This window comes from Streptomyces xanthochromogenes (assembly GCF_014650455.1).
Classification (GTDB): domain Bacteria; phylum Actinomycetota; class Actinomycetes; order Streptomycetales; family Streptomycetaceae; genus Streptomyces; species Streptomyces xanthochromogenes.
Genome location: NZ_BMUZ01000005.1, coordinates 1 through 57,418 on the forward strand (window position 1 = coordinate 1; position 57,418 = coordinate 57,418).

General features: G+C 71.4%; 48 protein-coding genes (1 of these 48 cut by a window edge). 21 read left to right on the forward strand and 27 right to left on the reverse strand.

What is annotated here, in order from left to right:
* Positions 1-623: 623 nt before the first annotated feature.
* The gene (locus tag IE267_RS14270; RefSeq protein WP_189763744.1) at positions 624-1,631 is read right to left on the reverse strand and encodes a stage II sporulation protein M; all 1,008 of its coding nucleotides are present in this window, start codon (positions 1,629-1,631) and stop codon (positions 624-626) included.
* Positions 1,632-1,759: 128 nt separating this feature from the next.
* Between IE267_RS14270 and IE267_RS14275 the strand changes: the two genes are divergently transcribed.
* On the forward strand, positions 1,760-2,761 hold the full coding sequence (locus IE267_RS14275; protein ID WP_189763500.1) for an RDD family protein: 1,002 nt from the start codon (positions 1,760-1,762) through the stop codon (positions 2,759-2,761).
* A 23-nt stretch (positions 2,762-2,784) separates the two neighbouring features.
* Here IE267_RS14275 and IE267_RS14280 read toward each other — a convergent pair whose 3' ends face one another.
* Positions 2,785-3,405 carry a hypothetical protein gene (locus IE267_RS14280; protein ID WP_167152932.1) on the reverse strand — a complete coding sequence of 207 codons (621 nt, stop codon included), beginning with the start codon at positions 3,403-3,405 and terminating at the stop codon, positions 2,785-2,787.
* 733 nt (positions 3,406-4,138) lie between these two features.
* Positions 4,139-5,602, reverse strand: coding sequence for an adenosylhomocysteinase (gene ahcY, locus IE267_RS14285; RefSeq protein WP_167152931.1), 1,464 nt, complete (start codon positions 5,600-5,602; stop codon positions 4,139-4,141).
* 498 nt (positions 5,603-6,100) lie between these two features.
* On the opposite strand from ahcY, the gene IE267_RS14290 reads away from it, so the two are divergent.
* Entirely contained in the window at positions 6,101-8,146 is a 2,046-nt protein-coding gene (locus IE267_RS14290) for a fructose-specific PTS transporter subunit EIIC (protein ID WP_229861240.1), read from the forward strand.
* 227 nt (positions 8,147-8,373) lie between these two features.
* On the opposite strand, the gene IE267_RS14295 is transcribed toward IE267_RS14290, so the two are convergent.
* From IE267_RS14295 to IE267_RS14320, 6 genes are all read right to left on the reverse strand, one after another.
* Positions 8,374-9,333, reverse strand: a complete 960-nt coding sequence (locus IE267_RS14295) for a cation diffusion facilitator family transporter (protein WP_161254796.1) — start codon at positions 9,331-9,333, stop codon at positions 8,374-8,376.
* Between the two features lie 78 nt (positions 9,334-9,411).
* Positions 9,412-10,578, reverse strand: coding sequence for a mannose-6-phosphate isomerase, class I (gene manA, locus IE267_RS14300; RefSeq protein ID WP_189763502.1), 1,167 nt, complete (start codon positions 10,576-10,578; stop codon positions 9,412-9,414).
* A 148-nt stretch (positions 10,579-10,726) separates the two neighbouring features.
* The gene (locus IE267_RS14305) at positions 10,727-11,854 is read right to left on the reverse strand and encodes an SIS domain-containing protein (protein ID WP_167152928.1); all 1,128 of its coding nucleotides are present in this window, start codon (positions 11,852-11,854) and stop codon (positions 10,727-10,729) included.
* Positions 11,855-11,917: 63 nt separating this feature from the next.
* Positions 11,918-12,100 (reverse strand): Trm112 family protein, encoded by a 183-nt coding sequence (locus IE267_RS14310; protein ID WP_053723767.1) that lies wholly within the window; start codon positions 12,098-12,100, stop codon positions 11,918-11,920.
* A 403-nt stretch (positions 12,101-12,503) separates the two neighbouring features.
* Positions 12,504-13,865 (reverse strand): phosphomannomutase/phosphoglucomutase, encoded by a 1,362-nt coding sequence (locus tag IE267_RS14315; protein WP_189763503.1) that lies wholly within the window; start codon positions 13,863-13,865, stop codon positions 12,504-12,506.
* A 169-nt stretch (positions 13,866-14,034) separates the two neighbouring features.
* Entirely contained in the window at positions 14,035-14,454 is a 420-nt protein-coding gene (locus IE267_RS14320; protein ID WP_161245232.1) for a DUF3499 domain-containing protein, read from the reverse strand.
* Positions 14,455-14,674: 220 nt separating this feature from the next.
* Between IE267_RS14320 and IE267_RS14325 the strand changes: the two genes are divergently transcribed.
* Positions 14,675-15,214: a metallopeptidase family protein gene (locus IE267_RS14325; RefSeq protein ID WP_167152926.1), complete on the forward strand. Its 540-nt coding sequence runs from the start codon at positions 14,675-14,677 to the stop codon at positions 15,212-15,214.
* Positions 15,215-15,245: 31 nt separating this feature from the next.
* Here the strand turns inward: IE267_RS14325 and IE267_RS14330 are convergent, their stop codons facing one another.
* The 3 genes from IE267_RS14330 to IE267_RS14340 form a co-directional block, all read right to left on the reverse strand.
* Positions 15,246-16,799, reverse strand: coding sequence for a DUF5719 family protein (locus IE267_RS14330; protein ID WP_161245234.1), 1,554 nt, complete (start codon positions 16,797-16,799; stop codon positions 15,246-15,248).
* The gene (locus tag IE267_RS14335) at positions 16,796-20,653 is read right to left on the reverse strand and encodes a glycosyltransferase (protein ID WP_189763504.1); all 3,858 of its coding nucleotides are present in this window, start codon (positions 20,651-20,653) and stop codon (positions 16,796-16,798) included. Before IE267_RS14335 ends, IE267_RS14330 begins: the two co-directional genes overlap by 4 nt.
* Positions 20,654-20,910: 257 nt before the next feature.
* Positions 20,911-21,174, reverse strand: a complete 264-nt coding sequence (locus IE267_RS14340; RefSeq protein WP_053723761.1) for a WhiB family transcriptional regulator — start codon at positions 21,172-21,174, stop codon at positions 20,911-20,913.
* A 716-nt stretch (positions 21,175-21,890) separates the two neighbouring features.
* On the opposite strand from IE267_RS14340, the gene IE267_RS14345 reads away from it, so the two are divergent.
* Genes IE267_RS14345 through IE267_RS14355 form a run of 3 tightly spaced genes read left to right on the forward strand, consistent with a single transcriptional unit; the run spans position 21,891 to position 24,652 of the window.
* The gene (locus tag IE267_RS14345) at positions 21,891-22,394 is read left to right on the forward strand and encodes a cysteine dioxygenase (RefSeq protein WP_189763505.1); all 504 of its coding nucleotides are present in this window, start codon (positions 21,891-21,893) and stop codon (positions 22,392-22,394) included.
* A gap of 12 nt (positions 22,395-22,406) precedes the next feature.
* Entirely contained in the window at positions 22,407-23,363 is a 957-nt protein-coding gene (gene cofD / locus IE267_RS14350) for a 2-phospho-L-lactate transferase (RefSeq protein ID WP_189763506.1), read from the forward strand.
* Entirely contained in the window at positions 23,360-24,652 is a 1,293-nt protein-coding gene (locus IE267_RS14355; protein ID WP_189763507.1) for a coenzyme F420-0:L-glutamate ligase, read from the forward strand. Before cofD ends, IE267_RS14355 begins: the two co-directional genes overlap by 4 nt.
* Before the next feature lie 49 nt (positions 24,653-24,701).
* Here IE267_RS14355 and IE267_RS14360 read toward each other — a convergent pair whose 3' ends face one another.
* From IE267_RS14360 to IE267_RS14370, 3 genes are all read right to left on the reverse strand, one after another.
* Positions 24,702-25,700 carry a DNA-3-methyladenine glycosylase family protein gene (locus tag IE267_RS14360; RefSeq protein ID WP_373304550.1) on the reverse strand — a complete coding sequence of 333 codons (999 nt, stop codon included), beginning with the start codon at positions 25,698-25,700 and terminating at the stop codon, positions 24,702-24,704.
* A gap of 364 nt (positions 25,701-26,064) precedes the next feature.
* A complete protein-coding gene (gene manB, locus IE267_RS14365; protein WP_189763508.1) occupies positions 26,065-27,147 on the reverse strand; it encodes a mannose-1-phosphate guanylyltransferase in 1,083 nt (360 codons plus the stop codon).
* Positions 27,148-27,252: 105 nt separating this feature from the next.
* Complete coding sequence (locus IE267_RS14370) at positions 27,253-28,512, reverse strand: peptidoglycan recognition protein family protein (protein ID WP_189763509.1); 1,260 nt, start codon at positions 28,510-28,512, stop codon at positions 27,253-27,255.
* A 128-nt stretch (positions 28,513-28,640) separates the two neighbouring features.
* Between IE267_RS14370 and IE267_RS14375 the strand changes: the two genes are divergently transcribed.
* The 4 genes from IE267_RS14375 (at position 28,641) to IE267_RS14390 (ending at position 34,985) form a co-directional block, all read left to right on the forward strand.
* Entirely contained in the window at positions 28,641-29,393 is a 753-nt protein-coding gene (locus IE267_RS14375; protein WP_167152920.1) for a TIGR03089 family protein, read from the forward strand.
* A gap of 194 nt (positions 29,394-29,587) precedes the next feature.
* A complete protein-coding gene (locus tag IE267_RS14380; RefSeq protein ID WP_189763745.1) occupies positions 29,588-31,168 on the forward strand; it encodes an LCP family protein in 1,581 nt (526 codons plus the stop codon).
* Between the two features lie 229 nt (positions 31,169-31,397).
* Positions 31,398-33,134, forward strand: coding sequence for an LCP family protein (locus IE267_RS14385; RefSeq protein WP_189763510.1), 1,737 nt, complete (start codon positions 31,398-31,400; stop codon positions 33,132-33,134).
* A 57-nt stretch (positions 33,135-33,191) separates the two neighbouring features.
* Positions 33,192-34,985 carry an LCP family protein gene (locus IE267_RS14390; protein ID WP_189763511.1) on the forward strand — a complete coding sequence of 598 codons (1,794 nt, stop codon included), beginning with the start codon at positions 33,192-33,194 and terminating at the stop codon, positions 34,983-34,985.
* A 96-nt stretch (positions 34,986-35,081) separates the two neighbouring features.
* Here IE267_RS14390 and IE267_RS14395 read toward each other — a convergent pair whose 3' ends face one another.
* Positions 35,082-36,098: a glycosyltransferase family 2 protein gene (locus tag IE267_RS14395; protein ID WP_167152917.1), complete on the reverse strand. Its 1,017-nt coding sequence runs from the start codon at positions 36,096-36,098 to the stop codon at positions 35,082-35,084.
* Between the two features lie 98 nt (positions 36,099-36,196).
* Between IE267_RS14395 and IE267_RS14400 the strand changes: the two genes are divergently transcribed.
* On the forward strand, positions 36,197-37,717 hold the full coding sequence (locus tag IE267_RS14400) for an LCP family protein (RefSeq protein ID WP_435865658.1): 1,521 nt from the start codon (positions 36,197-36,199) through the stop codon (positions 37,715-37,717).
* Positions 37,718-37,808: 91 nt separating this feature from the next.
* On the opposite strand, the gene IE267_RS14405 is transcribed toward IE267_RS14400, so the two are convergent.
* Positions 37,809-38,333 (reverse strand): acyl-CoA thioesterase, encoded by a 525-nt coding sequence (locus IE267_RS14405; protein WP_229861168.1) that lies wholly within the window; start codon positions 38,331-38,333, stop codon positions 37,809-37,811.
* Between the two features lie 118 nt (positions 38,334-38,451).
* Between IE267_RS14405 and IE267_RS14410 the strand changes: the two genes are divergently transcribed.
* From IE267_RS14410 to IE267_RS14430, 6 genes are all read left to right on the forward strand, one after another.
* Positions 38,452-39,750: an LCP family protein gene (locus IE267_RS14410; RefSeq protein ID WP_189763512.1), complete on the forward strand. Its 1,299-nt coding sequence runs from the start codon at positions 38,452-38,454 to the stop codon at positions 39,748-39,750.
* Positions 39,751-39,980: 230 nt separating this feature from the next.
* On the forward strand, positions 39,981-40,238 hold the full coding sequence (locus IE267_RS39625; RefSeq protein ID WP_229861170.1) for a hypothetical protein: 258 nt from the start codon (positions 39,981-39,983) through the stop codon (positions 40,236-40,238).
* Positions 40,213-40,743 (forward strand): DUF6879 family protein, encoded by a 531-nt coding sequence (locus IE267_RS14415; protein WP_189763513.1) that lies wholly within the window; start codon positions 40,213-40,215, stop codon positions 40,741-40,743. Before IE267_RS39625 ends, IE267_RS14415 begins: the two co-directional genes overlap by 26 nt.
* A 27-nt stretch (positions 40,744-40,770) precedes the next feature.
* A complete protein-coding gene (locus IE267_RS14420) occupies positions 40,771-41,619 on the forward strand; it encodes a helix-turn-helix domain-containing protein (RefSeq protein WP_189763514.1) in 849 nt (282 codons plus the stop codon).
* 93 nt (positions 41,620-41,712) lie between these two features.
* Positions 41,713-41,928 (forward strand): hypothetical protein, encoded by a 216-nt coding sequence (locus IE267_RS14425; RefSeq protein WP_189763515.1) that lies wholly within the window; start codon positions 41,713-41,715, stop codon positions 41,926-41,928.
* Positions 41,925-42,161, forward strand: coding sequence for a hypothetical protein (locus IE267_RS14430; protein ID WP_167152910.1), 237 nt, complete (start codon positions 41,925-41,927; stop codon positions 42,159-42,161). The genes IE267_RS14425 and IE267_RS14430 overlap by 4 nt, the downstream gene beginning before the upstream one ends.
* 178 nt (positions 42,162-42,339) lie before the next feature.
* Here the strand turns inward: IE267_RS14430 and IE267_RS14435 are convergent, their stop codons facing one another.
* Entirely contained in the window at positions 42,340-43,515 is a 1,176-nt protein-coding gene (locus IE267_RS14435) for an acyl-CoA dehydrogenase family protein (protein ID WP_267895393.1), read from the reverse strand.
* A 194-nt stretch (positions 43,516-43,709) separates the two neighbouring features.
* On the opposite strand from IE267_RS14435, the gene IE267_RS14440 reads away from it, so the two are divergent.
* The gene (locus tag IE267_RS14440; RefSeq protein WP_167152909.1) at positions 43,710-45,035 is read left to right on the forward strand and encodes a UDP-glucose dehydrogenase family protein; all 1,326 of its coding nucleotides are present in this window, start codon (positions 43,710-43,712) and stop codon (positions 45,033-45,035) included.
* A gap of 9 nt (positions 45,036-45,044) precedes the next feature.
* On the opposite strand, the gene IE267_RS14445 is transcribed toward IE267_RS14440, so the two are convergent.
* From IE267_RS14445 to IE267_RS14460, 4 genes are all read right to left on the reverse strand, one after another.
* Positions 45,045-46,169, reverse strand: coding sequence for a dipeptidase (locus IE267_RS14445; protein WP_189763516.1), 1,125 nt, complete (start codon positions 46,167-46,169; stop codon positions 45,045-45,047).
* Between the two features lie 335 nt (positions 46,170-46,504).
* Entirely contained in the window at positions 46,505-47,710 is a 1,206-nt protein-coding gene (locus IE267_RS14450) for a dipeptidase (RefSeq protein ID WP_189763517.1), read from the reverse strand.
* A 5-nt stretch (positions 47,711-47,715) separates the two neighbouring features.
* The gene (purE, locus tag IE267_RS14455; RefSeq protein WP_167152907.1) at positions 47,716-48,255 is read right to left on the reverse strand and encodes a 5-(carboxyamino)imidazole ribonucleotide mutase; all 540 of its coding nucleotides are present in this window, start codon (positions 48,253-48,255) and stop codon (positions 47,716-47,718) included.
* The gene (locus tag IE267_RS14460) at positions 48,252-49,481 is read right to left on the reverse strand and encodes a 5-(carboxyamino)imidazole ribonucleotide synthase (RefSeq protein ID WP_229861173.1); all 1,230 of its coding nucleotides are present in this window, start codon (positions 49,479-49,481) and stop codon (positions 48,252-48,254) included. The genes purE and IE267_RS14460 overlap by 4 nt, the downstream gene beginning before the upstream one ends.
* A 79-nt stretch (positions 49,482-49,560) precedes the next feature.
* On the opposite strand from IE267_RS14460, the gene IE267_RS14465 reads away from it, so the two are divergent.
* Positions 49,561-50,064: a GtrA family protein gene (locus IE267_RS14465; RefSeq protein ID WP_161255308.1), complete on the forward strand. Its 504-nt coding sequence runs from the start codon at positions 49,561-49,563 to the stop codon at positions 50,062-50,064.
* Positions 50,065-50,168: 104 nt separating this feature from the next.
* Here the strand turns inward: IE267_RS14465 and IE267_RS14470 are convergent, their stop codons facing one another.
* Both IE267_RS14470 and IE267_RS14475 read right to left on the reverse strand, forming a co-directional pair.
* Positions 50,169-51,440 (reverse strand): sensor histidine kinase, encoded by a 1,272-nt coding sequence (locus IE267_RS14470; RefSeq protein ID WP_189763518.1) that lies wholly within the window; start codon positions 51,438-51,440, stop codon positions 50,169-50,171.
* Between the two features lie 13 nt (positions 51,441-51,453).
* On the reverse strand, positions 51,454-52,131 hold the full coding sequence (locus IE267_RS14475) for a response regulator transcription factor (protein WP_053725082.1): 678 nt from the start codon (positions 52,129-52,131) through the stop codon (positions 51,454-51,456).
* 469 nt (positions 52,132-52,600) lie between these two features.
* Between IE267_RS14475 and IE267_RS14480 the strand changes: the two genes are divergently transcribed.
* Positions 52,601-54,121, forward strand: coding sequence for a peptide MFS transporter (locus IE267_RS14480; RefSeq protein WP_189763519.1), 1,521 nt, complete (start codon positions 52,601-52,603; stop codon positions 54,119-54,121).
* A gap of 91 nt (positions 54,122-54,212) precedes the next feature.
* Here IE267_RS14480 and IE267_RS14485 read toward each other — a convergent pair whose 3' ends face one another.
* Both IE267_RS14485 and IE267_RS14490 read right to left on the reverse strand, forming a co-directional pair.
* A complete protein-coding gene (locus IE267_RS14485) occupies positions 54,213-54,482 on the reverse strand; it encodes a hypothetical protein (protein WP_189763520.1) in 270 nt (89 codons plus the stop codon).
* A gap of 12 nt (positions 54,483-54,494) precedes the next feature.
* Positions 54,495-54,653, reverse strand: coding sequence for a hypothetical protein (locus tag IE267_RS14490; protein WP_189763521.1), 159 nt, complete (start codon positions 54,651-54,653; stop codon positions 54,495-54,497).
* 261 nt (positions 54,654-54,914) lie between these two features.
* Here IE267_RS14490 and IE267_RS14495 point away from each other — a divergent pair, with 261 nt between their 5' ends.
* Complete coding sequence (locus IE267_RS14495; protein WP_189763522.1) at positions 54,915-55,901, forward strand: helix-turn-helix transcriptional regulator; 987 nt, start codon at positions 54,915-54,917, stop codon at positions 55,899-55,901.
* A 239-nt stretch (positions 55,902-56,140) separates the two neighbouring features.
* Here the strand turns inward: IE267_RS14495 and IE267_RS14500 are convergent, their stop codons facing one another.
* Positions 56,141-57,418: the 3' portion of a hypothetical protein gene (locus tag IE267_RS14500; protein ID WP_189763746.1), read on the reverse strand. 123 nt of this gene lie beyond the right edge of the window; only the last 1,278 of its 1,401 coding nucleotides appear in the window; its start codon lies beyond the right edge, outside the window; the stop codon is at positions 56,141-56,143.

The following is a 57,418-nucleotide window of genomic DNA, read 5'->3' on the forward strand; positions in this document are numbered from 1 at the left end:
TCAAACTCTCCATGAATGTTTACCCGTAATCGGGTGCACACATCACGTAAGAGCGGGACGGAACCGCCGGAATAAGGCGGCCCGTCCACAGCGTCCTCGCTGTGTTGTTGCCTGCCCGCCACAAGGGTCGACAGGACTTTTCAAAGGAACCTCGATCCGCCGGAGCGGATACGGGGTTGTCAATCTGGCGTTGACTTTTGGCACGCTGTTGAGTTCTCAAGGAACGGACGCTTCCTTTGTACTCACCCTCTCGGGCTTTCCTCCGGGCGCTTCCCTTCGGTATTTCGTGTTTCCAGCCTAGCAGATTCAATTTCTTGTTTCTGCCACCCGCTGGAGCGGGCTTTCCGAATTGATATTCGCTTTCGCGTTTCCCTTTTCGGCGATTCCGACTCTATCAGAAGCATTTCAGCCGACCGAATCGGCTTCTTGGCTTCGAATGGTGAAGTCGGGATGGATCATCGCTCAGAAATTCAATTTCCGGCGAGAGCGAGTTAGATATTAGCCAGTGCTCTCGAACTTGTCCAGTCCGAGGCAACCGTTCAAATCTACCTCCCCACTCGAACCGTGTCAACGATTTTTGTGGGCGAAGGGGACAGTAGCAGGTCAGAGGGGTCGCACGCACATCACGCGGCCGTCGGCAGCTCGGCGCTGCGGGCGGCGGACTCAACGTCGCCCACCTCTCCTGCTCGCGCGGCGCGGCCGCCCAGGACGTACACGTACAGGAGGAACGCCACTTCGGCGGCGATGCCCAGGGCGATGCGGGCCCAAGTGGGCAGGCCGGAGGGGGTTACGAAGCCCTCGATCATTCCCGAGACGAACAGCACCAGGGCCAGACCGATCGCCATGCCGAGAGCGGCGCGGCCCTGTTCCGCCAGAGCTGCCCTGCGGGTGCGTGGGCCCGGGTCCACGACGGTCCAGCCCAGGCGCAGGCCGGTGCCGGCTGCGACGAACACCGCGGTCAGTTCCAGCAGGCCGTGCGGGAGGACCAGGCCGAGGAAGGTGTCGAGGCGGCCGGCCGACGACATCAGGCCGATGCCGACCCCGAGGTTGAGCATGTTCAGGAAGAGGATCCACAGGACGGGGATGCCGAGGAAGGCGCCCAGCACCAGGCACATCGCGGTGGCCTGCGCGTTGTTCGTCCAGACCTGGGCCGCGAAGGACGCCGCCGGGTGGCTGGAGTAATAGGTCTCGTACTGGCCGCCGGGCTGTGTCATCCGGCGCAGGGCGTCCGGGGCGGCGATCGCCGACTGGACCTCGGGGTGGGTGCCGATCCACCAGCCGATGATCGCGGATACGGCTATGGAGACCAGGGCCGTGGGAATCCACCAGCGCCGGGAGCGGTAGACGGCCGCTGGGAAGCCTGCCGTGAGGAAGCGGGCGGCGTCGCGCCAGGTCGCGCGGCGGGTGCCGATGACGGTGGAGCGCGCGCGGGCCACGAGTTGCGTCAGGCGGGCCGTGAGCAGGGGGTCCGGAGCCGTGGACTGTATGAGGGACAGGTGCGTGGACGTGCGCTGGTACAGGGCCACCAACTCGTCCGCCTCGGCGCCCGTGAGACGGCGGCCTCGGTGCAGGAGGTGTTCGAGGCGGTCCCACTCCGCACGGTGGGCGGTCACGAAGACGTCGAGGTCCATGTTCTGCTGCTGCTCCAGGCACTGGGTACGTACGGTCTGTACTACTGCGGCGCGCTGCGGGTCAGCTTGGCAGACTGTGAGGTCCAAGGGGTGTGGAAGACCGTCGTCTGCGAGGGGTGGGGTATCGGGTGAGCGCGCTGGTCACAGGTGATGCGGTCGTACTGGGGCTGCAGCCGGCGCGGTTGCCGAGTCGGGCGCTGGCGCTGGTGATTGACCTTGCCATTGTGTGGGCGGCGTACATATTGGTCTCGCTGGTGATGTTGTTCGCCACCGCGTCGCTCGACGGCGCAGCCCAGGCGGCCATCGGTGTGGCGCTGTTCGTGCTCGTGCTGGTCGGCGGCCCCATCGCGGTCGAGACGCTGTCGCACGGGCGGTCGTTGGGGAAGCTGGCCTGCGGTCTGCGCGTGGTGCGGGACGACGGCGGACCGATCCGGTTCCGGCATGCGCTGGTGCGCGGGGCCATGGGAGTCGTCGAAATTCTGGTCACGTTCGGCGTCGTAGCCTGCTTCGCCTCGCTCGTCTCCGAGCGCGGGCGGCGGATCGGGGACGTCTTCGCGGGGACGCTGGTCGTGCGCGAGCGTGTGTCGTCGGGGTGGGCGGCAGCCGTACCGCCTCCCCCGTCGTGGCTGGTGGGGCGGTTCGCCGGTCTCGATCTTTCGCGCGTGCCGGACGGGCTCTGGCTGGCCGTGCGCCAGTACCTGACGCGGATGAGGCAGCTCGACCCGCAGGTGAGCTGGACGATGTCGGTCCGCCTGGCCGAGGACATGGTGGCCTGTACGGGGGCGCCGCTGCCGGAGGGTGTGCCGCCTGCCGCTTATCTGGCCGGCGTGGTGAGTGAACGTCAGGCCCGGGACGCACGGCGGGCGTTCGGACAGATGCACGCTGTGCCCGGTATGGCTGGTGTGCCCGCAGGGGGCTCCGGTCAGGGGCAGGGCCCGGCTCCTTGGGCGGCCGGCCCGCAGTTCCACGGGGCCGTTCCCGGCCCCGGACGGAGCCCGGTTCAAGGGGCCGCCCAGAGTTCGGTTCACGGGGCAGCTCACACACCGGTGCGTGGTTCGGTCGAGGTGCTGCCTGACGGGGCCCCGGCTCCGGGGCCCGTGCGTTCCACGGGGTTCGCGCCGCCCGCGTAGTGCCGTGCCCGGCCGGCCCGGCGCTACGGCGCGGGGAACGTCGAGGGTGGGGTTTCCAGGGACTCCAGCTCGATCCCCGGTGCCGCGAGGACCACGTCGCCGGCGATGTGGACGGTGTGCTGTTCGCCCGTGTCCAAGGCGCTGACCTGGTACTCGTCCACGGTCAGGGGGCCGTTGTCAGTGGCGTGCGCTTCACTTTTCATCAGGGCCCAGGACTGGTCGGTCGTGCGGGGGGCGAGGACCGGATCCGTGAAGGTGACGAGGCGGACGCGCGTCGTCGGGGACTGGGGGGTGAGGCGGAGCAGACGGGAGGTGGCGACGAGAAAAGCGGGGGAACTGCCGGCGAAGGCGTGGGCGCGCACATTGCCTTCCGTGGCATGGGTCCCGGAGGGGTCCGTACGGACCCAGGTGACGCCGTCGATCGCGGCGCCTCGTACCTGCCAGGCGGCGGCGTGGAGTTCGAGGCGGATCGGGCGGCCGAGATCGTCCAGTGCGAGGTCTACGGAGCCCGCGTGGTCTCCGGAAGGGGTGGTGAGCTGGGAGACGTAGCGCCAGCCGGAGGGTCCCGGCGCGCAGTGGAAGTGTTCTTCGCCGAGAGGGGTGTGGTCGTGGGGATCGTGAAGCGAATATCGGCCGCGGGGCATGGGATCTCGGGGTCTTCGGGAGTCAGACGCTGACTCGGTGTGGAGCGGTACGGGCAGGCCCCCGTCACGGGGGTGCGGGGGCCTGCCTCAGTACCGATGACGTGCCGGGTACCGATGACTTTCCGGGTGGCGACGACGTGTCGGGAGGGCCGACGTGTCGGGGGGATGCTCGCTGCCCGGTAAGTCCGGGAAGCCTGCGCCCCGGACCGGCTGAGGCTCGTGCTGCCGGGAAGCCCGGGTCCCGGCTGGGGATCGTGCTCGCGGGCCCGGCCGGGGCACGGTGATCCGGTCGAAGCCGACTGCTCCGGTGGAGACTGCGCGCCCCGGTCGACACCGGACGTCCCGGCCGAAGCCGCATGCTCGGGCAGAGGCAGAGGCACAGGCAGAGCCCGCGCTACGGACCAAGCCGGATGCCTTCGAGAAGCCCCGTGCTCAGCAGAGGCTCACGCGTGCTCAGCAGGACTCCGGCCGCCGCCGGCGCCTCCGTGAAGCCGTGCTCCGGCAAAGGCCACCCGTCGGCCGACGCCGGGAACCTCGGCCGACCCGGATGCTCCGGCGGAGAGCGCGGTCGGTCGAAGCGAGGCGCCTCGGCTGAACCGCGTGCTCCGGGCGGGGCCAGGTGTTGGTCGGTGTCGTACCGACGGCGTGCCGCCTGGGCTTCAACTCCGCTGCCACAGGGGCCGGTTGGGCCTGACGGCCTGCCGCCCGGCACCCTGTGGTCCTCGGGGTTGACTCAGTAGCGGTAGTGGTCCGGCTTGTACGGGCCGTCGACCTCGACGCCGATGTACGCCGCCTGCTCCGGGCGGAGCTCGGTGAGCTTCACGCCCAGCGAGTCCAGGTGCAGGCGGGCGACCTTCTCGTCGAGGTGCTTGGGCAGCACGTAGACGTCGGTCGGGTACTCCGACGGCTTGGTGAAGAGCTCGATCTGGGCCAGGGTCTGGTCCGCGAAGGAGTTGGACATCACGAAGGACGGGTGACCGGTCGCGTTGCCCAGGTTCAGCAGGCGGCCCTCGGAGAGGACGATCAGCACCTTGCCGTCGGGGAAGGTCCAGGTGTGCACCTGGGGCTTGACCTCGTCCTTGACGACACCGGGGATCTTGGCCAGGCCGGCCATGTCGATCTCGTTGTCGAAGTGGCCGATGTTTCCGACGATGGCCTGGTGCTTCATCTTGGCCATGTCGGCGGCCATGATGATGTCCTTGTTGCCGGTCGTGGTGACAAAGATGTCCGCCTTGTCGACGACGTCGTCCAGGGTCGCGACCTGGTAGCCGTCCATCGCCGCCTGGAGCGCGCAGATCGGGTCGATCTCGGTGATGATCACGCGGGCACCCTGGCCGCGCAGGGACTCGGCACAGCCCTTGCCGACGTCGCCGTAGCCGCACACGACCGCCGTCTTGCCGCCGATGAGGACGTCGGTGGCGCGGTTGATGCCGTCGATGAGGGAGTGGCGGCAGCCGTACTTGTTGTCGAACTTCGACTTCGTCACGGCGTCGTTCACGTTGATCGCCGGGAAGAGGAGGTCGCCGTCGCGCATCATCTCGTACAGGCGGTGGACACCGGTGGTGGTCTCCTCCGTCACGCCACGGATCTCGGAGGCCAGCTGCGTCCACTTCTGGGGGTTCTCGCCCAGGGTGCGGTTCAGCAGGGTGAGGATGTGGGCGTACTCCTCGGAGTCGGCCGTCGCCGGGTCCGGGGCCGCGCCGGCCTTCTCGAACTCGACGCCCTTGTGCACCAGGAGGGTGGCGTCACCGCCGTCGTCCAGGATCATGTTCGGGCCGCCGGTGGCGGTGTTCGGCCAGGTCAGCGCCTGCTCCGTGCACCACCAGTACTCCGCGAGGGTCTCGCCCTTCCAGGCGAAGACCGGGACGCCGGCGGGGGCGTCCGGGGTGCCGTTCGGGCCGACCGCGATGGCGGCGGCGGCGTGGTCCTGGGTGGAGAAGATGTTGCAGGAGGCCCAGCGAACCTCGGCGCCGAGGGCGACCAGGGTCTCGATCAGCACGGCGGTCTGCACGGTCATGTGCAGCGAGCCGGTGATGCGTGCACCGGCCAGCGGCTGCGTGGCGGCGTACTCCTTGCGGATCGACATCAGACCGGGCATCTCGTGCTCGGCGAGGTTGATCTCCTTGCGGCCGAAGGCGGCGAGGGAGAGGTCGGCGACCTTGAAGTCCTGGCCGGCGCCGGTGGCGACAGTCGTCATGGTGAGCTGCTCCTCGTGGGTTGGTATCGAGGGTGGGTACGGCCGGTCTGCGGGCGCGGCGATGGGCATGGGAGTGCCCGAACGCGCTCGCAGCGCAGTCCGTCGGAGGCCCTCTCTCCCTCGGCCGGATCCACACGGGACCGACCGACCGCCATCAGCAGCGACGTCTGGCTCTGGTCACGAATCTACACCGATCGGCCGAGTGAACCCATGTGCCCTCGGCGAAAGGCACCGCCGGAACAGGCCGCGGAGTCGGGACCACAGTCCAGGCCAAACCGGGCCTAACGGACTTTTGATCTGGGCCTTACCTGATGGAAGATGCTTGGGTCGGCCGCGCTCGGGAAACGAGCCGACCGTACGCACCAATCGCGTGACGAGACGCGAACGAGGCGCGAAGCGTTAGGAGACCCCCACGTGACCAGTCCGGCTAGCGACGGGCAGCGGAAGTTGAAGCTGCTCGCGGTGACCGCCTGTCCGACCGGCATCGCCCACACCTATATGGCCGCCGAGAAGCTGGCCCAGGCAGCGGCGGCGCTCGGCATCGAGATGAAGGTGGAGACCCAGGGTTCCATCGGGGCCGAAAACGTGCTCGATGACAACGATGTCAAGGAGGCCGACGGGATCATCATCGCGGCCGACAAGGACGTCGCGCTCGACCGGTTCGCCGGGAAGAGGGTGCTGAGCGTGCCGGTCGCCGACGGCATCCACCGTCCCGAGCAGCTCATCGAGCAGGTGCGGAGCGCGCCCGTGCACGCCGGCGGCGACGGGGGCGCCGGGAGCGGGAGCGGTGGCGGGGGCAAGGAGCGCAGCGCCGCGTACAAGGCGCTGATGAACGGTGTCTCGCACATGATCCCGTTCGTGGTCGTCGGCGGTCTGCTGCTCGCCGTGTCGATCGCGCTGGGCGGGCACACGACACCGAAGGGGATCGAGTTCGACAAGGACTCGTTCTGGTTCTACGTCAACGCGCTCGGCGGGCTCGGCTTCAAGCTGATGCTGCCGATCTTCTCCGGCTACATCGCCTTCGCGCTCGGCGACCGGCCCGCGCTGGTGCCGGGCATGATCGGCGGGTTCCTCGCGTACGACGGCATGACGATCTACGGTGCCGACGCCAACGCGGGATTCCTCGGGGCCATCGCCACGGGCTTCCTCGCCGGGTACTTGGTGGTGTGGATTCGCAAGGTCAAGGTGCCCAAGTTCGTCCAGCCGATCATGCCGATCATCGTGATCCCGATCGTGTCGACGCTGGCGCTTGGGCTGTTCTACATCTATGTGATCGGGCAGCCGATCTCCTGGTTGTTCACGCATCTGACCAGCTGGTTGAACGGCATGACGGGGTCGAGTGCGATCGTGCTCGGCGCGTTGATCGGTCTGATGATCGCGTTCGACATGGGCGGGCCGGTCAACAAGACGGCGTTCCTCGTGGCGGTGGGTCTGATCGGCACGAACAACGCCGTGATGGGCATGGCCGCCGCGGCCATTCCGGTCATGCCACTCGGTCAGGGGCTTGCCACGCTGCTGCGACGCAAGCTGTACAGCGACCAGGAGCGGGAGACCGGTATCGCGGCGCTGTTCATGGGCTTCTTCGGTATCTCGGAGGGCGCGATCCCGTTCGCCGCGGCGCGGCCCGCTCAGGTCATCCCCGCCAACATGCTGGGCGGTGCGGTGGCCGGTGCGATCGCGGGCGTGGCCGGCGTGACCGACTCCGTTCCGCACGGTGGGCCGATCGTCTCGCTGTTCGGTGCGGTGGGGGGAGCCGCGATGTTCTTCGTGGCCATCGCCGCCGGCACGGCTGTCACCGCGCTGACCACCAACGCGCTGATCGATCTCAAGGGGCGGAAGGCCGCCCGGCAGGGTGCGGACGGGCTCGTGGTCGCGGCCGGATCCGGTGCGGATGCCCCTGCTGCCGGTTCGCTGGTTGCCGAGCCGGTGCCGGCCGGGATCGGTTCCGGGGCTCGTGTCGATGCCGGGTCCGGCGGCAGCGCTGCCCTCTCGCCTGTAGCGGAGCCGTCGACGCAGACGGCAACGCCGTCGGCGACGCAGACGTCAACGGACGGCGTGGGCGGCGCTGATGCCGCCGGTGCCTCGCCCGAGGTGCTGTCCGGGTATCTGACCAGCCAGACCGTCAAGGTGCAGCTCGCCTCGCAGGACAAGGAGGCCGCGATTCGGGAAATGGCCGAGATGCTGGCCTCGACCGGGAACGTACGGGATGTGGACGAGCTCGTTCGGGTCGCGCTCGCGCGGGAGGCTCAGGGCACGACCGGGCTCGGCGAGGAAATCGCCATTCCGCACGCCAAGACGGATGCGGTGTCGTCTCCGACCGTGGGGTTCGCGCGGTCCGTGGAGGGCATCGAGTGGGGGTCGCTCGACGGGACTCGGGCCAAGCTCGTCTTCATGATCTCCGTGCCGGAGGCCGCGGCGGGAGATGAGCACCTGCGGATTCTGGCGCTGCTGTCACGGAAGCTGATGGACCCCGGGTTCCGGTCGCGGCTGGTGGAGGCGCCGACCACCGGGGCCGTGCTGGAGGTGCTGGGGGAGATCCGGTAGGGCGCTCGGTATCGAGGGTGGGAGGGCGCTCGGTGTCGGGGTGGGGGGGAGGCTCCCCCGCCCCGGCCCTTCCCTCCCCCGACACGCACGGCTCCCCGGCGCCGCCTGCCGAGCCAGGAGCCCCGAGGGCGGTGCGCCGGCCCCGGTGGGACGGGCCGGGTGCGCTGCCCCGGGCCCGGGCCTGGCTCGTGGAGGGTCGGGCTCCTTCGGGGGGACCGGGTCGGACGTCAGTGGCCGCCCGGGGTTGCCTGCGGGTCGGGGCCCGCCGCAGCTTCTTCCGCGCTGTAGATGTCCGGTTCCAGGTAGATCACGCGGGCGATCGGGACCGCCTCGCGAATCCGGGATTCCGCCGCGTTGATCGCCGTCGCCACCTCTTGGGCCGTGTCGTCGTGCTGAACGGCGATCTTGGCGGCGACCAGGAGTTCCTCGGGGCCGAGGTGCAGGGTGCGCATGTGGATGACGGAGGTCACCGTGTCACCGTCCACGATGGCCGCCTTGATCTTCTCCACCTGGTCCGCGCCCGCCGACTCGCCGAGCAGCAGGGACTTGGTCTCCGACGCGAGGATGAGGGCGATCAGGATCAGCAGGATGCCGATGCACAGGGTGCCGATGCCGTCCCAGACGCCGTCACCGGTGGCCAGGGCGATGCCGACGCCGAGAAGGGCAAGGACCAGGCCGACCAGGGCGCCGAAGTCCTCAAGGAGGACGACGGGGAGTTCCGGGGCCTTGGCCCGGCGGATGAACTCCTTCCAGGAGAGCTTGCCCCTGGTGACGTTCGACTCCTTGATCGCCGTACGGAAGGAGTACCCCTCCGCGATGATGGCGAAGACCAGCACGCCGACCGGCCAGTACCAGGCCTCGATCGCGTGCGGGTGCTTGATCTTCTCGTAGCCCTCGTAGACAGCGAACATGCCGCCGACCGAGAACAGCACGATCGATACCAGGAACGCGTAGATGTAGCGCTCGCGGCCGTAGCCGAAGGGGTGTTGGGCCGTCGCCTCCCGCTTGGCCTTCTTGCCGCCGAGGAGCAGCAGGCCCTGGTTGCCGGAGTCGGCGACCGAGTGGACGCTCTCCGCGAGCATCGACGACGAGCCGCTGAACAGGAACGCCACGAACTTCGCCACCGCGATGGCGAGGTTGGCGCTCAGCGCCGCCACGATGGCCTTGGTACCGCCTGACGCGCTCATGGAGTTGCCGTCTTCCCTTCGTCGGTTGCCATCTGCGGGGCCGGCCCGTGCCGGACCCCGCGGCGGCACATTGTTACATCAGGCAACCACGGTGGCGCGGAACACCGTTCCCGTACCGGACAGTTCGGACTTTTCCTCGGCGGGTACGAATACGGCCGCGCCCGGGGTCAGTGTCAATCCCCCGACCGAGGGGCTGCCCGCGGTGCACAGGAGGATCTGCGGGGTCGCCATGGTCAGTTCGGTGGGCGCCGCGCCCTGTGCTCGTACGAACCGGGAGAGCCGGAACTCGTCGGTCGGCGTCTCGTACAGCTCTTCCCCCGACGGCGAGGCCTCGGGGCGCAGCACACCGGGATCGGTCGGCTCGAAGCGTACGACGCGCAGCAGTTCGGGCACGTCGACGTGCTTGGGGGTCAGGCCGCAGCGCAGCACGTTGTCGGAGTTGGCCATGATCTCCACGCCCATGCCGCCGAGGTAGGCGTGCGGCACTCCGGCGCCGAGGAACAGGGCCTCGCCCGGCTGGAGTTGGACATGATTGAGCAGCATCGCCGCCAGGACGCCCGGGTCGCCGGGGTAGTGGTGTGCGAGGGAGGCGTACGCGGTGTACTGGGCGCCGCCCAGGCGTTCGCATGCGGCGGCCGCCTCGGTCACCGTCGCCGCCATCTCCTCGCGGTCCGCGGTCAGTACGGCCGTGAGGACCTCGCGCAGGGCCGCCTCGATGGGGTGGGCGCGCAGCAGGTCGACGTACGGCTTGAGCGAGTCGACCTCCAGGGCGGCCAGCGTGTGCGCCGCCTCCTGGGGGGTGCGGAAGCCGCACAGCCCCTCGAACGGCGTGAGCGCGCAGATGAGTTCGGGCTTGTGGTTGGCGTCCTTGTAGTTGCGGTACGGGGCGTCGAGGGGCACCCCGGCCCGCTCCTCGGCGTCGTAGCCCTCCTTGGCCTGCGCGAGGTCGGGGTGGACCTGGAGGGAGAGGGGGGCTCCGGCGGCGAGGAGCTTGAGGAGAAAGGGCAGCCGGGGGCCGAACCGGGCCAGCGCGGCGCGGCCGAGCTCGCCCGCCGGGTCCGCCGCGATCACGTCCGACAACGATGTCGCGCCGGCGCCGCGGTCGAGCTGGGAGGGGGCTCCGGGGTGTGCGCCCATCCACATCTCGGCCTGCGGCTCGCCGGTCGGCTCGGTGCCGAGGAGTTCCGGGATGAGGGTGGCGGAGCCCCAGGCGTAGGGACGGATGGTGTTGGTGAGACGGTCCATGGGTCGTCCTGTGTTCTCTTTCGGTTTCCGGTCCGATGAGGGTCGGGTCGGGCCGGGAGACGTTCCGCCTCCCGGGTTCCCGGGGGCGGGTGGGTGGTGGCAGGCGCCCTGTCCCTGGGCAGACACCGTCCGGTTGGCGCGGGCGGGGTCAGGTCGACGCGATGGTCAGGTAGACCGTCGCGAAGTCGGTGATGGCGAGGAGTTCGGCGAGGCATTCGAGCTCGGTGCCCTCCTCGGGTTCGAGCTCGCTGATCGGGGTGTCGTGGCTCAGCGCGAGTTCACGGGCGGCCGGGGCCGCGGAGAGGCCGCCGGTGGGGCGGTCGCGCAGCAGGACGACCCGGGCGTGCAACCGCTCCCGCTCGTCGACGCGGTCGCGGAAGAAGTCGTCCGGGTCGGCGCCGGCCGCGAGCGAACCCGCGAGCAGCACGCCGTGGGCGGGCAGTGCCTCGGGCAGGGCCGCGGCGAGCGCGGCGTGGCCGGACAGCTCGCTCAGCACGGCGGCGAACCGGCGTCCGGCCGGGGCCGCGCCCAGGCCCTCGGTCCAGATCAGCGGAAGCGACTCGGCGAGCTCGAACGCGAGCATCTTCGCCGGGTTGCTGTACATGGCGATCGCCGGGCCGCAGCGCTCGGCGGTCCGGTCCAGACGGGCGGCGATCTTCTCGACGGTCTCGGGGGAAGCGCTCAGCAGGCCGACCCGGTCGAGCAGTGCGAGCAGGGGCGTGAAGAGCGACCACAGCGCGCCCGGGCTGGCGGCCGACATCTCCGCCTCGTCGGGCTCGAAGGGCGCCGAGGCCATCGGCACGACCAGGCCGTGCACGCCGTCCACCGCCTCCGCGAGCGGGGAGTTGCGGGGGGCGACGGCGACGACGTTGCAGCCGCGGCGGTAGGCCTGCTCGGCGAGGAGGGCGAGGCCCGGTTCGCTTCCGTCGGTGGTGGTGACGAGCAGCAGGTCCACGGAGCCCGCCCAGCCCGGCAGCGTCCATCGGAGCGCGCCGGCCGCGGGTGCGACGCCGGTGGATTCGAGCCGGGTGACCGGGGCCGAGGCGCCGGCGAGGGCCGTCACCAGGTCGGCGACACCCGCCGCTGCGGTGCCGGGGCCGGCGATCAGTACGGACCGGGGGCGGCCCTCCGGCTTCAGCTCGGCGATGCCGGCCTCGGCCGCGTGCCGGGCAGCGGTGCGGACGCGGGCGCCCGCCTCCGCGGCGCCGCGGAGCAGCCCGCGGCGGTCGGCCCTGGCGAGGGCTTCCGGATCGTCGAGCAGCGACTCGTCGAGCATGGGGGTCGGCCTCCGGCTCTGCTGGGGTGTACCGGGACTGCGCGGGCGGGGCTCGTACCCGGCTCAGGCGGGGCGGCGGGCCTCGTCCACCAGGAGGACCGGGATGCCGTCGCGCACGGGGTAGGCGAGGCCGCAGTCCTTGCCGGTGCAGATCAGCTCGGGCTCGTCCGCCGAGGTCGCGTCGCTGAGCGGCGCGTGGCAGGCCGGGCAGGCGAGGATCTCGAGGAGGCCGGCTTCGAGCGGCATGGGGTTCCCTTCGGCGGTACTTCGTTCCGTGGTCGCGCTTCGCGTACGCGTACGCCAGGCGCGCGGGGTCGGGCCAGGTCAGCCTACCGCCGGGCCCGGCGGGTTGCGTGCCCGGTGAAGGGGGTGACTCGCGGGGCCGGGGCGGGAGTCGGACGCGGGGTGGGCGTGCGCTGGAAACCGGGGTGCGGTGGGCGATGCCCGGGGTGCGGTCGCGCCGCGGGCGGGGAGGCCGTCCCGCCCCGCGGGCGGGACGGGCGCCGCGGGCGCGGTCGGACCGGTGGGTGCCGAGGGGGCGCGGGCGGCCCGCCGCCCACGCCCCGTCACCGTTTCGGCGGGCCGGGCGCGGACCTGTCCGCCCGGCCCCTCGGGTCGGCGGCGGACCTGCCCGCGACGCCTCGTCGGGTCAGCCGCGGACGAGCGCCAGGACCTCGTCCCGCACCTTCGCCATCGTCGCTTCGTCGCGTGCCTCGACGTTGAGGCGGAGCAGCGGCTCGGTGTTGGAGGCGCGGAGGTTGAACCACCAGTCCTGGGCGGTGACGGTCAGGCCGTCGAGCTCGTCCAGGGTGAGGCCGTCCCGGCCCTCGTAGGCGGCGCGGACCGCGGCCGCACGGGCCGCCTGGTCGTCGACCGTGGAGTTGATCTCGCCGGAGCCCGCGTAGCGGTCGTACTGGGCGACCAGGGCGGAGAGGGTGCCCTCCTGGCCGCCGAGCGCGGCCAGGACGTGGAGCGCGGCCAGCATGCCGGTGTCCGCGTTCCAGAAGTCGGCGAAGTAGTAGTGCGCGGAGTGCTCGCCGCCGAAGATCGCTCCGGTGGCCGCCATCTCCTGCTTGATGAAGGAGTGGCCCACCCGGGTGCGGACGGGGGTGCCGCCGTTCTCGCGGACGACCTCGGGGACCGACCAGGACGTGATCAGGTTGTGGATCACGGTGCCGCCGGGGTGGCGGGCGAGCTCGCGGGCCGCGACCAGGGCGGTGATCGCGGAGGGCGAGACCGGCTCGCCCCGCTCGTCCACGACGAAGCAGCGGTCGGCGTCGCCGTCGAAGGCCAGGCCGAGGTCGGCGCCCTCGGCGATGACGCGGGCCTGGAGGTCCACGATGTTGGCCGGGTCGAGCGGGTTGGCCTCGTGGTTGGGGAACGTGCCGTCGAGCTCGAAGTACATCGGGACCAGGTCGAGGGGCAGGCCATCGAACACGGTGGGCACGGTGTGCCCGCCCATGCCGTTGCCCGCGTCGACCACGACCTTCAGGGGGCGGATGGCGGTGAGGTCGACGAGGGACTTCAGATGGGCCGCGTAGTCCGTCAACGTCTCGCGCTCGGTGATCGTGCCCGCCTTCGGCGCGACGGCCGGGGCGCCCTGCTCGGACCACCGCTCGACCAGTTCGCGGATCTCGGCGAGGCCGGTGTCCTGGCCGACCGGCGCCGCGCCCTTGCGGCACATCTTGATGCCGTTGTACCGGGCCGGGTTGTGCGAGGCGGTGAACATCGCGCCCGGCAGGTCGAGGGCGCCGGACGCGTAGTACAGCTGGTCCGTGGAGCAGAGCCCGATCAGGGTGACGTCCGCGCCGAGGGCGGCCGCGCCGCGCGCGAAGGCCGCCGAGAGGCCGGGCGACGAGGGCCGCATGTCATGGCCGATGACGATGGCGTCGGCCTGCGTCACGGTGACGAACGCGGCACCGAACAGCTCGGCAAGGGACTCGTCCCACTGATCCGGCACCACTCCGCGGACGTCGTACGCCTTCACGATCTGCGACAGATCAGCAGCCACGGCCCAACCTTCCCTGATGTCGTCGCCGACGCCCTCCGCGGGGCGCCGGCCGGGCTCCCAAACTACCCGGCGCCGACTGGGCGCAGGCCATAGCTTCGGTGGACCCGCGGCCGACTGTGCCAACTCGGGTGCGATACCTGTGGGGTTGGCGGTGGCTACGGGCGCGGGGTCAGGATTCGGGCGAGCGCAGGACGCGCAGATGGCCTCGGCGGCCGACCTCGACCGGATCCGCCGCGCGCGCTCCACCGGCCTCGGCGGCACGCTCCTGGGGGCGGGCGGCCTCCCGTACGGCGTTGGCAAGCGCTTCCAGATCGTCGCCGCTGGGGCGGGCCGGGGCGGAGGCGTCGGTCAGGCGGACGACCTCCCAGCCGCGGGGCGCGGTCAGGCGCTCGCTGTGCTCGGCGCACAGGTCGTAGCAGTGGGGCTCGGCATAGGTGGCGAGCGGACCGAGAACTGCGGTCGAGTCCGCGTAGACGTACGTCAGTGTCGCGACGGCAGGGCGGCCGCACGCGGTGCGCGAACAGCGACGTACAGGGCTCACGACGTTGGACGGTACCTCACTCTTGACCGGGCCGCGACGACTCTCCACCAGGTCACTCCCCCGTGTCGCGGTGTGAGCTCGCGCACAGGGGGCGTCCGAGCAACTGCGCTGACCTGCACGGGAACAGGGAGCCACGGGTGGTTACCGGCCTTCTGGCGAGCGCCACTTGGGAACGATTCGGTCAAACCATGTGAAATCCCAGGCCTCGGACGGGCCGGTAACCGCTCTCACGCGTGGCCGAAACGGTCATCCGGCGACACGGCCCCGAATGGGCTCCGCGGGGCCGTCGCCGCGATCCCTTGCGGGCCCGGAGAGCTACGCTGCGTCAGTGATGGACAGCTCCAGCTCAGCCGAAGGAACTGGCCCCCGTACGGGGCCCCGGCGCCGCGACCGGCACGGCCGTGGCATGCGCGGGCCCGTGGCTCCGCCCCAGGTGCCCCTGTCGGCCAGCAGGGCCGAGACCTTCCGCGATCTCGTGCTCGACTCGGTGGAGCGCCTGGAGCGGCGCTGGCCGCAGCTCGCGGAGGTGGAGTTCCTGGTCACGGACGTGCCGTTCAAGGACTCTCCCGGCGGTGCGGACGACGACGGGGACGGCGCGTGGAGCGACGAGGCGGTGCCGCTGGGGCGCGCCCTCGCGGCCGGCAAGGACCACCCGGCACGGATTCTGGTCTACCGCAGGCCGGTCGAGATCCGCACCAAGAACCGGGACGAGCGGGCGCTGCTCGTCCACGAGGTCGTGGTCGAGCAGGTCGCCGAACTCCTGGGCCTGGCACCGGAGTCGGTCGACCCGCGCTACGGCCAGGACTGACTCCCGCGTCCGCCGCCCGCCCCTGTGCCCGCTACTTCCCCAGGACCGTGAGGTCCTGGGCGGCAGCCGGCACCGCGACCGTTCCCTTGTCGTCGGTCAGCGTCTGCACCGTGAACAGCGGCACGCCGTCCTGCGTGACCGCGAGGGTGCGCGCGGCGTAGACGGGACCGCCGGCCGGATCGGGCTCGACGGTCAGCGCGTACGAGCCCTTGAGGCCGGACGGGACCTGCGGGTCGACGGCCAGGGTGGTACCGGCCTTCACCGTGTACGTCTTGGACTGCGGCTCGCCGCCCTCGGTGCCGGCCGAGGAGGTGACCTTCACGGAGGCGTCCTTGGTACCCGGCGCGGTGAGCGCGAGCGCGGCCGCCTTGTCCCGGTTGTCGGTGACCGTCGCGCGGGCGCCCACCGGGGCCGCCGCCGGGATGAAGGCGGTCTCCTGCTTGTCGCCGGTGCCGCGGACCACGCGCAGCGCGGCGACCACCGGAGTGCCGCCGTCCGCATTCGGGGTGAGGATCAGGGAACCCGACTCACCCCGTGTGACGTTCTTGAGATCGAAGGACGCCGTCATCCCCGCCTTCACGTGGACGGTGTCGAGCCCCGCCGGTGTGAAGCTGCCCCCCTTGCCCGCCAGCTTCACCTTGAGGTCCGCGTCGTCCGCGCCCGGGGCGTGGACGATCAGGCGCACATCGGCGGCGTCGCCCGGGATGCCCGGAAGCACCTGGGAGGCGGCGGGCTCCGCCGAAGCGGGCAGCCAGTCCGCGCCGGCCTTCGCGTCGGTGGCCTGCACCACCGCGCCCACCCGGCCGGCCCGGGTGGTGACGTGCACCGTCAGATCGTCGGCCACCGTGCCGGTCAGCGTGGAGAGGAGAACGGGAACGCTCGACCTGGCGGGGATCGTGATGCCCTCGCCGGTGTCGGCCTTGATGGCGCCGTCCTTGCCGAAGAGCTCGATGTCGGCGACGGCCGCGGTGTCGTCCGGGTTGGTCAGGTGGACGTAGTCCTGACGGTCCTTGGCCGTGGAGGCGCCGGGGAACCAGAAGTCGGCGTCCGGCGCTGTGCAGTTGGTGCCGAGCAGCGCGCGGCCGATGCCGCCGGTGATCTGGGTGGTCAGCTGGGCGGTCCAGCCCGGGGCGAGCAAGCCGTCGGCCGAGCCGGTCAGGGCCGGTGCGTCGGCGCCGTTCGCGGTGGCGGCGGCCGGCTTGCCGGGCTCCTTGAGGGAGATGACGGGCTTGTCGGACGCGGGCTTGTCGGAGGCCTTCTTGCCCTTGCCGTCCTTGCCCTTGTCGGTGGCGGGCGCACCGGAGTCGGCGGGCGGCGGCACCGCCGGGGTCAGCGCCGCCGTGCCCGGCTTGTCCGCCGAGCCGGCCGTCGCCGTGCCCTTGGGCGTGAACGCCGTGTACGTCGTCTGGGCGAGGTCGGAGTTGCTGGGCGCCGGGCAGAGCAGGCTGGAGCGTTCCACGGGCAGCCGGGCCGGAGCCTTGGCGCCCGCGTCCACCGAGCCGGCGGGCGCGGTGAGCGAGGCGAAGCCGGTCAGGGCGGCGAGCGCGACGGCCCCCGCGGCGAGGGAGAGGGTGGTGCGCTTCACTGCTGGCTCCCGTCGGGGCGGTGCGGCTGCTGCCGCTCGGGGTGCTCGGGCGGATATCCGTAGCCGTAGGGGTCGTACTGTCCCTCCGGCGGCAACTCCTGCGCCCCGGGCTGCCGGTAGGGGTCGTAGTCCGGCTGGGGCTGCCCGTCGGCGTACTGGCCCTGCCCGAACTGCCCGTCCGCGCCTGGGACTTGGGGATAGCCGGAGTCGCGGTAGCCCTGCTGCTCGGGGTAGGGCTCCTGGGCGTACTGACCGTCGGGGTACTGGCCGTCGGAGTACGGGCCCTGCGCGTGACGGCCGTCGGGGTACGGGCCCTCCTCGTGCCCGCCGTCGGGGTACGGGCCCTGCGGGTACTGGCCGTCGGGGGCCTGGCCCTCGGGGGCCGGGGCGTACTGGCCCTCCGGGTACTGCTGATAGCCCGGGTACTGCTGCTGGTACGGGTCGTAGCTCTGCTGCGCCTGCTGCTCGTGCCCGGCGGAGTCGGCCGGGGAGGCGGTGGCGTACTGCGCGGCGTCCCACTCCCCGTACCCGGGCTGTGCGGGCAACTCGGCCCCCGGGGCGGGCTGTTCGCCGTCCGGGACGTCGGCACCCTCGGCCTGGGCGCGGAGCCTGCGGGCCCGGCGGCCCTCGCCCGGGACGGGCTGCGCCGGTACGGCCGCGATGATCTCCTCCGCCTCGGGCAGGTCGTCGTCGATCCGGCGGCGCCGGCCCGGCAGGGCGAGCACGAGCAGGACGAGGGCGAGCGCGGCCTGGGTCCAGATCCACAGGGAATGGGTGAGCGGGGCGTCGTAGGTGACGTCCAACTTGCCCGCTTCCGCGGGAAGTTCGAAGCCCTGGGCCCAGCCGTCGACGGTGGTCTTCTTGAGCGCCTTGCCGTCGAGCGTGGCGGTCCAGCCGGGGGCGGCCTTGTCGGCGATGCGCAGCACGCGGCCCGCCTCGCCGGCCGGGACCTTGGTGTGGATGTCGACCGGGTCCGCGGCGACGGGGAGGCTCTCGCCGCCCTTCGCGGGGACGATCACGGCACGGGCGACCTGGCGGTCCACCCGCCACAGCGCGCTGCCGTCGAGCTGGCTGAGCCGGCTCAGGCCGGGCGTGGCGTCCAGGGTGCGGCCGAACTCGCGGGGGGCGCCGTCGCGGACCAGTACGTACCGCACGGCGTAGCCGCTGAGCTGGCTCGACTGGTCGGCGCCGGAGCCCGCGACGAGGTTGGAGACGACCTTGCCGAGTCCGGCGTCGGCGCCGCCGGACGCGACCAGTTCGGCGTCGCCGAGCTGTCCGCCCGAGCCGCGCACCAGGGTGTAGCCGACCTTGGCGGGCGAGGTGCCGCCGAGGACCAGGGTGCGGGCCTGGTCGCGGGTGCCGCTCTCCTCGGCGACGAACGCCGGCACCTGCACCGGGTCGCGCCGCTTCAGCGGGCCGTCGGCGCCGCCGATCATCCAGTTCGCGGCGGAGTAGACGGGGCCGAGCGCGGCCGCCAGCGCGATCAGCGCGGCGACCGGCTGGCGCCAGCCGAAGCCGTGCCCGGCGACCCGGGTGCGGCCGTGCTCGGCGCCCAGCGCACCGGCGGCGAGCAGCGCGAGCCCGTACACGAGGGTCGCGGGGCCCGCCCAGGCGCTGCGGTTGGACAGGATCGCGAAGAGGAAGCCGGTGAGCGCGACCGCCCAGGCCGCGCGGATCGCGAAGGTGCGCTCCGAGCGCAGCAGGGCCGCGAGCGCCGCCCCGACGAGCCCGATGAGCACGAGCCCGCCGACCGTCTTGGCCCCGCCGGGGCTGGCCCCGAGCAGGTCGAGCGCGCCGGCCGAGCCGTCCCCGTACTCCAGGCCCGCTTCCCTCAGGAAGCCGGACGGGCCGGTCAGCAGGGTGAGCGACCAGGGCGCGAGCATCACGATCGGGGTGCCGACGGCGGCCAGGAAGCGCAGCCCGTACGCGGTGATGTCAGCGCGGCGCAGCGCGAGCACGCCGAGGCCGAGCAGCACCGCGACCGGCCACACCACGGGGGTGAACGCCGTGGCGATGGTCAGGAGCAGGGCGTACGTCCAGGTCGCGCGCCAGCTGCCGCGCGCCCCGTCGCCGCGGAGCCCGGCGGCGCTCACCCCGGCCCGGGCGATCAGGGGCAGCAGGATCGCGAGGACGGCGGTGCCGAGGCGGCCGGCGGCGAGCGCGCCGGTGGCGGCGGGCAGGAAGGCGTAGGCGATGGCGGCCCAGGCGCGCAGCTGGCGCGAGGCGACCAGCGGGCGGGAGGCGAAGTAGGCGGTGAGGCCGGCCAGCGGGACCGAGCAGACCAGGAGCAGGGTCAGCGCGAAGCCGGTCGAGCCGAAGCACAGTGCGGAGAGCACGGCGATGATCGCGAGGTAGGGCGGCGCGGTCTGGGTGCCGCCGGCGCCGACGGGGTGCCAGGCGTCGGCGTAGCGGCCCCACAGACCGCCGACGTGGTCGGGCGCGGGCAGCAGGGCGCCGCCCATGAGGGTGCCGCCGCCGAGCAGGTTGCGGCAGGCGACCAGGGAGACGATCAGGAGGAGCGCGAAGAGGACCGGCGCGGGCTTCCGGGCGATCTTCTTCAGACGGGCGAACTGCTCGATCTCCAAGAAGTCCGCGTCGTCGCCGCCGGGGCCCGACTCGACGGCGCCGTGCCGGGAGCCGCCGGTGTCCTCGGTACCGGCGCCCAGGCTGCCCGCGACCGATTCGACGGTGGCGCGGACGGTGGCGCCGGGCGGCGGGAACAGCGGGCGCAGTTCGCTCGCCTCGACGCCGCTCCTGCCGCGCCGCTTGCGGGCGGCGAGGATCCGGCCGGGCCGCAGCAGCGTGCCGAACAGGCCCATGACCTCGTCGACGGCCTGGCCCGGCACCTTGCCCACGAGGTAGGCGACGGTGCGCAGGAGCGTGCCGACCACGATGCGGAACACCACATAGGGGAGCAGCGCGGGACGGGAGTTGACGAGCATCGTGTAGACGGCGCCGGCCTTGTCGACCCGGTGCGGGTTGACGACCGAGCGGCCCGCGCAGTCGACGGTGCGCCGTTCGCGGGCGGCGGCCTCGGCGTGGCGGACCGCGGCGTCGGGCGCGACGAGGACGGTGTGGCCCGCGGCGTGCGCGCGCCAGCACAGGTCGACGTCGTCGCGCATCAGGGGGAGCCTGCGGTCGAAGCCGCCGAGCTCCTCCCACACGTCGCGGCGGATCAGCATGCCCGCGGAGGACACCGAGAGGACGGGCCGCACCTGGTCGTGCTGGCCCTGGTCCTGCTCGCGCCGGTCCAGGCCCGTCCAGCGGCGCCCGCTGTGGGCGATGGAGACGCCCACTTCGAGGAGCTGCTTGCGGTCGTACCAGCCGCGCAGCTTGGGGCCGACGATCGCGGCCTGCTCGTTGGAGTCGGCGACGCGCAGTAGTTCGGCGAGCGCGTCGGGCGCGGGCGCGCAGTCGTCGTGCAGCAGCCAGAGCCACTGCACGGGCTCGCCGTGCGGCAGTTCGGGCAGGTCGTAGCTGTCGTCGCGCCAGGTGCGCGAGACGGGGTCCCAGCCGCTGGGGCGCTTGAGGTAGGGCAGTTCCTCGGGGCCGAGCACGGGTGCGGTGCGGGCGGCCTCCTCGACGGCGGCGCCGAACCCGGTGCGGCGGGCGAGGTGCAGGACGCGGTCGGCGCCGAGCGCCTCGGTGACCAGGCGGGCGGAGTCGTCGGCGCTGCCGGTGTCGGCGGCGTAGGCGTTCTGCACGGGGCGTTCCTGGCCGAGGAGTCCTGCCAGGACGTCGGGGAGCCAGCGCGCCCCGTCGTGCGAGACGACGACGGCGGTGACGACGTGTCGGGGGAACTCGGGAGTCGCGGCCGCCTCGTACGGAGCCGTCGACTGACTGTGCACGGACATCGAGGTACGGGCCCCTCCGCCCCAAAAGGCTGCTGTGCTGACTGCGGTCGGCGCGGCCGGTGTTGCGAGACGGGCTCTGACGTGAACCGGAGTGCCGTGGACAGCGCCCCACACTAACGGCTGCCACACGGACGGTCCGCCGCCTGCCGACTGGGTGCAGGGGACGGACCGTTGGTTGTGTACGGAGTTGGGCGGTTTGGTCGCCCGGGAGGTCGCCGGGGGTCAGACGGCGGAACTCCGCGGGGGGTGGGGCCGACTCAGACCGCGGCCTTCTTCAGGCGACGGCGCTCGCGCTCGGACAGGCCGCCCCAGATGCCGAACCGCTCGTCGTTGGCGAGTGCGTACTCAAGGCATTCCGAGCGGACTTCGCAGGCGAGGCAGACCTTCTTGGCCTCCCTGGTGGAGCCGCCCTTCTCGGGGAAGAAGGATTCGGGGTCGGTCTGGGCGCAGAGGGCCCGCTCCTGCCAGCCCAGCTCCTCTTCGGCCTCGTCGACCAGCAGTTCCTGAAACAGCTCGGTCATGTGCGCCCCTCGTCTGTCTTTGCTGCCCCGTGATGTTGCCGTTACCGAATCCGGCCGAACGACACGAGTGAAATTACAAGTGCGTGGATCCGGGCCAGTCAAGCCGAGATCTGCTATTGGGCCCCGTATTCACTCTGCGGAACCAAGGCTATGCGGAAAGTGTTCAAATCGGCAAAAAGGTGACACATGCCACGGGCCCACGCCACCGTCGCTTTCTGCCGATCCACTCGACTCCCGCTCGGCTGTGACTGCAGATGAGGACGAGACGAGTGTTGATCTTGTTGCGCCAGTACCCCAAAAGCGGCCCGGATCACATTCGGATCACGAGAGGGCAATGGCGTTTAATACGCGGTTGCTGCGCCACATCTCCCGCCCCGCGACTGCACAAACCATTCTCCGGGCCCAGTAACCGGATGAGGTGAAACAATGCCGCCAAATCGGTCATTGGGTTGACAAGGCACCCACCGACCCGGTCTCCTGGGTCGCATGTCAGCCACCACAGCGCACCGAGCGACCCACGTCCGTGGGTTCCGCAGCGCTGTCCAGGCTCGCTGTTGCTGTTCCAGCTGTTGATCGCGCGCCTCTTCTCCCACCCGCGCACCAGCTCCTCCCCCGCCTCCCCGGGACGCCCCGCGTCCGGACGGCCGCCGTCTCCTTGTTCTGCGAGACATCTCATCTGCGACACCCCAGCACTTCTGCCGAGGAACCCCCGCACCATGAACAGCAGCCACAGCGACCTCCAGATCGCCGGCGACATCCTGGAGGTCCAGCACCTCCTGCAGCCCGCCCGCGAGCACCCCGCCACGGTCGCCGAGTTCGTCGGCCTCGCCCGTGCCATCGCCGCCGACCGCTCCCAGTGGGCCCACCTGGTCCAGTACGACGCGGTCTCTCGCTGGTACCACCGGCTGCGCACCGGGCCCGGCTACGAGGTCTGGCTCCTGTCCTGGGTGCCCGGGCAGGGCAGCGGCGCCCACGACCACGGCACGTCGTCGGGCGTACTGACCGTCCTGGAGGGCGAGTTGACCGAGCGCACGGACCGGGGCGTGCGGCGGCTGTCCGACTGGTCCCAGCGGGTGTTCGCACCGGGTTACGTCCACGACGTCGTCAACGACTCCCTGGAGCCGGCCGTCAGCCTGCACGTCTACTACCCGGGGCTGACCGACATGGCGATGTACGCCGGCGAGGCCACCCCGGCGACCCAGGATGTCGTACCCGCCTGACACACTCTGTGCATGCGCATTGTGGTTCTGGCAGGCGGCATCGGTGGTGCCCGCTTCCTCCGTGGTCTCAAGTCCGCCGCCCCCGACGCGGACATCACCGTCATCGGCAACACAGGTGACGACATCCATCTGTTCGGACTGAAGGTCTGCCCCGACCTCGACACCGTGATGTACACCCTGGGCGGCGGCATCAACGAGGAGCAGGGCTGGGGGCGTACGGACGAGTCCTTCACGGTCAAGGATGAGCTCGCCGCCTACGGCGTGGGCCCCGAGTGGTTCGGCCTCGGCGACCGCGACTTCGCGACCCACATCGTCCGTACGCAGATGCTCGGCGCGGGCTACCCGCTCAGCTCCGTCACCGAGGCGCTGTGCGCCCGCTGGCAGCCCGGGGTCCGGCTCATCCCGATGTCCGACGACCGCGTCGAGACGCACGTGGCCATCGACGTGGACGGCGAGCGCAAGGCCGTCCACTTCCAGGAGTACTGGGTGAAGCTGCGGGCCTCCGTGGACGCGCAGGCCGTGGTGCCGGTCGGCGCCGAGCAGGCCAAGCCCGCGCCCGGCGTCCTCGAAGCCATCGCCGCGGCCGACGTCATCGTCTTCCCGCCGTCCAACCCGGTCGTCTCGGTCGGCACCATCCTGGCCGTGCCCGGCATCCGCGAGGCGATCGCCGAGGCGGGCGTGCCGGTGGTCGGCCTCTCCCCCATCGTCGGCGACGCCCCGGTGCGCGGCATGGCCGACAAGGTGCTCGCGGCGGTCGGCGTGGAGTCCACGGCCGCGGCGGTCGCCGAGCACTACGGCTCGGGGCTGCTCGACGGCTGGCTGGTCGACACCGTGGACGCCGGATCGGTGGCCGGGATCGAGGAGGCGGGCATCCGCTGCCGGGCCGTGCCGCTGATGATGACGGACCTGGACGCGACGGCCGCGATGGCCCGCGAGGCCCTCGCGCTGGCGGAGGAGGTCCGCGCGTGAGCCCCGCTTCCTTCCGGGTCTGGGCGCTGCCGGGTCTGCCCGAGGTACGGGCCGGTGACGACCTCGCCAAACTGATCGCGGCGGCCGAGCCGGGCCTCGTCGACGGCGACATCCTGCTCGTCACCTCGAAGATCGTCTCCAAGGCGGAGGGCCGGATCACCGAGGCCGCCGACCGCGAGGCCGCCATCGACGCCGAGACGGTGCGGGTGGTCGCGCGGCGCGGCACCCTGCGCATCGTCGAGAACCGGCAGGGCCTGGTGATGGCCGCGGCCGGTGTGGACGCCTCCAACACACCTGCCGGGACGGTCCTGTTGCTGCCCGAGGACCCGGACGCCTCGGCGGCCGCGATCCGCGCCGGGCTGCGCGACACGCTCGGCGTCGAGGTCGGCGTGATCGTCACGGACACCTTCGGGCGGCCCTGGCGCAGCGGTCTGACGGACGTGGCGATCGGCGCCAGTGGCGTACGCGTCCTGGACGACCTGCGCGGCGGCACGGACGCGCACGGCAATCCGCTGAGCGCGACGATCATCGCGCTCGCCGACGAACTGGCCGCCGCGGGCGACCTCGTGAAGGGCAAGGCCGGCGGCCTCCCGGTCGCCGTGGTCCGCGGGCTCGGGCATCTGGCGGGCGAGGGTTCGGCCCGCGAGATGGTCCGCTCGGCCGTCGACGACATGTTCCGCCTGGGCACCTCCGAGGCGGTACGGGAGGCGGTCACCCAGCGGCGTACGGTGCGGGCGTTCACGGCCGAGCCCGTCGACCCGGGCGCGGTGCGGCGCGCGGTGGCGGCCGCGGTGACCGCGCCCGCCCCGCACCACACGACGCCCTGGCGGTTCGTGCTGCTCGAATCCGAGGAGTCCCGCACCCGGCTGCTGGACGCGATGCGGGACGCCTGGATCGCGGACCTGCGCCGCGACGGCAAGTCCGAGGAGTCGATCGCCAAGCGGGTCGCCCGGGGCGAAGTCCTGCGCGCCGCACCGTACTTGGTGGTCCCCTGCCTGGTGATGGACGGCTCGCACAGCTACGGCGACGCCCGCAGGGACGGCGCCGAACGCGAGATGTTCGTCGTCGCCATGGGCGCCGGCGTGCAGAACTTCCTGGTCGCCCTCGCGGGCGAGCGGCTCGGCTCGGCGTGGGTGTCCTCGACGATGTTCTGCCGCGATGTCGTACGGGAAGCCCTCGACCTGCCGGAGGGCTGGGACCCGATGGGCGCGGTGGCGGTGGGCCATGCGGCCGAGCCGCCGCGGGAGCGGCCCGCGCGGGAGGCCTCGGCGTTCGTCGAGGTGCGCTGAGCGCGCCCGCCGCCCCCAACGCTGAGCGCGCCCGCCGCCCCCAACTCCCTTACAGGACCGCGATGTTGTTGGGCTGAAGGCGCGGGGCCCGGCGCGCCGGGGTGCGTCCGCTGAGCAGGATCAGGCGGGCGGCCCGGTGGCGCTGGCCCGCGTACGGTTCGAGCAGGGCCAGCATCTCGTCGTCGTCGGCGTGGCGGTTGCCGCCGAGGGCGTGACCGATGATGCCGGGCAGGTGGAAGTCGCCGACCGTCACCAAGTCGGCCGCGCCGATGGCCCGTTGGAGGGTTTCGGCGGCCGTCCAGGGGCCGATGCCGGGAATCAGCTGGAGCCGCTCGGCGGCCTTGTACTGGTCCATCGTCGCGGCCTCCTCCATGCGGCGGGCCACCCGCACCGCGCGCATGACGGTGTCCGAGCGCTTGGAGTCGACGCCGGCGCGGTGCCATTCCCAGGACGGGATCAGCGCCCACGCCCGGGCGTCGGGCATGACGTACATGCCTTCGGGGGCGCCGGGAGCCGGCTCCCCGAACCCGCGCACGAGCAGGCGCCAGGCGCGGTACGCCTCGGTCGTGGTGACCTTCTGCTCCAGGATCGAGGGGATCAGGGACTCCAGGACGAGTCCGGTACGGGTCAGGCGCAGGCCGGGGCGGTCGCGGTGGGTCTCCGCGAGGAAGCGGTGCCGGGGGGTGAAGGCGTCGGGGTCGTCCAACTCGCCCAGAAGGGAAGGTAGTTGGTCCAGGACCCATTCCGCGCCCTCGCCCCACGCCTCGGCGTGCGCGGCGCCCTGTGCGGCGGTCACCCGCAGGGTGGCGGGGCCGGCGGGGGTCCTCGACGTGCGCCAGTACGCGCCGTCGGGGGTGGCGCGGAAGGTCGGGTCGCCCTGGCCGCGCCGGAGCGGGCCCAGCGTGAGGGCAAGGTCGAGCGGGCCGCGGCGGGGAGCCCAGGTCCGGGTCCGCGTCCGCCCTGCGGGGCGGGGGGTGGGGATGCCGGTGCGGCTGCCGGTGCCGGTGCGGCTGCCGGTGCCGGTGCGGGGGGTGAATCGTCCTGCCACGCCTCCGAGGGTACGGGGTCCCTCCGGGGGGTGGGGGGTGCTGCGGTGCCCTGGGGCTGCGCCCCAGACCCCGTTCGCGCCTGAAGGGCGCTCGTCCTCAAACGCCGGACGGGCTGTAGGTGCCCCAGTACCGGTACGGCCAGGGGCGCGGGGAACGGCGCGAAAAGCGACCACGGTGCAAGGACAACGGCGGGTTCTTGGGGGCGCGGGGAACGGCGCGACCAGCCACGCACGGTCCGTAGCCGATGAACCCTCCCCCGGAGGCCACGCGGCGGAGCCGCAGAGTGTCCGTGCGACCGGCCACCCCGCCCACAGCCACCGCAGGCCGGGACCGGAGCGGAGTCCGGCAGGTGGCCGGGCGGGGTTACTGGTCCGAGGAGAAGCGGAGGGAGGCCGCGGGGAGCAGGGCGTCGCACCACACCCGCACCCCCTCGCGGAGCTCGTTGTCCGGGCCCACCCGCGCGCCGTCCCCCACGACCGCCCCGGACAGGACCGTGCGCGCCCCGATCCGCGCCCCGGCCCCGACGAGCGAGTCCGTGATCACCGCGCCGGGCTCGACGACCGCGTCGGCCAGGATCGCGCTGCCGACGATGCGCGCCCCCGCGCCCACCACCGCCCCGTGGCCCACCACCGTGCCACCCGTCAGCTTCGCGTCGGGGGCGACCTGCGCGGTCGGCAGGACCAGCCGGTCGCCGCAGCGGCCGGGCACCGCGGGGGACGGGGCGCGGCCGAGGACCAGGTCGGCCGAGCCGCGGACGAAGGCCTGCGGGGTGCCGAGGTCCAGCCAGTACGTCGAGTCGACCATGCCCTGGAGGTGGGCGCCCCGCGCGAGCAGCCCGGGGAACGTCTCCCGCTCGACGGAGACCGGCCGGCCCGCCGGGATCTCGTCGATGACCGAGCGCCGGAACACGTACGCCCCGGCGTTGATCTGGTCCGTGACGATCTCCTCGGGCGTCTGCGGCTTCTCCAGGAACGCCGTGACCCGGCCGGTCGGGTCGGTGGGGACCAGACCGAACGCCCTCGGATCGTCGACCCGGGTCAGATGCAGGGAGACGTCCGCGCCGGACGAGCGGTGGGTGTCCACGAGGGCCCGGATGTCCAGGCCCGTCAGGATGTCACCGTTGAAGATCAGCACCGGCTCGTCGGGCCCGGAACGCAGCCGCGAGGCCACGTTGCGGATGGCTCCGCCCGTGCCGAGCGGCTCGTCCTCGGTGACGTACTCGATGGAGAGGCCGAGCGAGGAGCCGTCCCCGAAGTAGGGCTCGAACACCTCGGCCAGGTACGACGTCGCCAGGACGATGTGGTCGACGCCCGCCGCGTGGGCCCGGGCCAGCTGATGGGTGAGGAAGGGCACGCCCGCCGCCGGCACCATCGGCTTGGGCGTGTTCACGGTGAGCGGGCGCAGTCTCGTGCCCTTGCCGCCGACCAGGAGGATCGCTTCTGTCACCTGTCGTCTCTGCTTCCTGCTGGGGCCGGCCTCGGCGTTGCGTCGGGTTTCCGCGCAACGCCCGGCCGGCCAGTGTATGCAGACCGCTCGGCTGCTCACACCGGGTCAGCGCCGGCCCTGGAAGTGGGCCGCGGTGGTCCGGGCGCTGCCGAGCCTGCCGTACAGGCGCGCCCCCGGGCAGTCGGTGGCGAAGCCGTCGCGGTGGCCGGCGATGGCGTTGAACCTGACGCTGCGCCCCTTCTTGTAGCGGTTGCCGCCGCCGGAGACGAGGGTGCTCTTGCCCGCCGGGTTCACCCCGTACAGACCGAGTTTCCAGGCCGCGAGTTGCTCGACGGCCTTGAGTGCGGCGGCCGACGGGTTGGTGTTCGAGTAGGTGCCGAGGACCGCGATGCCGGTGCTGTTGGTGTTGAACCCGAGCGTGTGCGCGCCCATCACCGCCTTGGTCACGCCCCCGGCCCGGCCCTCGTAGATGTTTCCGCACTTGTCGACCGCGAAGTTGTAGCCGATGTCACGCCAGCCGCTGCTCTTCACGTGGTAGCGGTAGATGCTGCGCAGGACGGAGGGTGCCTGGGCGCAGCTGTATCCGTTGCCCGACGCCGAGTGGTGGACGAAGGCGACCTTGACGCTGTTGGTGTAGACGTAGCCGCGCTCGCGCAGCCGTTCGTCGGCGCCCCAGCCCTTGCGCGTGATGATGCGCGGCCGCGCCCCGACGTACGGGCGGGCGGCCTCGGCCCCGCTCGCCCCGGCCGCCTCGGCCCCGCTCGCGGCGCTGTCGAGCGCGGGCAGCACATCGGGCTCCCGCAGCGCCCGGCTGCTGTCGCCCGCGTCGCCCTCGGCGGGGTCGGCGCCCGGGTCGACGAGGTCCAGGCGCAGCCCCCTGGGCAGCGGCTCGCCCTCGGCGTCGGCGGCCCGTACACGTGCCTCGACCGCGTCCGAGTCGCCCACCCACAGCGGGGCGGTGGAGCCGTGCAGCGGGCCGGCGGCCTCGGCGGTGCCGGGGTCGGCGCCGTGGTCGTGGTTGTGGGTCTCCAGGTCCTGCCAGGCCGACCAGGTGCCGGCGGCACGGGCCCGGGTGCGCACCTGGACACTGCCGTTCAGTTCCTCGTCGGCGTTGTCCCAGACCACCCCGACCAGCGAGAAGGGCCGCACTTCCCGCTGGGCCAGGCCCTCTTGGGAGGCGTCGCCCGCCGCGCGGCCCCGGCCGGACAGGGGCTCCATCGGCAGCGACTGGGTGGAGCCGGCGAGTTCCGCCGTGGTCCGCGGTGCGGCGGCGGGCGACGCCGCGACGGGCGCCGTGGCCGCCAGAGGAAGGGCGAGGGCCGCGACGGCGGCCACTCCGATCGAAGACGCAAGAAGGCTACGCATGCTGACGATCGTGGACATACCTCAATAAATCTGTCCATAGGTGATCTGACGATCCGTCGGCCAACCGGTGTACGCGCCGCGCCCACCTCGGCCGGTTCCGCTCGGCCGCGCCGCGTAGCCTTGCCCGCGTGAACGCCAGCGACCGCACCCCTGCCGACCTGCTGCGATCCGCGCTCGCCGCGGACCCGGGCCGCCCCTTCATCACCTTCTACGACGACGCCACCGGCGAACGCGTGGAACTGTCCGTCGCCACCTTCGCCAATTGGGTGGCCAAGACCGCGAATCTGCTCCAGGGCGATCTGGCCGCCGCGCCCGGCGACCGGCTCGCGCTGCTGCTCCCCGCGCACTGGCAGAGCGCCGTCTGGCTGATGGCCTGCCACTCGGTGGGCGTGACCGCGGAGATCGGCGGCGACCCGGCCGCGGCCGACCTCGTGGTCAGCGGCCCCGACACCCTGGACGAGGCCCGCGCCTGCACCGGCGAGCGGGTGGCGCTCGCGCTGCGCCCGCTCGGCGGCCGCTTCCCGCAGCCGCCCGCCGGGTTCGCCGACTACGCCGTCGAGGTGCCGAGCCAGGGGGACCGTTTCGCGCCGTTCTCGCCGGTCGACCCGGACGCCCCCGCGCTCGCCGTGGACGGCGGGGAACTGAGCGCCGCCGAGCTCGTGGCACGGGCCGGAGCCGAGGCCGCCGAGCTCGGACTCGGCTCCGGTTCGCGGCTGCTCTCGGCGCTGGCGTACGACGGCTGGACGGGTCTCGCGAGCGGTCTGTACGCCCCGCTCGCCTCCGGCGGCTCGGTCGTCCTGTGCCGCAACCTGGCCCAACTGGCCGACGGCGGGCTCGAGAAGCGGGCCGAGAGCGAGCGGGTCACGCACCGCTCGCTCTGACCGCGGACCCGTGATTCCGCACGGACCCCGCACCGATCTCCACCCTTGTGGCCCACCCCCGGGCCCGCCCCCGGGCTCCGGCGGTACCCGCGGTAGATGATCGACCGTACGCACAACCATGCGTGCGATTCGGCCGTCTACCGGGGTGCCCGGCGGCGCGACGCGCCCGCCGACTCCCGTGATGGCCCGTGAGGATGGACGCCGACGTGACCGACAGTGCTGGCACGCCCCCCGAACCGGAGGACCCGGCCGGGACCGAGCAGCCACCGCCGGCCACCGGCACGACGAACAGCGCCAAGAACCCCAAGAACCCCAAGAACGCCAAGAATTCCAAGAGGCCGAAGAGCGCGAAGAAGAACACGGCGGCGGCCGAGGACGCCGGGGCGGCGGCGGCCGGCGGCACCGCTTCGGACACCGGTCCGGCGCCGGAGACCGGGGAGTCGGCCGGCCCCGCCCCGGAGGCGGAAGCGGACACCGCGTCGGCATCGGACCCCGGACCGGCCGGGGACACCGAACGACCCGAGGGCACCGGCCGGTCCGAGGACACCGCATCCGGCCCCGGCCCCGGCCCCGAACCGGCGACGGGCAACGGCACGGCGGCCGACGGCACCGCTTCCGTCACCGAGGACGCCAAGGGCCGTCGCCACTGGCTGCGTTGGACCGCGCTCGGCGTCTCCGTCGTCGTCCTCGCGGCGGCCGGTACCGGCTGGTGGTTCTACCGGAAGCTCGACGGCAACATCCAGACGGACACCACCGCCGCGCACGAGCTGGACAAGTACGAGCACGACCGGCCCGCCGCCGTCGTGCACGACGCGCAGAACCTGCTGCTCATCGGCTCGGACTCGCGCGCGGGCAACAACTCCGCCTACGGCAGGGACGACGGCGGCAGCCAGCGCTCGGACACCACGATCCTGCTGCACCTGGCGGCCGACCGGCGCAGCGCCACCGCCGTCTCGCTGCCGCGCGACCTGATGGCGGACATCCCCGCCTGCGGCCGGCCGGACGGCAGCAGCACCAAGGCCCAATTCGCCCAGTTCAACTCGGCGTTCGAGATCGGCGGCGCCGCCTGCACGATCCGCACGGTCGAGAAGATGACCGGGGTGCGGATCGACCACCACGTGGTGGTCGACTTCAGCGGGTTCAAGGACATGGTCGACGCGGTGGACGGCGTCGAGGTCTGTCTCAAGGAACCCGTCGACGACCGCCAGGCCCACCTCAAGCTCCCGGCCGGACGCCAGACCCTGCGCGGCGAGCAGGCGCTCGGCTTCGTCCGGTCCCGGCACGGTTTCGGGGACGGCAGCGACACCCAACGCATGGACCGCCAGCAGCAGTTCCTCGGTTCGCTGATGAAGAAGGTGCAGAGCAACGGGGTGTTGCTCAATCCGGCCCGGCTCTACCCGGTCCTGGACGCGGCGACGAAGTCCCTCACCACCGACCCCGGGCTCAACACCCTCGGCGACCTGTACGACCTGGTGCGCTCGATGCGGGACATCCCGACCGAGAACATCCACTTCCTGACCGTTCCGCGACAGCCCTATGTCTACGACGGCAACCGCGACGAGCTCGTACAGCCCGACGCCGACCGGCTCTTCAAGCAGGTGCGCGACGACCAGCCGATCAAGGTGGCGGCCGCGGCGGACGTGGAGAAGGCCAAGGAGGGGACGAAGAAGGGGGACGGCCAGGACGACAAACCGGACGATCCGGACCCCTCGTCCAGCCCATCGGCGCCGCCCGTCTACTCGGGTACGGATGCCGCTTCCGGCATGTGCGGCTAGGCGGCGCGCTGGTGGGAGACCTGTGAATTCCGCGTGCGCGTCAACGAATTGGTGCCAAATGCCCGGTTATAAAGGGCGTGGAATTTGTCACGGCCGTCGCTCACGGCCGAACTGGCCAGATAGTGTGACGCGATCCAGTGCTACCGGCCGCCGGGCCGTGCACTGCAGGAGCGAACGATTGAGCGCTTTGGGGGAAGCGACTCGGCACCGACGGAGGACAGAAGCAACCGTGGATGCGCAGAGCCGTGGGCGGGCCGATGAAGTCGACCCCGCAGACCAGTGGGTCCTCAACCCGAAAACGGGCACTTACGAATTGCGACTGAATCCTTCCGGAACGCAGTCGAATTCCGGCCCCAGTCGGTCGTCCACGGGTCGGGTTTCCACCAGAAAAACCGACCAATCGGAACGTTCCGGACGCCGTGAGGTGCCCGGACAGCGCAACCGCCGGGCCGGCAAGGCCCCCGCCGGGGAGTCCCCCGACGGCCAGGGCCGCCGCAAGCGCAAGCCGAAGGCGACGCGCAAGAAGAAGGTTCTGCTGTGGACGGGCGGGGTGATGGGGTTCGTCCTCGTCGTCGGCTCGGGCGGCGCGTACTGGCTCTACCAGCACTTCAACGGCAACATCAACACCGTTGACGTGGGCGACGCGGGCAGCAAGAGCTCGGTGCCCGACGGGGCGTTTAACATCCTGGTCATCGGCACCGACAAGCGCACCGGGGCGGGCAACGCGGGGTACGGCGACGCCGGCAGCGAGGGCCACGCCGACACCAACATCCTCTTCCACGTCTCGGCGGACCGGACCAACGCGACCGCGATGTCCATCCCGCGCGACATGATCACCGACATCCCGGCCTGCCCGACCAAGCAGAAGGACGGCACCACCAAGACGGTGCCGGGCGAGAAGAACGTGCGCTTCAACACCAGCCTGGGCCAGGAGGGCCGCGACCCGGGCTGCACGATGCGTACGGTCAAGAAGCTCACCGGCCTCACCGTCGACCACTTCATGATGGCCGACTTCAACGCCGTCAAGCAGTTGTCCACGGCGGTCGGCGGCGTCAAGGTCTGCCTGGAGAAGCCGGTCAACGACCCCAAGTCGCATCTGAAGCTGCCGGCCGGTCAGAGCGTCGTGAAGGGCGAGCAGGCCCTCGCCTTCGTACGGACCCGGCACAGCTTCGGCAACGAGAGCGACCTCGACCGGATCAAGCAGCAGCAGCAGTTCATCGGCTCGATGATCCGGCAGATGAAGTCGGACGACACGCTGGGCAGCCCGACCAAGATGTACGGGCTCGCGGACGCGGCGACCAAGGCGCTCACGGTCGACTCGGGGATAGGCAGTATCAAGAAGCTGACCGACCTCGCCCAGGTGCTCGGCAAGATCGACGCCAAGAACATCACCTTCGCCACGCTGCCGGTCATCGACAACCCGGCCGAGGGCAAGCACCACGTCACGGTCGTGCCCGACCCGACGAAGGCCGACGCGCTGTTCGCGATGATGCGCGCCGACACCTCGCTCACCGAGGTGAAGAAGAAGGAGGCGGACGCCAAGAGCGCGGCCGCCGCCGAGGAGGCCGCCCGCCTCAACGGCCCGCGCGCCAAGTCCTCGGACGTACGGGTCACCGTGCTCAACGGCGGCGCCGCGGCGGGCTCCGCCGGGGTGATGGTCACCTGGCTGCAGAACCAGCAGGGCGTGCTCAAGTCGAGCAACGGCTCGAACGCGCCGCAGAAGGTGCCCGCCACGGTCCTGACGTACGCGCCGAACCAGGCCGACCAGGCCCGCAAGCTCGCGGATCTGCTCGGGCTCGGCGCCGCGGCCCTGAAGCCGGGCACGAAGGACGCCGTGGCCAAGGAGCCGATGGTGCTGACCCTCGGCCCCGACTTCAAGCAGGCGGGATCACCCATCGCCGCTCCGGCCAAGGCACCGGAGGGCATCCAGAAGGTCGAAGCCGACAAGTCGGTGTGCGCCAAATAACAGACTCACGGCCCGACCGGGCCTCAGGGGGAGTCTGAACGACAGGGGGGTATCGGGGTGGGCAGAAACAGCGTGCGCGGGGAGGGGCCGCACGGACGCGTGGAGCGCGCGGGCGAACTCGGCTGGGACGAGAGCCTGTACGAGGACGACGCGTCCGGCAGCGCGGCGGGGGGCCGCGGATCGGGCGGCCCGCGGGAAGCGGCCGCGTCGGACGGCTCCGGCACGTCCGGGGGCGCGACGGGCTCCGGCGACGCGGGCCGGGGTGATGCGGGCTCGGGCGACACGGGCTCCGCCGGTGCGGGCTCGGGCGATGCGGCGGCCGGCAGCGGTCACCGCAGAGGCGGCTCGCGCAGACGGGAAAAGAAACGCAAGCACCGAATACTGAAATGGACCGCGATCGCCCTCGCGGTCCTCATATTCGGGACGGCCGGCGCCGGCTACCTCTACTACCAGCACCTCAACGCCAACATCCGCAAGGGCGACCGCAGTGCGGGCGGCAGCGACGCCAAGAAGGCCGCGCCCAACGCCCAGGGCCAGACCCCGCTGAACATCCTCCTCATCGGCTCCGACAGCCGGAACTCCGACGAGAACGTCGCGCTCGGCGGCGCCAAGAAGGACCGCGGCGGCGATCCGCACGCGGACGTGCAGATGCTGCTGCACGTCTCCGCCGACCGCAAGAACGCCTCGGTCGTGAGCATCCCGCGCGACACCCGGGTGGACGTGCCCGAGTGCAAGGACACCGAGAAGAACAAGGTCAACCCGCCCACCAACGCCATCATCAACGAGGCGCTCGGACGCGGCGGCGCAGGCTGCGTCCTGGACACCTGGGAGAAGCTCACCGGCATCTACATCGACCACTGGATGATGGTCGACTTCGCCGGTGTCGTGGCCATCTCGGACGCGGTGGGCGGCGCGGACGTCTGTGTGAAGCAGAACATCGACGACCACCCCACCAGGGCCCAGCCCGGCGGCTCGCATCTGCACCTCAGCGCCGGCACCCACAACGTGAAGGGCGAGCAGGCCCTCCAGTGGCTGCGCACCCGGCACGCCTTCGGCAGCGACATCGGCCGCTCCCAGGCCCAGCACATGTACATGAACTCGGTGATCCGCAACCTCAAGGACCAGGACGCGTTCACCGACACGGGCCGCCTGATGGACATCGCCGAGACCGCGACCAAGTCGCTCAAGGTCTCGGCGGAGCTCGGCACCGTCAAGAAGCTGTTCGACCTGGGCATGGAGCTCAAGGACATCCCCATGGACCGCATCAACATGCTGACCATGCCACGGCTGCCCGACCCCAAGGACCCGGACGCCCATGTGATTCCGGACAAGGCCAAGGCCGACCCGCTGTGGGCGATGCTGCGCGACGACAAGCCGCTGGACAGCAAGGACGACGCCAAGCCCGCGGCCCCGCCGGCCAAGGGCCCGGCCGCCGCTTCCCCGGGCTCGCTCGCGGTGAACGTGGTCAACGGCACCGGCACCGACGGCCGCGTGGCGGTCAAGGGCCGGGCCACCGAGGTGGTCAACGCCCTCAAGGCCAAGGGCTTCACGAAGGCCGCGACGGGCTCCAGCGCCCCCGCCCCGACCAGCGAGGTCGACTATCCCAAGGGCGCCGGCGCCCAGGGCAAGTCGGACGCGGAGTCGGTCGCGACCGCGCTCGGCCTGCCCGCGAGCGCGGTCAAGGCCGCCGACGTCAAGGGCCTGACCCTGGTGGTCGGCGGCGACTGGCGCACCGGCGCGAGCTACCCCAAGCAGGACCCGAAGGCCACCGACCCGCTCAAGGACACCGAGACGGTCAACGGCGCCGACAAGGGCGCCTGCATGGAGGTCTACGCGCCCTACCGCTTCTAGCCCGCGTACGGAACCGCGTACGGCCCGTGCGCGTACGAGAGGGGCGCCCGGTGCTCTCAAGCACCGGGCGCCCCTCTTCCGTTCGTTCCGTCAGCGTCAGACGGAAGTGGTCCGCACGGCCGGGCGGCGGCTCGCGATGACCTTCCGCGCCAGCGCCTTGGGGCTGGTGAGGAAGCCGAAGCCCCACGACATGTGCATGGTGGCCAGCGCCACCGGGATCTGCGCACGGGCCTTGAGCGAGAGCCCCTTGCCGGCCGGCAGCGAGCCCGCGGCGATCGCGGCCAGGTAACCGGCCGGAACCACGAACCCCCACGGCGTGAGCAGCGCGCCCACCACGACACCCGCGGCGATCGCGCAGACGGCGGTCGGCGGCGCCAGGTAGCGCAGGTTGATGGAACCCTCGTGGTAGCGGGCCACCACGTGGCGCCAACGCCCGTAGTCCTTGTACTGCTTGGCGAGCGCCTTCACCGAAGGGCGCGGCCGGTACTGCACCTTGAGCTCGGGCGAGAACCAGATGAGGCCGCCGGCCTCCCTGATCCGGAAGTTCAGCTCCCAGTCCTGGGCGCGGATGAACTCCACGTTGTAGCCGCCCTGTTGCTCCAGGGCCTCACGGCGGAAGACGCCCAGGTACACGGTCTCGGCGGGGCCGGCCGCGCCTCCGGTGTGGAAGGCCGCGTTGCCGACGCCGATCTTCGAGGTCATCGCGGCGGCGACCGCGTCCTCCCAGGCGTTCTCGCCCTCGGCGTGCATGATGCCGCCGACGTTCTGCGCGCCGGTCTCCTCCAGGAGGCGTACGGCGGTGGCGATGTAGTTCTGCGAGAGCATGCCGTGGCCGTCGACGCGCACCACGATCGGGTGGCGGGAGGCCTTGATGGCGGCGTTCAGGGCCGCGGGCGTGCGGCCGGTGGGATTGGGCACGGTGTGGACGCGGGGGTCCTCGCGCACCAGCTCGGCGGCGATCTCGTCGGTGCGGTCCGTGGACGGCCCGAGCGCGATCACCACCTCCATCTCGCCCTCGTACTCCTGCTCCAGGATGTGACGGACCGAGTTGCGCAGATGCCGCTCCTCATTGAGAACCGGCATGATCACGGAAACAGCAGGCGTGGCGTTCATCGGTGGTCACGTTACCGCGAACGGGGGACAAGGTCGCGCGGCGGCCGGGCGGTGCACGGGGTAGCTGATCGTATGGGCCTACGGTGCTCAAGATCCCCCTGTCGCACCCGCGGAGGTCCCCCGTGCCCACGCCGCCCCGCCCGCGCCCCGTACGACCCGGAAAGCCCCGCAGCAGACAGCAGGACGAGCGCCCCCGCTGGGGCATGCGCCTCGCGACCACCCTGTCCGTCCTGGTGCTCGGCGCGGGCGGGGTCGGCCATGCGGTGGTGACCAGCCTGGACGGCGGAATCGGCCGGGTGGACCCGTTCCGGGACATGAAGAACCGGCCGCAGGGCAGCCGGGGCACCAACATCCTGCTGGTCGGCACCGACGGGCGCGACAAGATCACGCCCGAGGAGAAGCAGAAGTACCGGCTCGGCGGGGCGCCCTGCCACTGCACCGACACGATCATGATGGTGCACGTGTCGGCGGACCGGGACCGGGTCAGTGTCGTGAGCCTGCCGCGCGACTCCTACGCCGAGGTCCCCGAGCACACCGACGAGGCCACCGGCCAGCACCACCCCCAGCATCCGGTGAAGCTGAACGCGGCCTACGCCGAGGGCGGGCCCTCGCTCACCGTGCGCACCGTCGAGAACATGACGGGCCTGAAGATCGACCACTATCTGGAGGTCGACTTCACCAGCTTCATGAAGACGGTCGACGTCGTCGGCGGTGTCCAGATCTGCACGGCCCGCCCCATGAAGGACTCCTACACGGGCCTCGACCTGACGGCCGGCACCCACCAGCTGGGCGGCGGCGAGGCCCTCCAGTACGTCCGCTCCCGCCACACCGACGGCTCCGCCGACCTGGGCAGGATGCAGCGCCAGCAGCGCTTCCTCGCCGCGCTCCTGGAGAAGGCGACGAGCAACGGGGTGCTCCTGAACCCGGTGAAGTTCCGCGAGGTCGCCCAGTCCCTGCTCTCCTCGGTCCGGGCCGACGAGGGCTTCGGGGTCGAGGAGATGCTGAGCTTCACCGCCGCGATGAAGGGCTTCTCGCCCTCCTCGTCGGACTTCACGACCGTGCCGCTGGGGCAGCTCGGCGTGCAGATCAAGGGCATCGGCTCGACCGTGAAGTGGGACGAGGCGAAGTCCAAGAAGCTGTTCCAGCTGCTCCACGACGACCAGCCCCTGGCCCCCCACGCCCCGCCGAAGCCCGCCCCGAAACCGGCCGCCAAGGACGCGAAGCCACCGGAGCCGCGCAAGGCACCGGGCTCGATCGTCGAGGTCGCCCCGGACCAGATCAAGGTGCAGGTCTTCAACGGGACCCGCACCGACGGACTCGGCCGCCGGGTGGACGACGCGCTGCACGCGACCGGCTTCAAGACCACCGGAGCACCCCGGGCCAGCACCAACCTCGACATGCACCGCACCCTGATCGAGTTCGACCCGCGCTGGGACCGCTCGGCGAAGTCCCTCGCGCTCGCCCTGCCGGGCAGCGAGCTGCGCGCGGTCAAGGGGCTCGGCGCCACGATGAAGGTGACGGCGGGCGCCGACTTCAAGGACGTCGTGCCGGTACGGGCCGAGGAGCAGCCGCAGGGCGACTTCGGCACGGTCACCGGCGACCGGGTGGTCTGCCCCTGACCTGCGAGTACGGCCAGCTGCGCACGGACCGCCCGGTTCCCCGGCTCGGGACGGGCATCCGGCTCCGGGCGGGCATCCGGCTCGGGGCGGGCTAGTCGCCCAGGCCCTCGGCGGCGCGCTTCTCGCGCAGGTCCATGATCGCGCGGCGCCGGGCGAGCCGGTGGGTGCGGCGGATCTGGGCCTCCTGGTAGCGGCGCTCGTCGCGCTCGGTCTCCGGGACCACCGGCGGCACCGGGCGGGGCTTGCCGTCGGCGTCCACGGCCGCGAAGACGAGGTAGGCGGAGCCCACCTGCTGGGCCGGGGTCGACTCGTTCCAGCGCTCGGCAAGGACCCGGACGCCGACCTCCATGGAGGACCGGCCCGTCCAGTTGACCTGTGCCTTCACATGGACCAGGTCCCCGACCCTGACCGGCATGAGGAACGCCATCTCGTCCATCGAGGCGGTGACCGCCGGCCCGCCCGAGTGCCGCCCCGCGACCGCGCCCGCCGCGTCGTCCACCAGCTTCATGATCACGCCGCCGTGCACCGTGCCGAGGAGGTTGGTGTCGTGGGTGGTCATGATGTGGCTCAGGGTGGTTCGGGAGGCCGAGGTCGGCTTGCCCGGAAGATCAGTCATGCGTTCTACTTTAGGCGCCATACGATTTCCGGCTCATTGCATCAGCTGTGCAACAGCCCTGCTCCGAATTACCCCCTGCCCTGTCGGCCGCCGGGGGCCGCCGTGCATGCTGGTCCGCATGAACGAATGGCCCGACGCCCGCAATGGCAACGCCCGCGGAAACGGTGAGGACGCCTACGGCCGCGGCAGCTCCGCCGCGCAGCCCGAGGGCGCGCGCCGGATGCGGCACGTGCAGCGGCCCGTCCCCCAGCAGCAGCCCGCGTACGACGACGGCTACGGACAGCCCGGCTACGCCCCGGGCGTGCCCGGCCAGGGCTCGTACGACAGCGGCTACAGCGAGGGCCACGTCTACGGCAACCCGTCCGGCCGCGGCCCGGCCGGACCCGGCGGGCCCGGCGGCCCGCAGGGGCCGCGGCGCGGCGGCGGCCGGCGGCCCGGCGCGGCGCCGAACTGGCGCAAGCGCATCACCGTCGGGGTACTGACCCTGGTCGCCGTGCTCCTGGTCACCTCGGTAGCCACGTACTTCTGGGCGGACGGCAAGGTCCGCCGCGAGGTCGACCTGTCCAAGGTCATCGACCGGCCCGACACGGGCAAGGGCACCAACTACCTGATCGTCGGCTCGGACTCCCGCGACGGCATGTCCGCCGACGAGAAGAAGAAGCTGCACACCGGCTCGGCCGACGGCAAGCGCACGGACTCGATGATCCTGCTGCACGTCGGCGACAACGGGAACACGATGGTCTCGCTGCCGCGCGACTCGTGGGTGACCATCCCCAGCTTCAAGGGCTCCGACTCCGGCAAGTCCTTCCCGTCCCCGGGCAAGAACAAGCTGAACGCGGCCTTCTCCATCGACGGCCCCGAGCTCCTCGTGCGCACCGTCGAGGCGAACACCGGCCTGCACATCGACCACTACGCGGAGATCGGCTTCGCCGGATTCGCGAACATCGTGGACGCGGTCGGCGGGGTCGAGCTCGACATCCCGCAGGACATCAAGGACAAGGACTCCGGCGCGGACTTCAAGAAGGGCAAGCAGACCCTCGACGGCCAGCAGGCCCTCGCCTTCGTCCGCAACCGGCACGGGTACGCCGCCGGTGACCTGGAGCGCACGAAGAACCAGCAGAAGTTCCTCGCCGCGCTCGCCAGCCAGACCGCGACCCCCTCGACGGTCCTCAACCCGTTCAAGCTGTACCCGGTGATGGGTGCGGGCCTGGACACCCTGATCGTCGACAAGGACATGAGCCTGTTCGATCTGGGCTCGATGTTCTGGGCGATGAAGGGCATCACCAGCGGCGACGGCCTCTCGATGAACATGCCGGTCGCGGGAGACGGCCCCCAGACCTCCCTGCTGTGGGACAAGCCGAAGGTCACGCAGCTGGTGAACGAGCTGAAGAACGACGACAAGGTGACGGTCAAGTAGCCCCGGCCACGGCCGTACGAGAAAGGGCCCGCCCCCGGTTCACCCGGGGGCGGGCCCTTTCAACTGCCTTGCCGCTACGGCAGGTTGCGGGACATCACGATCCGCTGGACCTGGTTCGTGTTCTCGTGGCTCTGGGTGTCTACGTTGCTCTGACGCCCTCTTGACGCCCCGACCGCGCCGAGGACATGCTCGTGCAAGCTGGCGTAAGCCGCTCGACACCGGAGGCAGCCGTGGCACTACGGTTCATCGGGATTGATCCAGACACCGGGCAGCAGGGCTCCCCCACCGTATGGGTGGACGAGGAAAGGCGAGAGCTGGTGCTTCAGGGCTGGAGGCCAGACGAAAAGCTGGAGGCGGAGTGCGCAGCGTTCGAGCTTCCCGGGCACGCTCCGGGCATCCCGCCGCACGAAGCCGTGATTCGGATTCCGGCCCGCATGGTGCCGTTGCTCAGGGAGGCGTGCGATGTCGCAGAACGAGCCAAGCTTTAACGAACTGCTGTCCTCGGCCAGCCACTCGGCCGTGCACCTGGAGATGCGCGATTCGTACGGCGTGGGGGACGAGACCGAGGATTTCGAAAACTGGAAGCGCACGGGCCGGCGTGACGTGGACCCCGCTTCTGCATACTGGACGCCTTGGGTCGAGTTGATTCGGAGCACAGTCTGCCGAGGCGTCGTGGTCCGTCGCGCCCGCATCGTCTCCGAACCGGTCACCGATTACATCCGGTACGAACACGCCGGCACCGTGGTCAACCTCCACGCCGGGGAACAAGTCCGCTGGCTGCCCCGGCGGCAGGCGTCGGACATAGCCCTGCCCGGTAACGACTGCTGGGTCTTCGACGGCGAGGCCGTGCTCTTCAACCACTTCTCGGGTGACGGCAGCTGGTCCGAGCCGGGCTGGGAGGTGCGCACCGAATCAGCCGTGGCCCGGCTGGCGTCGACAGCGTTCGAGGCCGTCTGGGAGCGCGGCGTCCCGCACGAGAAGTATTCGGTCTGATCCAGCGAAGAACCGAAGACCCAACTCATGTCCGCCTCCCCCTCGTCCAGCGCTCAGGGCGCCCGTGAACTTCTTGCCGCTCGCCTCGGGGAACTGCGTAGGGATGCGGAGTTGACCGGGCACGAGCTGGCGATGCGGTGCGGCTGGAGCCCTGCGAAGTCATCGCGCATCGAGCACGCCAAGACTCCCGCCTCCGACTCCGACATCCGTGCCTGGTGCAAAGCCTGCGGCGCGCAGGACCAGACTGCCGACCTCCTCGCAGCGAACCGCCAGGCCGATCAGATGTACGTCCACTGGAAGAAGCTCCACCGGCACGGGATGCGTCGAGCGCAGGAGGAAGTTGCCCCGCTGTACGAGCAGACACAGCACTTCCGCGTGTACTGCTCCAACGTGATTCCCGGGATGCTCCAGACCGAGGCATACGCGTCTGCCCTGCTCTCCACGATCGCCACCTTTCAAGGCACCCCGGATGACTCCACCGAGGCCGCGGCGTCACGCATTGAGCGTTCGCGTGTCCTCCATGAAGGCAGCCATCGGTTCGCCTTGCTCATGGAAGAAACCGTGCTGCGCTATCGCATTGGTGACGCCGAGACGATGGCCGGCCAACTCGGCTATCTGCTCGCCGTGATGGCGCTGCCCAATGTGAGCCTTGGCATCATCCCGTTCGCCGCCGAGCGGCGCGTGTGGCCCTTGGAGGCGTTCTATCTGTTCGACGGCCAACGGGCGAGCGTCGAACTCCTGACGGCCGCGGTGAACATGTCGGCTCCGAGCGAGATCGGCGTATACGCCAAGGCGTTCTCCCGACTGGCGGAAATGGCCGTCTACGGCTCGGACGCCCGAGCCCTCATCACTGAGGCGATCAGCGCGGTCCGATAACTCGTGTGCAAGCTTATGCAAGACCGTGGACCAGCGGCATCCCCTCTCCCTACCGTCCTTGGCACGGCAGGAGCGCATCGATGAGGGGAAGCCATGACCAATCCGACCAAGTACCCCCAGCCTCCAGTGGAGTTGCCGGGAGTGGTGGAGGCCTACCTCTACGACTGCGCGCCGGCCGACGGCTGCGGAGTCTGCGCGGCACTGGTGAAGGAGTTGGAGGAGGCCAGGACGGCAAAGCGGTGGAGCGCCGCGTACGAGACCGCGGCCGAGGTGCGCAACCACCCGCACGCGAAGCGGGGCCGTCGATGATGGACATGCAGGAGTGGCGTTCGGCGTGGGATCGCGCCCAGGACGCCACGGACACGCTCAGAACGGCCCTGAGCGACATGGGGGCCGTCGAGACCCAGGTCATGCATCTGCGGCCGATGGTGAACCGCGGAGGGACGGCGTGGGTGGATGTGGGGCAGTTGCCCGCCGACTTGGCCGCGAGGCTGGCGGACGTGATCAGGGTCGGGAGCCTCGACGACATCGGCCCCTCGTGAGTCAGCAGGCGCCGGGGGCCGTCGCGTTCGTGCGGTTCGACCCCTAACTCCTGCTCGGCGTCAGCGCGGGATGTCCCCAGCACGGCGCTCGGGATCAGCCCGGGACGGGCCGGACCGGCCGAAGGCCGATGGGGTGCCGCGGGACCCGCGGCACCCCATCCGAGCGGTGAAAACCCTCTTACGGCAGGTTGCGGGACATCACGATCCGCTGGACCTGGTTCGTACCCTCGTAGATCTGGGTGATCTTGGCGTCGCGCATCATGCGCTCGACCGGGTAGTCGCGGGTGTAGCCGTAGCCGCCGAGGAGCTGGACGGCGTCGGTGGTGATCTCCATGGCGACGTCGGAGGCGAAGCACTTGGCGGCGGCGCCGAAGAACGTCAGGTCGGAGTCGAGGCGCTCGGACTTGGCGGCGGCCGAGTAGGTGAGCTGACGGGCGGCCTCCAGCTTCATGGCCATGTCGGCCAGCATGAACTGGATGCCCTGGAAGTCGGCGATCGCCTTGCCGAACTGCTTGCGCTCCTGGACGTAGCCCTTGGCGTAGTCGAGGGCGCCCTGCGCGATGCCGAGGGCCTGGGCCGCGATGGTGATGCGGGTGTGGTCCAGGGTCTTCATGGCGGTCGCGAAGCCCGTGCCCTCCTCGCCGATCATGCGGTCGGCGGGGATGCGGACGTTGTCGAGGTAGACCTCGCGGGTCGGCGAGCCCTTGATGCCGAGCTTCTTCTCGGGGGCGCCGAAGGAGACGCCCTCGTCCGACTTCTCCACGACGAAGGCGCTGATGCCCTTGGAGCGCTTCTCGGGGTCGGTCACGGCCATGACCGTGTAGTACTCGCTCTCACCGGCGTTGGTGATCCAGCGCTTCACGCCGTTGAGGACCCAGAAGTCGCCGTCGCGCACGGCCTTGGTCTTCATGCCGGCCGCGTCCGAACCGGCGTCCGGCTCGGAGAGGCAGTACGAGAACATGCCCTCGCCCTTGGCCAGCGGGCCCAGGTACTTCTTCTTCAGCTCCTCGGAGCCGGAGAGGATCACCGGCAGCGAGCCGAGCTTGTTGACGGCGGGGATGAGAGAGGAAGAGGCGCAGACCCGCGCGACCTCCTCGATCACGATGACGGTCGCGAGGGCGTCGGCGCCCGCGCCGCCGTACTCCTCCGGCACGTGCACGGCGTGCAGGTCGTTGGCGACCAGCGCGTCGAGCGCCTCCCGGGGGAAGCGGGCCTGCTCGTCGACCTCGGCCGCGTACGGGCCGATCTTGGCCTCGGAGAGCGAGCGGATGGCGTCGCGGAGCATGTCGTGCTCCTCGGACGGGCGGTACAGGTCGAACCCTGCGTTTCCTGCGTTTCCAGCCGTTCCGGCCAAGGTCTCTCACTCCCCAAGGGACGCTAACTACCGTTAAGTAACCTAATTTTAGGGGGCAGGACGGCCGCAGGCATACGTGAGCTTGGCGACAGCCCGAAAAGGGGCCCGACCCAGGCCCGACTATGCTCGGGCAGCGCGTTTGTCGCCCGTATGCCCGAGCCCGCCTCCCGAGCCCGTACTTCCAGGAGCACCGCATGGCCCTCAAGATCACCGTGATCGGCACCGGATACCTCGGAGCCACCCATGCCGCGGCCATGGCGGAGCTGGGATTCGAGGTGCTCGGCCTCGATGTGGTCCCGGAGAAGATCGAGATGCTGGGCCAGGGGCGCGTCCCCATGTACGAGCCCGGTCTCGAAGAACTGCTCCGCAAGCACGTCGCGGGCATCGAGGGCGCGAGCGGGCGGCTGCGCTTCACCACCTCCTGGGAGGAGGTCGGCGCGTTCGGCGACATCCACTTCGTGTGTGTGAACACCCCGCAGAAGCACGGCGAGTACGCCTGCGACATGAGCTACGTCGACGCCGCCTTCGGCTCGCTCGCCCCGCATCTGCGCGACGGCGCGCTCGTCGTCGGCAAGTCCACGGTGCCGGTCGGCTCGGCGGCCCGGCTCGCCGAGATCCTGCCCGAGGGCGTGGAGCTGGCATGGAACCCGGAGTTCCTGCGCGAGGGCTTCGCCGTCGACGACACCCTGCACCCGGACCGGCTCGTGGTCGGCGTGGAGAGCGACCGCGCCGAGAAGCTGCTGCGCGAGGTGTACGCGGGCCCCATCGGCGAGGGCTCGCCGTTCGTGGTGACCGACTTCCCGACCGCCGAGCTCGTCAAGACGGCCGCCAACTCCTTCCTCGCCACCAAGATCTCGTTCATCAACGCCATGGCCGAGGTGTGCGAGGCCGCCGACGGTGACGTGGTGAAGCTCGCCGAGGCCATCGGCCACGACGAGCGGATCGGCAAGAAGTTCCTGCGGGCCGGCATCGGCTTCGGCGGCGGCTGCCTGCCCAAGGACATCCGGGCGTTCATGGCGCGGGCCGGCGAGCTCGGCGCCGACCAGGCGCTCACCTTCCTGCGCGAGGTCGACTCGGTCAACATGCGCCGCCGCGGCCACATGGTCGAGCTGGCCCGCGAGGCGGTGGGCGGCGAGACGTTCCTCGGCAAGCGGGTCGCGGTCCTCGGCGCCACCTTCAAGCCCGACTCCGACGACGTACGGGACTCCCCCGCGCTGAACGTCGCCGGGCAGATCCACCTCCAGGGCGGCCAGGTCACGGTGTACGACCCGAAGGGCATGGACAACGCCCGCCGCCTCTTCCCCACGCTCGGCTACGCGCCGACCGCCCTCGACGCGGTGCGCGGCGCCGATGTCGTCCTGCACCTCACCGAGTGGCGCGAGTTCCGCGAGCTCGACCCGGCCGAGCTGGCCGGGGCCGCTGCCACCCGGATCATCCTGGACGGCCGCAACGCGCTCGACCCGGCCAAGTGGCGGGACGCGGGCTGGACCTACCGCGCGATGGGCCGCCCGCGCGCCTGAGGCCCGCGCCTACGACCCGTCGAGGTCCTCGATGGTGGCGCTCGACGCGGCCCTGCGAGGGGCCGTCGCCCGGGCTGTGAACTCCACGTCCCGGATCACCCGGGCGAGGTTCTCCCAGGTCAGCGCGGCGACCTCGGAATCGGTCCAGCCCCGGTCGAGGAGCTCGGCGATCAGGGTCGGGTAGCAGGAGGCGTCTTCAAGGCCGGTGGTGCGCGGCGCCCCGGTGACCAGGCCGTACGTCCCCGAGAGCCCCACATGGGTGGGCCCGGCCACCTCGCGCACCCGCTCGATGTGGTCCGCCACATCGCGTACGGAGACGGCCGGGCCGCCCCGCTCGATCTGTTCCGGGGCGAAGCTCACCAGACAGACCCCGCCCTGCTGCCCCAGCGCCTTCAGCAGGTCGTCGGAGGCGTTCAGCGGGTGCTGGGTGAGCGAGGCGGCCGCCGAGCGCGAGAGCAGCGCGGGCGCCTTGGAGGCGTCGAGCGTGCGGCGCCAGGTGGCGGGGGCGGCGCCGGAGAGGTCGAGCAGTATCCCCAGCCGGTTCGACTCGCGCACCACTTCCAGGCCGAAGCGGCTCAGGCCCGGCTCGGTCCACGAGGTGCCCGGGGTCAGCGCGAGGGCCCGTACCCCCAGCACGTGGTACGCCCGCAGGGTGCCGAGGGAGTTGCCGAGGGCGTGGGCCGCGACCGGGCCGAGGAACGAGGCGATGCGGCCGCAGTTGCGGGCATCGGCGAGGTCTCCCGCGGTCAGGGCGAGGCGCAGCCACTCGGGGGAGGCGGCGACCAGGGTACGGATGCGGTCCAGGCGTTCCAGGGTGGCGCCGGCCGGGTCGGGGCAGCCGGGGTCGGAGGTCAGCGCCCAGAACTGTGCGCCGACACCGCCGGCCCGGAGCCGGGGCAGGTCCGTGTCGAGCGAGCTCTCGCCGACCTCCAGGTCGTGCCAGGGGGCCTGCGCGAGGGCCTTCGCCAGGGTGTTGTGCCCGTCCGCCACGGGATGCGCGGCGAGCAGGTCGCGGGCGCGGCCCAGGCGGTCGTCGGTGTCCGGGGCGGGTGCCGGGTCCGGGGGTGCGGCGGCCGGCGTGTCGAGTTCGCCGACCGCCGAGGTGCTCTGGGGGTCGTCCTGCAGATCTGCCATGACGGGCTCCCGGTATCGGCGGTGACGGCAGTACGGCCACGGTGTCACGGCGTGGCGGGCGGGTCACGGCGGACGGCGCGTTCGGGGGACCCCGGGGGCTCCGCCCCCAAACCGTGCCGCCCCCCCAACCTCGCAGCCCCTGGGGCTCCGCCCCGGACCCCGGGAGATTCCCCACCCCGCCCCTTCCCTAGACCCTCCGGGGGTTGAAGTGACCCGGGGGCTCCGCCCCGGACCCCGTTCGCGCCTGAAGGGCGCTCGTCCTCGAACGCCGGACAGGCTGAAGATGCCCATGCCGACCCGCGCCCCAAGGCGCGGCACGGCACGGCACCCGAGGGCTAGGCGTCCAGGTCCGCCAGGGTCGCGTTGGAGGGGCCGCGCCGGGCGGACAGGTCCGCCGAGACGGACTCCGCGTCGCGCAGGGCCCGTACCGCGTTGGACCACGTCAGCTTCGACAGGTCCGCCGGGGACCAGCCCCGGGCAAGCAGCTCGGCCACCAGGTTCGGGTAGCCCGAGACGTCGTCCAGGCCGGCCGGGGTGAAGGCGGTGCCGTCGAAGTCGCCGCCGATCCCGATGTGGTCGACGCCCGCGACCTCCCGCATGTGGTCGAGGTGGTCCGCCACCGTCGCCGCCGTGGCGACCGGCCGGGGGTTCACCGCCTCGAACGCCTCGTGGAGCCTCATCGCCTCCGGGGAGGTGTCCAGGTGGTGCAGCCCGTGTGCCCGCAGGTTCTCGTCCGCCGCCTGCGTCCACGCCACCGCCGCCGGCAGGATGAACTTCGGCACGAACGTCGCCATCGCCACGCCGCCGTTGCCGGGCAGCTGGGCGAGCACGTCGTCCGGGATGTTGCGCGGATGGTCGCAGATCGCCCGCGCGGAGGAGTGGGAGAAGATCACGGGGGCCACCGACGTCGCCAGCGCGTCCCGCATCGTCGTCGCCGCCACGTGCGACAGGTCCACCAGCATGCCCACGCGGTTCATCTCGCGCACGACCTCGTGGCCGAACGGCGAGAGCCCGCCCACGCCCGGCTCGTCCGTCGCCGAGTCCGCCCACGCGAGGTTGTCGTTGTGGGTCAGGGTCATGTACCGCACGCCGAGCGCGTGCAGCGCACGCAGCGTGGCGAGGGAGTTGTTGATCGAGTGGCCGCCCTCGGCGCCCTTGAGCGAGGCGATGCGGCCCTCGGCGCGGGCCTTCTCCATGTCGTCCGCCGTCAGCGCGGGCGCCAGGTCGCCGGGGTAGCGCGCCAGCATCTGGTCGACGCAGTCGATCTGCTCCAGGGTCGCGCTGACCGCCTCGTCGCCCGCCAGGTCGGTCCGTACGTACACGGACCAGAACTGCGCCCCGACCCCGCCGGCCCGCAGCCGCTTGAGGTCAGTGTGGGTGCGGCCGGTCAGGTCGGTCGCCAGGTCGCAGCGGTCCAGGTCGTAGCGGGCCTTGGCGCGCAGCGCCCAGGGCAGGTCGTTGTGGCCGTCGATCACGGGGTGCGCGGCGAGCAGCGCGCGGGCTTCGTCGAGATGGGTCGTGGCAGGTGTCTTCGGTGTCATGGGACTCACTTTCCGAATCCGAAGGCGCCCGAACCCTCGACCTTCGCCCGCAGCCGCTTGCCCTTGTCGGTGGCCTGGTCGTTCAGCTCCTGCTGGAACTCCCGCATGCGGGCGAGGAGTTCGGCGTCCTGCGTCGCGAGGATGCGGGCCGCGAGCAGGCCCGCGTTGCGCGCCCCGCCGACCGAGACGGTCGCGACCGGCACGCCCGCCGGCATCTGCACGATGGAGAGCAGCGAGTCCATGCCGTCGAGGTACTTGAGCGGAACGGGGACACCGATGACCGGGAGCGGGGTCACGGAGGCGAGCATGCCGGGCAGATGGGCGGCGCCGCCCGCGCCCGCGATGATCGCCTTCAGGCCGCGGCCCGCGGCCTCCTCGCCGTACGCGATCATCTCGCGCGGCATCCGGTGCGCGGAGACGACGTCGACCTCGTAGCGGATCTCGAACTCGTCCAGCGCCTTGGCCGCGGCCTCCATGACCGGCCAGTCGGAGTCCGAGCCCATGACGATGCCGACGACCGGACCGGCGTTGGTGGTGGTGCTCATTCGGTGATCGTTCCCCTGAGGTAGTCGGCTGCGTGGCGGGCCCGCTCGCGGACGTCCGCGAGGTCGTCGCCGTAGGTGTTGACGTGGCCCACCTTGCGGCCCGGCTTCACGTCCTTGCCGTACATGTGGATCTTGAGCTGCGGGTCGCGGGCCATGCAGTGCAGGTACGCGTAGTACATGTCCGGGTAGTCGCCGCCGAGCACGTTGCACATCACGGTCCACTTCGACCGCGGGCGCGGGTCGCCCAGGGGGAGGTCGAGGACGGCGCGGACGTGGTTGGCGAACTGCGAGGTGATCGCGCCGTCCTGGGTCCAGTGGCCGGAGTTGTGCGGGCGCATCGCCAGCTCGTTGACGAGGATGCCGGGCACACCGTCGGCGTCGCGGGTCTCGAACAGCTCGACCGCGAGATGGCCGACGACGCCGAGTTCGGACGCGATCCGCAGGGCGAGCTGCTGCGCCTCGCCCGCCAGCTCGTCGTCGAGGTCCGGCGCGGGGGCGATCACCGTGTCGCAGACCCCGTCGACCTGGATCGACTCGACGACCGGGTAGGCCACGGCCTGGTCGCTGGGGGACCGCACGACGTTGGCCGCCAGCTCCCGCACGAAGTCCACCTTCTCCTCGGCGAGGACGTCGACGCCCGCCTTGAAGGCGTCGGCCGCGTCCGCCTCGGAGCGCACGAACCACACGCCCTTGCCGTCGTAGCCGCCCACCACCGTCTTGAGGATGACGGGGTAGCCCCCGCCCTCCTCGGCGAACGCGCTCACGTCCGCGGGGTCGGCCACGATGCGGTGGCGGGGGCAGGGCGCGCCGATCGCGCTGAGCCGGGCGCGCATCACCCCCTTGTCGTGGGCGTGCACCAACGCGTCGGGCCCCGGCCGGACGACGATGCCGTCCGCTTCCAGGGCCCGCAGATGCTCGGTCGGCACGTGCTCGTGATCGAAGGTGATCACGTCACAGCCGCGCGCGAAGTCACGCAGCGTGTCCAGGTCGCGATAGTCGCCGACGACGACCTCGCTCACCACCTGGGCCGCCGAGTCCTGCGGGGTGTCACTGAGGAGCTTGAATCTGATGCCGAGGGGGATGCCCGCCTCGTGGGTCATGCGGGCGAGCTGACCGCCGCCGACCATGCCGACTACCGGGAACGTCACGCCTCCAGGGTATCCGCCGCCCGCGCGGGCCCTCCAGGGGCCGCTTCCGGTGGACGGAACTCGGGTGCCCACGGGCATTGCACAGGGGGGGTGGTTAGCATGGGCGGGTTGACTGGCACGAAAAGCACACCGACTCGGACGGGGCTGGGCGATCACCATGAGTGCACAGGGCGCGTCGCCATCGCGACTGCGACTGCTCGTCCGCGAGGTCGCCAAGTTCGGCGCCGTGGGCGGTCTCGGGGTGCTCGTGAACATGGGCGCCTTCAACCTGCTGCGGCACGCGACCGACCTCCAGGTGGTGCGGGCCAGCCTGCTGGCCACCGCGATCGCGATCGCGTTCAACTACGTGGGCTTCCGCTACTTCGCCTACCGGGACCGCGAGAAGAGCGGCCGGGCCCGTGAGCTCACGCTGTTCCTGCTGTTCAGCGTGGTCGGCGCAGTGATCGAGAACGGCATCCTGTACGTGGCCACGTACGGCTTCGAGTGGAACAGCCCGTGGCAGAACAACTTCTTCAAGTTCCTCGGCATCGGGCTCGGCACGCTGTTCCGGTTCTGGTCCTACCGCACCTGGGTGTTCCGCGCACTCCCGGCCCGGGAGGCAGTACAGACGGCCGAATCGTTTCTCGACGCCCCCCGGCCCGCCGTCCCCGCCGAACGCTGACCGGGTCCGCCGACCCGGCTCCACTCACTGACTCCCCCCGCACCCGCACCCGCATGCGCTGAGCGCACTGCCGAGCGGGCCCCGGGCCGGGCACCCTCGGGGCCTCAGCGGATCGTCGTCGTACGCTCCGGCTCCCGGTGCCCGCGTGCCTCGCGGCTGAGGAAGAGCGCGAACACCGCCGGCTGCTGCTGGAGCATTTCGAGCCGGCCCCCGTCGGCCTCCGCGAGGTCGCGGGCGACCGCCAGGCCGATGCCCGTGGAGTTGCGGCCGCTGATGGTCCGCTCGAAGATGCGGGCGCCGAGGTCGGGGGGTACTCCGGGGCCCTCGTCGGTGACCTCGACCACGGCCTGGTTGCCGGTGACACGGGTGCGCACCGCGACCGTGCCGCCGCCGTGCATCAGGGAGTTCTCGATCAGCGCGGCGAGCACCTGGGCGACCGCACCCGGGGTGCCGACGGCCTTGAGTCCGGACTTGCCGGAGCGCACGATCGCGCGGCCCTCGCCGCGGTAGGCCGGGCGCCACTCCTCCAGCTGCTGCTTGACGACCTCGTCGAGCGAGAAGACCACGGCCGAACCGGTGCGCGGGTCACGGCTGTTGGTGAGCAGGCGCTCCACCACGTCGGTGAGCCGCTCGACCTGGGTGAGCGCGATCGTGGCCTCCTCCTTGACCGTGTCGAGGTCGTCGGTGAGGGCGATCTCCTCCAGCCGCATGGAGAGCGCGGTCAGCGGCGTACGCAGCTGGTGCGAGGCGTCCGCCGCGAGCCGGCGCTCGGCCGTGAGCATCCGGCCGATCCGGTCGGCCGACGAGTCGAGCACATCGGCGACCCGGTCCAGCTCGGGCACCCCGTACCGCTTGTGCCGCGGGCGCGGGTCGCCCGAGCCGAGCCGCTCGGCGGTCTCGGCGAGGTCGGTCAGCGGGGAGGCCAGCTTGTTGGCCTGGCGTACCGCCAGGAGCACCGCCGAGACGATGGCGAGCAGGGCGACCGCGCCGATGATCAGCAGCGTGCGCCCGACCTCCTTCGTGACCGTGGAGCGGGACTCCTCGACCAGGACGGACTCGCCGCGCTCGCCCACGGCGGTGCCCCTGATGACGGTGCCCTCGGGCTTCGGCCCGATCTCCATCACCGGGCGGCCCGGGATCGCGATGCGGGCGTACCGCTTGGGGTCGATCTGTTCGTTCAGGACCTGCGCGTTGATCGTCTCGTTCGCCAGGGTGCGGCTGTCGACGACGGAGACCAGCCGCAGCGCCTCGGAGTTGACGCTCTCCTGGGCGCTGCTGCTGATGGTCCGCGTCTCGACGATGACGAGGGAGACGCCGAAGACCGCGATCACCACGAGAACGACCGCGAGTGTGGAGTTGATCAGCCGACGGCGCATGTGCGGAGGTGCTCTAGCTCTTCTCGAAGCGGAAGCCGACTCCGCGGACGGTGGCGATGTAGCGCGGGTTGGCCGCGTCGTCGCCGAGCTTCTTGCGCAGCCACGAGATGTGCATGTCGAGCGTCTTGGTCGAGGACCACCACGTGGTGTCCCAGACCTCGCGCATCAGCTGATCACGGGTCACCACCCGGCCCGCGTCCCGGACCAGGACCCGCAGCAGGTCGAACTCCTTGGCCGTGAGCTGGAGCTCCTCGTCGCCCATCCAGGCGCGGTGCGACTCGACGTCGATCCGCACGCCGTGCGTGGCGGGCTGGGGCACCGGCTCGGTGGCCCCGCGCCGCAGCAGCGCCCGGACCCTCGCGAGGAGTTCGGCCAGGCGGAAGGGCTTGGTCACGTAGTCGTCGGCACCGGCGTCGAGGCCGACCACGGTGTCCACTTCGTCGGCGCGGGCGGTGAGCACGAGGATGGGGACGGTGTGTCCCTCGGAGCGCAGCCTCCGGGCGACTTCGAGGCCGTCCATACCGGGGAGCCCCAGGTCGAGCACGACCAGGTCGGCGCCCCCCTGCAGTCCGGCGTCGAGGGCGGTCGGGCCGTCCTCGCGCACCTCGACCTCGTAACCCTCCCTGCGCAGGGCGCGGGCCAGTGGCTCCGAGATGGACGCGTCGTCCTCGGCGAGCAGTACACGGGTCATGGGGGTGATGGTAGTCCGCGGCGGCGACAATGCGTCAGGTGATCCACCCGCCCTGCGGGTCTGTGGAGCGATCTTGTTTAACACCTTCGAATATGGGTGAGTGGTTCCACGGATGCCTGTGATCCATATCTCAAGTCCTTCCATATGCGGCAGTGTGGTGACGTATGGTGTCCCGACGCCTATAGCACTACTCAAGGACCTTTGGCCTGCTTGGCGCGCCAAGGGTCTCTTTTCTGCACAAGACCGGCCACGCCAGTCTTGAGACCAGTGAATGACCTACGGGCCGGGCCCCAGCGCGACGAAGCGCACGGGGTGTGGATCCCGGTGTGGTCCGTCCGTTCCGCGCTCCCCCACGGAGCCGGACCCCGAAGGCGTCGGGGGGACGGCCCCCATGCCGGTGCCGGCCCTCCCCCACCGGGCGCGACTCAACGCTCACGAAGCGCGCGTCCCGAGCAAGCAAGGATCGACCATGGCGTCCAGCCTGACGAAGGACTCGGCCAGTACCACTGGCACCGAGAAGACCTTCTTCGGCCACCCCCGCGGCCTGGCCACTCTGTTCATGACCGAGATGTGGGAGCGGTTCTCCTACTACGGCATGCGTGCGCTTCTCATCTACTACCTGGTCTCGGGCGGCGCCGACGCCGCCACGGGCAGCCAGGGCGGCGGCCTGGCGATGACCACGGCGACGGCGACGGCGATCTACTCCGTCTACGTCTCGATGGTCTACCTGATGGCGATGCCGGGCGGATGGTTCGGCGACCGCGTCTGGGGTGCCCGCAAGACCGTGGCCATCGCCGGCTTCGTGATCATGGCCGGTCACTTCTCGCTCGCGGTTCCCGGCCAGGCGATGTTCTTCGTCGGTCTGATCCTCGTCGCGATCGGCTCCGGTCTCCTCAAGGCCAACATCTCCACGATGGTCGGCCACCTGTACGACGGCCCCGAGGACCCGCGCCGCGACGGCGGCTTCACGCTGTTCTACGTCGGCATCAACCTCGGTGCGTTCGTCGCGCCGTTCGTGGTCGGCACGATCGGCAAGGAGCACAACTGGCACCTGGGCTTCGCGCTCGCCGCGGTCGGCATGGGCCTGGGCCTGACCCAGTTCCTCATCGGCACCCGCAACCTGAGCCCGAAGAGCAGCGTCGTCCCGAACCCGCTGAGCCCCGAGGAGCGCAAGCGCGTCCTCGTCAAGGTCGGCCTGGCCTGCCTGGCGGTCGTGGTCTTCTACGGTGCCGTCGTGGGCCTCGGCGCGTACACGCTGAACTGGGCGCTGGTCCCGCTGACGCTCGCCGGTCTGCTCATCCCGCTCGCCGTCCTGACGCGCATCAAGCGCGACAAGGAGCTGTCGGCGACCGAGCAGACGAAGATGAGCGCCTACATCTGGTTCTTCATCGCCGCCGCCGTCTTCTGGATGATCTACGACCAGGGTGGTTCGACCCTGTCGCTGTTCGCCGACGGCAAGACCGCGGACTCGGTGTTCGGGCTCGGCTTCTCGGCCACCTGGTACCAGTCCCTGAACCCGCTGTTCGTGATGGCGCTCGCGCCGGTCTTCGCGTGGCTGTGGCTGTGGCTGGCCCGCAAGAACCAGGAGCCCAACACCATCGTGAAGTTCGCGATGGGTCTGGTCCTGGTCGGTGCGTCGTTCTTCGTCTTCATCGTGCCGATGAACATGGCGGGCGACGGCACCAAGGTCAGCCCGATGTGGCTGGTGTCGATCTACATGATCCAGACCATCGGCGAGCTGTGCCTGTCGCCGGTCGGCCTCTCCGTCACGACGAAGATGGCGCCGCAGAAGTACGCCTCGCAGATGATGGGCATCTGGTTCCTCGCGGTCACCGCGGGTGACTGCGTCACGGGCCTGCTCTCGCTCGGCGGGGTGAGCCTCAACGGCGTCGGGGTCATCGCCCTCGAAGCGGCCGCGGCGGTCGTCGCCGGTCTGGCGGTCTACATGTACCGCAACAAGGTCAAGGCCATGATGGGCAGTGTCCACTGACGCACCCCGGCAACGCGAAGGGCCCGGCACTTCTGTGCCGGGCCCTTCGCGTTGCCGGGGCCGGTCGGCCGGCGAGGAAGGAACGCCGCGGTCAGCGGAACGGGTCGGCCGCCCAGTAGCCCAGGGACGCGAGCGGAGAGCGCGACCGGTCGAGGACGGCACGGGTGCTCAGGAGCGCGTCCGCGTCCGACGGGGCCCGAAGGAAGAAGAAGGCGTACAGGCCGTGTTCGGCCGGCCGGAGCGTGACGTGTTCGAGCCCGTCGGCGGGCACGGCGTGTGCCCAGAGCAGGTCGTGGACGATCGCGAGGACGGGCGCACTGGCGTCGCCCGGTGGGGTGCCTGCCAGGGGGGCGCGGATCACCCGCACAAGAGGTCAGTCCCAGCTGATGCTGTTGACGGTGGCCCGCGGTGCCGGAGCGTCCCAGCTGATGCTGCCGGGGGTGGCCGTCGCCGCGGCCGCGGTGGCGGCGGTGGCGGAGCAGAGCAGGACGGCGAGGGCTGCGGCGGCGGCAAGGCGGCTGGTGCGGAACATCCGGGGACTCCAAGGGCTACGGACTGCTGGTGACTGGCTGTACGCCGCGCGGTACCGGAACGCCCTTACGGGCCCTGGCCTGGGGCGTTGGTGGTGCGCCGCCGTTCCGGTGAACACCATCCTGCTCGGACCGTCAGCCCACGGGAAGAGGGTTCGGGTGGCACCAAGAGGCCCGGCACCTTGGGGCCACTCGACCGGGCCCGGATATGATCAACGCTCAGTTTCATCACACTTCATTCACATTCAGCCGGGGGGCCAGGAATGTTGGAAGCGCTGGGGTTGGATCCGCACGCCGAGGCGGTTTATCGGGGCATGCTGGCGGATCCCGTGGGGGGCGTGGCCGAGCTGAGCCACCGGCTCGGGCTCACCGAGAGCGAAGTCCGTGACGGCCTCGACCGCCTGGTCGACCTGGAGCTCCTGAGGCCCACCCGGGAGTCCCTCGGCGGCCTGCGTCCGGTCCGGCCGGAGCTCGGCCTCGACCTGATCCTGCGACACCAGGAGGAGGAACTCGCAAGGCGCCAGGAGGAGTTGGCCCGCGGGAAGGCGGCCGCCGCGAGGCTCGCCTCCGACTTCGCGGAACTGCTGCCCAATACCGAGATCGATGGTGCGGAGCGCCTGGTGGGTCTGGACGCCATCCAGAGCCGTCTCGAGGCCCTGGCCAACGGCCTGGCCCGGGAGTGCCTCGCCATCCTGCCCGGCGGCGCGCAGTCGGTGGGCAGCCGCGAGGCCTCGCGCCCGCTGGACGAACGGGCGCTGCGGCGCGGCGTCGAGATGCGGACCATCTACCAGGACAGCGTGCGCAACGATCCGGCGACGCTGACCTACGCGCGCTGGCTCACCGAACTCGGTGGTCAGGTACGCACGGGCCCGCTCCTGCCGCAGCGCCTCCTGATCTTCGACCGCACCACCGCGCTGATCCCCATCGACCCGCACAACACCCGCCTCGGCGCCCTGTGCACGCGCTCGCCGGGCATCGTGGCTCCGCTGGTCACGCTGTTCGAGCAGACGTGGGAGACGGCGGTGCCCCTGGGCGCGGACCGGACCCGCGCGGACGGCGAATCCCTCACCCCCGGAGAGCGGGAACTGCTCAAGCTGCTCGCGTCCGGCATGACCGATGAGACGGCCGGCCGACAGCTGGGGGTGTCCCTGCGGACCGTGCGTCGGCAGATGTCCGGCCTGATGGAGCGGCTGCACGCCTCCAGCCGCTTCGAGGCGGGACTCAGGGCGGCCCAACGAGGATGGCTCTGACCGACCCCGGCGCGGCTCGCCCGACCGACCCCGGCGCGGCTCGGCCGACCTGGGTACGGCGCGGCTCGGCCGACCTGGGTACGTCTCGTCCGACCGTCCACACCGCGCACCCACCGCCGGAAGACGCCCCGGCGCCACCGGCCGCTGCCGCACCGCGCGAACGCGGCCCGTTCCGAAGACCGTCTCCGGAACGGGCCGAGCCGCTCGTGGTCCGCACTCACCTCACGCCGATGCCGGCGTCAGCGCGTGCCGCGCAGGCGCTTCCACGGGGTGAAGGTGAAGATCGCGCCGCCGAGGAGCAGCACCGTGCCCGCGACCAGACCGAGCGCGCGCAGGGCGCCGTTGTCGCTCGCACCGGTCTGGGCGAGGCCGCCCGAACCGGCCGTGGAGGCGCTGGAGCCGCCCGCCGCCGTACCGCCCGCGGAGCCGCTGCCGCCCGCCGCGCCGCCGGGCTGGGCCGCCGTGTCCAGCTCCAGGGAGACCGGCGCCGAGCCGGAGACCTTGCACGGGATGTGGATCGGGGAGCCGCCCAGGGTGACGTCGATGGACAGGTCGCCGGGGCTCAGCGTCGACTTGCCCGAGGCGCCCGGCTTGTAGGTACCGGTCATGTCGGTGAGGCTGACCGGTGCGCCCGACTTGATCGGGTCGGGGTTGGCCGCTCCCGTGACGGCCACCGTGCCCTTGTCGGCGCCGCCGACGGTGACCTGCATGGACGGCTTGAGCGCCCCCGCCGGAAGGTCGGCCGGGCTGTTCATGACGCCCTTGGCCGTCTTGACGGTCAGGGCGTAACTCCCGCCGCTCTTCTTGGCGTTGATGGTCACCTTGGACTGGATACTGGCCGGCCCGGGCGAGGTGCAGGCGAAGTTGACGGCGACCTCCTTGCCCGGGAAGTCGGTCTGGCCCCCGCTGCCACCGGTGGTCCCGCCGGAGGTGGACCCGCCGCTCGTGGTCCCGCCGGTCGTCGATCCGCCGGAGGTGGTGCCGCCGGTGGTGCCGCCGGACGTCGTCGTGCCGCCCGAAGTGGTCGAGCCGGTGGTGCCGCCCGTGGTCGAGCCCGTGGTGCCTCCGGACGTCGTCGTGCCCCCGGTCGTGGAACCCCCGGTGGTACCGCCCGCGTCCGTCACCTTGATCGTCGCGGAGACGCCGACCGTCGCCTTCGGCGTGCACTTGGTGTCCGTCGACATGATCTGGTTGACGTTGATGTTGTACGCGTCCGGCGTCAGCGTGACGTCACCGGCCTTGGTCAGCTTCAGTTTGGCCGTCATGTCCGAGAGGACCATCGGGCTGTTCTTGGGGATGGGCGGGTTCTGCCGCGGGCCCTTCATGGCGATGTCCGCGGTCTGCGCGCCCGCCGCCTTGAGGGTGCCGGTGGGCTGGACGACGTCCTTGTTGAGGTCGAGGACGTTGGGGTTGTTCGAGGCGGCCTGGGTGAACTTCCAGACGACGTCCACCTCGTCGCCCACCTTGGCCGTGGCGGGCGCGGTGATCTGCACCTTCGTCGTGCCCTCGACCGGCGG

Bases quoted from the DNA above. Each gene is read 5' to 3' on its own strand.
- manA (WP_189763502.1), bottom strand. From the start codon at position 10,578: ATGGACCGTCTCACCAACACCATCCGTCCCTACGCCTGGGGCTCCGCC.
- IE267_RS14475 (WP_053725082.1), bottom strand. From the start codon at position 52,131: ATGACCCGTGTACTGCTCGCCGAGGACGACGCGTCCATCTCGGAGCCA.
- purE (WP_167152907.1), bottom strand. From the start codon at position 48,255: ATGAGCACCACCACCAACGCCGGTCCGGTCGTCGGCATCGTCATGGGC.
- IE267_RS14310 (WP_053723767.1), bottom strand. From the start codon at position 12,100: ATGCCGCTCGAAGCCGGCCTCCTCGAGATCCTCGCCTGCCCGGCCTGC.
- IE267_RS14290 (WP_229861240.1), top strand. From the start codon at position 6,101: ATGGCCGCCGAGAAGCTGGCCCAGGCAGCGGCGGCGCTCGGCATCGAG.
- IE267_RS14480 (WP_189763519.1), top strand. From the start codon at position 52,601: ATGGCGTCCAGCCTGACGAAGGACTCGGCCAGTACCACTGGCACCGAG.
- IE267_RS14405 (WP_229861168.1), bottom strand. From the start codon at position 38,333: ATGACTGATCTTCCGGGCAAGCCGACCTCGGCCTCCCGAACCACCCTG.
- IE267_RS14460 (WP_229861173.1), bottom strand. From the start codon at position 49,481: ATGCCCGTGGGCACCCGAGTTCCGTCCACCGGAAGCGGCCCCTGGAGG.
- IE267_RS14450 (WP_189763517.1), bottom strand. From the start codon at position 47,710: ATGACACCGAAGACACCTGCCACGACCCATCTCGACGAAGCCCGCGCG.
- IE267_RS14395 (WP_167152917.1), bottom strand. From the start codon at position 36,098: ATGAACGCCACGCCTGCTGTTTCCGTGATCATGCCGGTTCTCAATGAG.
- IE267_RS14345 (WP_189763505.1), top strand. From the start codon at position 21,891: ATGAACAGCAGCCACAGCGACCTCCAGATCGCCGGCGACATCCTGGAG.
- IE267_RS14280 (WP_167152932.1), bottom strand. From the start codon at position 3,405: ATGCCCCGCGGCCGATATTCGCTTCACGATCCCCACGACCACACCCCT.
- cofD (WP_189763506.1), top strand. From the start codon at position 22,407: ATGCGCATTGTGGTTCTGGCAGGCGGCATCGGTGGTGCCCGCTTCCTC.
- IE267_RS14270 (WP_189763744.1), bottom strand. From the start codon at position 1,631: ATGGACCTCGACGTCTTCGTGACCGCCCACCGTGCGGAGTGGGACCGC.
- IE267_RS14495 (WP_189763522.1), top strand. From the start codon at position 54,915: ATGTTGGAAGCGCTGGGGTTGGATCCGCACGCCGAGGCGGTTTATCGG.
- IE267_RS14335 (WP_189763504.1), bottom strand. From the start codon at position 20,653: ATGTCCGTGCACAGTCAGTCGACGGCTCCGTACGAGGCGGCCGCGACT.
- IE267_RS14425 (WP_189763515.1), top strand. From the start codon at position 41,713: ATGACCAATCCGACCAAGTACCCCCAGCCTCCAGTGGAGTTGCCGGGA.
- IE267_RS14415 (WP_189763513.1), top strand. From the start codon at position 40,213: ATGTCGCAGAACGAGCCAAGCTTTAACGAACTGCTGTCCTCGGCCAGC.
- IE267_RS14370 (WP_189763509.1), bottom strand. From the start codon at position 28,512: ATGCGTAGCCTTCTTGCGTCTTCGATCGGAGTGGCCGCCGTCGCGGCC.
- IE267_RS14295 (WP_161254796.1), bottom strand. From the start codon at position 9,333: ATGAGCGCGTCAGGCGGTACCAAGGCCATCGTGGCGGCGCTGAGCGCC.
- IE267_RS14380 (WP_189763745.1), top strand. From the start codon at position 29,588: ATGGACGCCGACGTGACCGACAGTGCTGGCACGCCCCCCGAACCGGAG.
- IE267_RS14440 (WP_167152909.1), top strand. From the start codon at position 43,710: ATGGCCCTCAAGATCACCGTGATCGGCACCGGATACCTCGGAGCCACC.
- IE267_RS14490 (WP_189763521.1), bottom strand. From the start codon at position 54,653: ATGTTCCGCACCAGCCGCCTTGCCGCCGCCGCAGCCCTCGCCGTCCTG.
- IE267_RS14325 (WP_167152926.1), top strand. From the start codon at position 14,675: ATGGGCTCCGCGGGGCCGTCGCCGCGATCCCTTGCGGGCCCGGAGAGC.
- IE267_RS14420 (WP_189763514.1), top strand. From the start codon at position 40,771: ATGTCCGCCTCCCCCTCGTCCAGCGCTCAGGGCGCCCGTGAACTTCTT.
- IE267_RS14410 (WP_189763512.1), top strand. From the start codon at position 38,452: ATGAACGAATGGCCCGACGCCCGCAATGGCAACGCCCGCGGAAACGGT.
- IE267_RS14445 (WP_189763516.1), bottom strand. From the start codon at position 46,169: ATGGCAGATCTGCAGGACGACCCCCAGAGCACCTCGGCGGTCGGCGAA.
- IE267_RS14305 (WP_167152928.1), bottom strand. From the start codon at position 11,854: ATGCTCGACGAGTCGCTGCTCGACGATCCGGAAGCCCTCGCCAGGGCC.
- IE267_RS14470 (WP_189763518.1), bottom strand. From the start codon at position 51,440: ATGCGCCGTCGGCTGATCAACTCCACACTCGCGGTCGTTCTCGTGGTG.
- ahcY (WP_167152931.1), bottom strand. From the start codon at position 5,602: ATGACGACTGTCGCCACCGGCGCCGGCCAGGACTTCAAGGTCGCCGAC.
- IE267_RS14465 (WP_161255308.1), top strand. From the start codon at position 49,561: ATGAGTGCACAGGGCGCGTCGCCATCGCGACTGCGACTGCTCGTCCGC.
- IE267_RS14430 (WP_167152910.1), top strand. From the start codon at position 41,925: ATGATGGACATGCAGGAGTGGCGTTCGGCGTGGGATCGCGCCCAGGAC.
- IE267_RS14340 (WP_053723761.1), bottom strand. From the start codon at position 21,174: ATGACCGAGCTGTTTCAGGAACTGCTGGTCGACGAGGCCGAAGAGGAG.